This window comes from Sphaerotilus sp. (genome assembly GCF_031429695.1).
Taxonomy (GTDB): domain Bacteria; phylum Pseudomonadota; class Gammaproteobacteria; order Burkholderiales; family Burkholderiaceae_C; genus Sphaerotilus.
In genome coordinates, this window is sequence record NZ_JANPAB010000080.1 from 55,955 (window position 1) to 112,091 (window position 56,137).

At 67.6% G+C, this 56,137-nt stretch carries 54 protein-coding genes (2 of these 54 cut by a window edge); 30 read left to right on the forward strand and 24 right to left on the reverse strand.

What is annotated here, in order from left to right; all coding sequences use genetic code 11:
- From RMP06_RS15715 to RMP06_RS15725, 3 genes are all read right to left on the reverse strand, one after another.
- Window positions 1–1,351, reverse strand: the 5' portion of a protein-coding gene (locus RMP06_RS15715) for an L-serine ammonia-lyase (protein ID WP_310462732.1). 47 nt of this gene lie to the left of the window's left edge; 1,351 of the gene's 1,398 nt are visible here — the first part of the coding sequence; it begins with the start codon at window positions 1,349–1,351; the stop codon falls past the left edge of the window.
- Between the two features lie 164 nt (window positions 1,352–1,515).
- A complete protein-coding gene (locus RMP06_RS15720) occupies window positions 1,516–2,802 on the reverse strand; it encodes a c-type cytochrome (protein ID WP_310462733.1) in 1,287 nt (428 codons plus the stop codon).
- Complete coding sequence (locus tag RMP06_RS15725; protein ID WP_310462734.1) at window positions 2,799–3,512, reverse strand: c-type cytochrome; 714 nt, start codon at window positions 3,510–3,512, stop codon at window positions 2,799–2,801. Before RMP06_RS15725 ends, RMP06_RS15720 begins: the two co-directional genes overlap by 4 nt.
- A gap of 96 nt (window positions 3,513–3,608) precedes the next feature.
- Here RMP06_RS15725 and RMP06_RS15730 point away from each other — a divergent pair, with 96 nt between their 5' ends.
- The 4 genes from RMP06_RS15730 to RMP06_RS15745 are packed head-to-tail and all read left to right on the forward strand — an operon-like array spanning window position 3,609 to window position 7,393.
- Window positions 3,609–4,613 carry a sulfate ABC transporter substrate-binding protein gene (locus RMP06_RS15730; RefSeq protein WP_310462735.1) on the forward strand — a complete coding sequence of 335 codons (1,005 nt, stop codon included), beginning with the start codon at window positions 3,609–3,611 and terminating at the stop codon, window positions 4,611–4,613.
- 21 nt (window positions 4,614–4,634) lie between these two features.
- Window positions 4,635–5,471, forward strand: coding sequence for a sulfate ABC transporter permease subunit CysT (cysT, locus tag RMP06_RS15735; RefSeq protein ID WP_310462736.1), 837 nt, complete (start codon window positions 4,635–4,637; stop codon window positions 5,469–5,471).
- A gap of 3 nt (window positions 5,472–5,474) precedes the next feature.
- A complete protein-coding gene (cysW, locus tag RMP06_RS15740) occupies window positions 5,475–6,341 on the forward strand; it encodes a sulfate ABC transporter permease subunit CysW (RefSeq protein WP_310462737.1) in 867 nt (288 codons plus the stop codon).
- Window positions 6,338–7,393, forward strand: coding sequence for a sulfate/molybdate ABC transporter ATP-binding protein (locus RMP06_RS15745; protein ID WP_310462738.1), 1,056 nt, complete (start codon window positions 6,338–6,340; stop codon window positions 7,391–7,393). Before cysW ends, RMP06_RS15745 begins: the two co-directional genes overlap by 4 nt.
- Before the next feature lie 24 nt (window positions 7,394–7,417).
- Here the strand turns inward: RMP06_RS15745 and RMP06_RS15750 are convergent, their stop codons facing one another.
- The 3 genes from RMP06_RS15750 to RMP06_RS15760 form a co-directional block, all read right to left on the reverse strand.
- A complete protein-coding gene (locus RMP06_RS15750; protein ID WP_310462739.1) occupies window positions 7,418–7,873 on the reverse strand; it encodes an RloB family protein in 456 nt (151 codons plus the stop codon).
- A complete protein-coding gene (locus RMP06_RS15755; protein WP_310462740.1) occupies window positions 7,873–9,090 on the reverse strand; it encodes an AAA family ATPase in 1,218 nt (405 codons plus the stop codon). Before RMP06_RS15755 ends, RMP06_RS15750 begins: the two co-directional genes overlap by 1 nt.
- A gap of 93 nt (window positions 9,091–9,183) precedes the next feature.
- A complete protein-coding gene (locus RMP06_RS15760) occupies window positions 9,184–10,140 on the reverse strand; it encodes a CysB family HTH-type transcriptional regulator (protein WP_310462741.1) in 957 nt (318 codons plus the stop codon).
- A 127-nt stretch (window positions 10,141–10,267) separates the two neighbouring features.
- Here RMP06_RS15760 and RMP06_RS15765 point away from each other — a divergent pair, with 127 nt between their 5' ends.
- The 3 genes from RMP06_RS15765 (at window position 10,268) to RMP06_RS15775 (ending at window position 13,050) form a co-directional block, all read left to right on the forward strand.
- Entirely contained in the window at window positions 10,268–11,446 is a 1,179-nt protein-coding gene (locus tag RMP06_RS15765) for a helix-turn-helix domain-containing protein (protein WP_310462742.1), read from the forward strand.
- 123 nt (window positions 11,447–11,569) lie between these two features.
- Complete coding sequence (locus RMP06_RS15770) at window positions 11,570–12,610, forward strand: alpha/beta hydrolase family protein (RefSeq protein WP_310462743.1); 1,041 nt, start codon at window positions 11,570–11,572, stop codon at window positions 12,608–12,610.
- 32 nt (window positions 12,611–12,642) lie between these two features.
- Window positions 12,643–13,050, forward strand: a complete 408-nt coding sequence (locus RMP06_RS15775) for a thioredoxin family protein (RefSeq protein WP_310462744.1) — start codon at window positions 12,643–12,645, stop codon at window positions 13,048–13,050.
- Here RMP06_RS15775 and RMP06_RS15780 read toward each other — a convergent pair.
- On the reverse strand, window positions 13,023–13,700 hold the full coding sequence (locus RMP06_RS15780; protein ID WP_310462745.1) for a histidine phosphatase family protein: 678 nt from the start codon (window positions 13,698–13,700) through the stop codon (window positions 13,023–13,025). The genes RMP06_RS15775 and RMP06_RS15780 overlap by 28 nt on opposite strands.
- Before the next feature lie 105 nt (window positions 13,701–13,805).
- Between RMP06_RS15780 and secB the strand changes: the two genes are divergently transcribed.
- Both secB and RMP06_RS15790 read left to right on the forward strand, forming a co-directional pair.
- On the forward strand, window positions 13,806–14,273 hold the full coding sequence (gene secB / locus RMP06_RS15785; protein WP_310462746.1) for a protein-export chaperone SecB: 468 nt from the start codon (window positions 13,806–13,808) through the stop codon (window positions 14,271–14,273).
- A gap of 20 nt (window positions 14,274–14,293) precedes the next feature.
- Window positions 14,294–15,277 carry an NAD(P)H-dependent glycerol-3-phosphate dehydrogenase gene (locus RMP06_RS15790; RefSeq protein ID WP_310462807.1) on the forward strand — a complete coding sequence of 328 codons (984 nt, stop codon included), beginning with the start codon at window positions 14,294–14,296 and terminating at the stop codon, window positions 15,275–15,277.
- A 6-nt stretch (window positions 15,278–15,283) separates the two neighbouring features.
- Here the strand turns inward: RMP06_RS15790 and trmL are convergent, their stop codons facing one another.
- Both trmL and RMP06_RS15800 read right to left on the reverse strand, forming a co-directional pair.
- A complete protein-coding gene (trmL, locus tag RMP06_RS15795) occupies window positions 15,284–15,754 on the reverse strand; it encodes a tRNA (uridine(34)/cytosine(34)/5-carboxymethylaminomethyluridine(34)-2'-O)-methyltransferase TrmL (RefSeq protein WP_310462747.1) in 471 nt (156 codons plus the stop codon).
- Window positions 15,755–15,781: 27 nt separating this feature from the next.
- Window positions 15,782–16,516: a ComF family protein gene (locus tag RMP06_RS15800; protein WP_310462748.1), complete on the reverse strand. Its 735-nt coding sequence runs from the start codon at window positions 16,514–16,516 to the stop codon at window positions 15,782–15,784.
- A 28-nt stretch (window positions 16,517–16,544) separates the two neighbouring features.
- Here RMP06_RS15800 and RMP06_RS15805 point away from each other — a divergent pair, with 28 nt between their 5' ends.
- The 7 genes from RMP06_RS15805 to RMP06_RS15835 all read left to right on the forward strand — a co-directional run bounded on the left by RMP06_RS15805 (window position 16,545) and on the right by RMP06_RS15835 (window position 22,537).
- Entirely contained in the window at window positions 16,545–17,468 is a 924-nt protein-coding gene (locus tag RMP06_RS15805) for a methyltransferase domain-containing protein (protein WP_310462749.1), read from the forward strand.
- Between the two features lie 342 nt (window positions 17,469–17,810).
- On the forward strand, window positions 17,811–18,920 hold the full coding sequence (gene coxB, locus RMP06_RS15810) for a cytochrome c oxidase subunit II (protein WP_310462750.1): 1,110 nt from the start codon (window positions 17,811–17,813) through the stop codon (window positions 18,918–18,920).
- Window positions 18,921–18,950: 30 nt separating this feature from the next.
- The gene (gene ctaD, locus RMP06_RS15815; protein WP_310462751.1) at window positions 18,951–20,588 is read left to right on the forward strand and encodes a cytochrome c oxidase subunit I; all 1,638 of its coding nucleotides are present in this window, start codon (window positions 18,951–18,953) and stop codon (window positions 20,586–20,588) included.
- Window positions 20,589–20,621: 33 nt separating this feature from the next.
- A complete protein-coding gene (locus RMP06_RS15820; RefSeq protein ID WP_310462752.1) occupies window positions 20,622–20,744 on the forward strand; it encodes a cytochrome oxidase small assembly protein in 123 nt (40 codons plus the stop codon).
- Window positions 20,741–21,364, forward strand: coding sequence for a cytochrome c oxidase assembly protein (locus RMP06_RS15825; RefSeq protein ID WP_310462753.1), 624 nt, complete (start codon window positions 20,741–20,743; stop codon window positions 21,362–21,364). The genes RMP06_RS15820 and RMP06_RS15825 overlap by 4 nt, the downstream gene beginning before the upstream one ends.
- Window positions 21,361–21,600: a DUF2970 domain-containing protein gene (locus tag RMP06_RS15830; RefSeq protein ID WP_310462754.1), complete on the forward strand. Its 240-nt coding sequence runs from the start codon at window positions 21,361–21,363 to the stop codon at window positions 21,598–21,600. The genes RMP06_RS15825 and RMP06_RS15830 overlap by 4 nt, the downstream gene beginning before the upstream one ends.
- A gap of 55 nt (window positions 21,601–21,655) precedes the next feature.
- A complete protein-coding gene (locus RMP06_RS15835; protein WP_310462755.1) occupies window positions 21,656–22,537 on the forward strand; it encodes a cytochrome c oxidase subunit 3 in 882 nt (293 codons plus the stop codon).
- Window positions 22,538–22,640: 103 nt separating this feature from the next.
- Here RMP06_RS15835 and RMP06_RS15840 read toward each other — a convergent pair whose 3' ends face one another.
- Entirely contained in the window at window positions 22,641–22,865 is a 225-nt protein-coding gene (locus tag RMP06_RS15840; RefSeq protein WP_310462756.1) for a twin transmembrane helix small protein, read from the reverse strand.
- A gap of 42 nt (window positions 22,866–22,907) precedes the next feature.
- On the opposite strand from RMP06_RS15840, the gene RMP06_RS15845 reads away from it, so the two are divergent.
- Genes RMP06_RS15845 through RMP06_RS15865 form a run of 5 tightly spaced genes read left to right on the forward strand, consistent with a single transcriptional unit; the run spans window position 22,908 to window position 27,024 of the window.
- Window positions 22,908–23,651, forward strand: a complete 744-nt coding sequence (locus RMP06_RS15845) for an SURF1 family protein (RefSeq protein WP_310462757.1) — start codon at window positions 22,908–22,910, stop codon at window positions 23,649–23,651.
- On the forward strand, window positions 23,641–24,363 hold the full coding sequence (locus RMP06_RS15850; RefSeq protein ID WP_310462758.1) for an SCO family protein: 723 nt from the start codon (window positions 23,641–23,643) through the stop codon (window positions 24,361–24,363). The genes RMP06_RS15845 and RMP06_RS15850 overlap by 11 nt, the downstream gene beginning before the upstream one ends.
- Window positions 24,364–24,365: 2 nt before the next feature.
- Entirely contained in the window at window positions 24,366–25,502 is a 1,137-nt protein-coding gene (locus RMP06_RS15855; RefSeq protein WP_310462759.1) for a COX15/CtaA family protein, read from the forward strand.
- A complete protein-coding gene (gene cyoE / locus RMP06_RS15860; RefSeq protein WP_310462760.1) occupies window positions 25,499–26,413 on the forward strand; it encodes a heme o synthase in 915 nt (304 codons plus the stop codon). The genes RMP06_RS15855 and cyoE overlap by 4 nt, the downstream gene beginning before the upstream one ends.
- 2 nt (window positions 26,414–26,415) lie before the next feature.
- Entirely contained in the window at window positions 26,416–27,024 is a 609-nt protein-coding gene (locus RMP06_RS15865) for an SCO family protein (RefSeq protein ID WP_310462761.1), read from the forward strand.
- A 6-nt stretch (window positions 27,025–27,030) separates the two neighbouring features.
- On the opposite strand, the gene RMP06_RS15870 is transcribed toward RMP06_RS15865, so the two are convergent.
- Window positions 27,031–28,920 carry an ABC-F family ATP-binding cassette domain-containing protein gene (locus RMP06_RS15870; RefSeq protein WP_310462762.1) on the reverse strand — a complete coding sequence of 630 codons (1,890 nt, stop codon included), beginning with the start codon at window positions 28,918–28,920 and terminating at the stop codon, window positions 27,031–27,033.
- A 194-nt stretch (window positions 28,921–29,114) separates the two neighbouring features.
- On the opposite strand from RMP06_RS15870, the gene RMP06_RS15875 reads away from it, so the two are divergent.
- Window positions 29,115–30,431: a cation:proton antiporter gene (locus RMP06_RS15875; protein WP_310462763.1), complete on the forward strand. Its 1,317-nt coding sequence runs from the start codon at window positions 29,115–29,117 to the stop codon at window positions 30,429–30,431.
- Between the two features lie 37 nt (window positions 30,432–30,468).
- Window positions 30,469–31,599, forward strand: coding sequence for a YbdK family carboxylate-amine ligase (locus RMP06_RS15880; RefSeq protein WP_310462764.1), 1,131 nt, complete (start codon window positions 30,469–30,471; stop codon window positions 31,597–31,599).
- 23 nt (window positions 31,600–31,622) lie between these two features.
- Here RMP06_RS15880 and lnt read toward each other — a convergent pair whose 3' ends face one another.
- Complete coding sequence (lnt, locus tag RMP06_RS15885) at window positions 31,623–33,134, reverse strand: apolipoprotein N-acyltransferase (protein WP_310462765.1); 1,512 nt, start codon at window positions 33,132–33,134, stop codon at window positions 31,623–31,625.
- 4 nt (window positions 33,135–33,138) lie between these two features.
- A complete protein-coding gene (locus RMP06_RS15890; protein WP_310462766.1) occupies window positions 33,139–34,026 on the reverse strand; it encodes an HlyC/CorC family transporter in 888 nt (295 codons plus the stop codon).
- Window positions 34,027–34,197: 171 nt separating this feature from the next.
- On the opposite strand from RMP06_RS15890, the gene RMP06_RS15895 reads away from it, so the two are divergent.
- The 6 genes from RMP06_RS15895 to RMP06_RS15920 all read left to right on the forward strand — a co-directional run bounded on the left by RMP06_RS15895 (window position 34,198) and on the right by RMP06_RS15920 (window position 41,853).
- Complete coding sequence (locus tag RMP06_RS15895) at window positions 34,198–35,256, forward strand: CobW family GTP-binding protein (protein ID WP_310462767.1); 1,059 nt, start codon at window positions 34,198–34,200, stop codon at window positions 35,254–35,256.
- A 138-nt stretch (window positions 35,257–35,394) separates the two neighbouring features.
- Window positions 35,395–35,868 (forward strand): RNA polymerase-binding protein DksA, encoded by a 474-nt coding sequence (gene dksA, locus RMP06_RS15900; protein ID WP_310462768.1) that lies wholly within the window; start codon window positions 35,395–35,397, stop codon window positions 35,866–35,868.
- Window positions 35,869–35,896: 28 nt separating this feature from the next.
- Window positions 35,897–37,693: a hypothetical protein gene (locus RMP06_RS15905; protein ID WP_310462769.1), complete on the forward strand. Its 1,797-nt coding sequence runs from the start codon at window positions 35,897–35,899 to the stop codon at window positions 37,691–37,693.
- Between the two features lie 63 nt (window positions 37,694–37,756).
- Window positions 37,757–38,299 carry an ATP-dependent protease subunit HslV gene (gene hslV / locus RMP06_RS15910; protein WP_310462770.1) on the forward strand — a complete coding sequence of 181 codons (543 nt, stop codon included), beginning with the start codon at window positions 37,757–37,759 and terminating at the stop codon, window positions 38,297–38,299.
- Window positions 38,296–39,660, forward strand: a complete 1,365-nt coding sequence (gene hslU, locus RMP06_RS15915; RefSeq protein WP_310462771.1) for an ATP-dependent protease ATPase subunit HslU — start codon at window positions 38,296–38,298, stop codon at window positions 39,658–39,660. Before hslV ends, hslU begins: the two co-directional genes overlap by 4 nt.
- 78 nt (window positions 39,661–39,738) lie before the next feature.
- Window positions 39,739–41,853: a putative bifunctional diguanylate cyclase/phosphodiesterase gene (locus RMP06_RS15920; protein ID WP_310462772.1), complete on the forward strand. Its 2,115-nt coding sequence runs from the start codon at window positions 39,739–39,741 to the stop codon at window positions 41,851–41,853.
- On the opposite strand, the gene RMP06_RS15925 is transcribed toward RMP06_RS15920, so the two are convergent.
- The 5 genes from RMP06_RS15925 to RMP06_RS15945 all read right to left on the reverse strand — a co-directional run bounded on the left by RMP06_RS15925 (window position 41,841) and on the right by RMP06_RS15945 (window position 46,421).
- Entirely contained in the window at window positions 41,841–42,614 is a 774-nt protein-coding gene (locus RMP06_RS15925; protein WP_310462773.1) for a type III pantothenate kinase, read from the reverse strand. The genes RMP06_RS15920 and RMP06_RS15925 overlap by 13 nt on opposite strands.
- 47 nt (window positions 42,615–42,661) lie before the next feature.
- Window positions 42,662–43,183 carry a hypothetical protein gene (locus tag RMP06_RS15930; protein ID WP_310462774.1) on the reverse strand — a complete coding sequence of 174 codons (522 nt, stop codon included), beginning with the start codon at window positions 43,181–43,183 and terminating at the stop codon, window positions 42,662–42,664.
- A 187-nt stretch (window positions 43,184–43,370) separates the two neighbouring features.
- Window positions 43,371–44,150, reverse strand: a complete 780-nt coding sequence (locus tag RMP06_RS15935) for an ABC transporter ATP-binding protein (RefSeq protein WP_310462808.1) — start codon at window positions 44,148–44,150, stop codon at window positions 43,371–43,373.
- Window positions 44,151–44,235: 85 nt separating this feature from the next.
- Complete coding sequence (ntrB, locus tag RMP06_RS15940; RefSeq protein ID WP_409050183.1) at window positions 44,236–45,165, reverse strand: nitrate ABC transporter permease; 930 nt, start codon at window positions 45,163–45,165, stop codon at window positions 44,236–44,238.
- 2 nt (window positions 45,166–45,167) lie between these two features.
- On the reverse strand, window positions 45,168–46,421 hold the full coding sequence (locus RMP06_RS15945; protein WP_310462775.1) for a CmpA/NrtA family ABC transporter substrate-binding protein: 1,254 nt from the start codon (window positions 46,419–46,421) through the stop codon (window positions 45,168–45,170).
- 372 nt (window positions 46,422–46,793) lie between these two features.
- Between RMP06_RS15945 and icmF the strand changes: the two genes are divergently transcribed.
- The gene (gene icmF / locus RMP06_RS15950) at window positions 46,794–50,084 is read left to right on the forward strand and encodes a fused isobutyryl-CoA mutase/GTPase IcmF (protein WP_310462776.1); all 3,291 of its coding nucleotides are present in this window, start codon (window positions 46,794–46,796) and stop codon (window positions 50,082–50,084) included.
- 36 nt (window positions 50,085–50,120) lie between these two features.
- On the opposite strand, the gene RMP06_RS15955 is transcribed toward icmF, so the two are convergent.
- From RMP06_RS15955 to RMP06_RS15980, 6 genes are all read right to left on the reverse strand, one after another.
- Window positions 50,121–51,188 (reverse strand): ABC transporter ATP-binding protein, encoded by a 1,068-nt coding sequence (locus tag RMP06_RS15955; protein WP_310462777.1) that lies wholly within the window; start codon window positions 51,186–51,188, stop codon window positions 50,121–50,123.
- A gap of 1 nt (window position 51,189) precedes the next feature.
- Window positions 51,190–52,572 carry a GH1 family beta-glucosidase gene (locus tag RMP06_RS15960; RefSeq protein WP_310462778.1) on the reverse strand — a complete coding sequence of 461 codons (1,383 nt, stop codon included), beginning with the start codon at window positions 52,570–52,572 and terminating at the stop codon, window positions 51,190–51,192.
- A 28-nt stretch (window positions 52,573–52,600) separates the two neighbouring features.
- The gene (locus tag RMP06_RS15965; RefSeq protein WP_310462779.1) at window positions 52,601–53,425 is read right to left on the reverse strand and encodes a carbohydrate ABC transporter permease; all 825 of its coding nucleotides are present in this window, start codon (window positions 53,423–53,425) and stop codon (window positions 52,601–52,603) included.
- Between the two features lie 23 nt (window positions 53,426–53,448).
- Window positions 53,449–54,384 carry a carbohydrate ABC transporter permease gene (locus RMP06_RS15970; protein ID WP_310462780.1) on the reverse strand — a complete coding sequence of 312 codons (936 nt, stop codon included), beginning with the start codon at window positions 54,382–54,384 and terminating at the stop codon, window positions 53,449–53,451.
- 58 nt (window positions 54,385–54,442) lie between these two features.
- Complete coding sequence (locus tag RMP06_RS15975; protein WP_310462781.1) at window positions 54,443–55,750, reverse strand: extracellular solute-binding protein; 1,308 nt, start codon at window positions 55,748–55,750, stop codon at window positions 54,443–54,445.
- Window positions 55,751–55,918: 168 nt separating this feature from the next.
- Window positions 55,919–56,137, reverse strand: partial view of a LacI family DNA-binding transcriptional regulator gene (locus RMP06_RS15980; protein ID WP_310462782.1) — the 3' portion only. Its footprint extends 810 nt past the window's final position; the window shows 219 of its 1,029 coding nt (coding positions 811–1,029); the start codon falls outside the window, past its right edge; its stop codon occupies window positions 55,919–55,921.

A 56,137-nucleotide genomic window follows, 5' to 3' on the forward strand; every position in this document is an offset into this window, starting at 1 on the left:
TGTACTTGGTGTGCATGTCCGCCCCGGTCTCGCGCATGGTCTTGATGACCTTGTCGAGGCTGACGTGGTGGGTGCCGTCGCCGTAGAGCGCCATGCGGGCGGCGTTGATGGCCTTGACCGAGGCGATGGCATTGCGCTCGATGCAGGGGATCTGCACCAGCCCGCCCACCGGGTCGCAGGTCAGGCCCAGGTGGTGCTCCATGCCGATCTCGGCGGCGTTCTCGACCTGCGCGGGGCTGCCGCCCATCACCGCGCACAGCCCCGCCGCCGCCATCGAGCACGCCACGCCGACTTCGCCCTGGCAGCCCACCTCGGCGCCGCTGATGCTGGCGTTTTCCTTGTAGAGCAGGCCGATCGCCGCGGCCGTCAGCAGGAAATCGATGACGCCGCGCGTGTCCGCCCCCGGCACGAACCGAACGTAGTAATGCAGCACCGCGGGGATGATCCCGGCCGCACCGTTGGTCGGCGCCGTGACGACCCGCCCGCCCGCCGCGTTTTCCTCGTTGACTGCCAGCGCGTACAGGTTGACCCAGTCGAGCACGACCAGCGGATCGGCCGCTTTGGCGCCCTTTGCGTCCAGCGCGGTCAGCGCCCGTGACAGCGCCGCCGCCCGACGCCGCACCTTGAAGCCGCCCGGCAGCGTGCCCTCGGTGCGGCAACCGCGCTCCACGCAGGCTTGCATCGCCGCCCAGATGCGCAGCAGCCCCGCGTCGGTCTCGGCATCGGTGCGCCAGTAGCGTTCATTGCGGCGCATCACCTCGGCGATGGAGCAGCCGTGCACCTGCGTCAGCGCCAGCAGGTCGGCGCCGCTGTGGAAGGGCAGCGGCAGCACGCTGGTGTCGGGCGCGATCACCTTCTGGCGCTGGCCGTCCGCGGCGACCTGCTCGCTGACGACGAAGCCGCCGCCCACCGAGTAGTACACCCGCTCGGCGAGCACCGTGCCAGCCGCGTCGAAGGCCGAGAAGCGCATGCCGTTGGCGTGCAGCGGCAGGGTCTCGCGGCGGTGGAACATGACATCGCGCACCTCGTCGAAGGCAACCGGGTGCGTGCCATCGAGCAGCACGCGCCGACGCTGGCGCAGACCGTCCAGCAGCCCGGGGATCAGGTCCACGTCCACCGTGTCCGGTTCATGCCCGCCGAGGCCGAGCAGCACGGCGGTGTCGCTGCCGTGGCCCTTGCCGGTGGCGCCCAGCGAGCCATAGAGATCGACCTGGACGCGAGCCACACGGTCGAGCAGCTCCGCGTGCAGCAGCCCCTGCGTGAACAGCCGCGCCGCCCGCATCGGCCCGACCGTGTGGGAACTGGACGGCCCGATGCCGATCTTGAACAGGTCAAAAACACTGACAGCCATGTGAATCTCCGGTGAATCTCAGTTCATCTGCGGTTATCCCCGCTGCCTGTGGATAACGCTGTTCACAAGCGGTGCGAAGTGTTGGCAAGTGCTTGTCGTGCAAGGCATTTTCTTACTCTGCCTCATTTTTAGGCAGACAGCGCAACGGACTTTCTGCACAGGCATCAGTCACGCCCTTCGCGCAGCTGCACCACCTGCACCTGGTTCACCGGCGTGCCCGTGTTGCCCCAGGCGGTGCGCACATGGGTGGTGATGGCGGCGATGTCGGCGTCGTCGAGCACGTGGCCGAAGGGCGGCATGCCGTGCGGGCGCGGGCGGCCGGCGGTGGACGGGCCGTAGCCGCCTTGCAGGATCACGCGCACGAGGTTGGTCGGATCCACCATCGTCACCGCGCGGTTGCCGGCCAGCGCGGGGAAGGCGCCGGGCTGGCCCTCGCCGCGCTCGCCGTGGCAGGTGGCGCAGTGGTCGGTGTAGAGCTTGGCGCCGCGGTCGAGCGTGCGGGCGTCGGCGGGACGCACCCGCGGCGGCTCGGCGGCCGGGCGCACGGGCAGGTCGCGCAGGAACACCGCCATCGCCTGCGCGTCGGCTGGGCTGAGGTGCTGCGTGCTGCGGGCAACGACCTCGGCCATCGGGCCGGTCACGACCGCACCGACGGTCGGCGCCACCCCATCGCGCAGCAGACCCACCACGTCCGCCACCGGCCACGCGCTGACGCTGGCCTCGGCGGCGAGCGTGAGCGCCGGGGCATACCAGCCCTGCCCCGGGATCGGCGCGCCGTCGAAGGCACGGTCAGCGATCGTCGCGCCCATCGCGTTGCGCGCACCGTGGCAGGCGGCGCAGTGGCCCAAGCCGTTGACGAGGTAGGCGCCGCGGTTCCATTCGGCGGATTGCGCGGGCTGTGGCGTGTAGGTGCCGGGCTTGAAATACAGCGCGCGCCAGACCTTCAGCGCCACCTGCGTGTTGTAGGGAAAGTCCAGCGCATTCGGCGTGCTCGGCCGCTCCACCGCCGGCACGCTGCGCAGGAAAGCGAACAGCGCGTCGCTGTCCTCGCGCGTGACCTGCGTGAAATGCGGGTACGGAAACGCCGGGGTCAGCATCCGCCCGTCACGCGAGCGGCCGTGGTGGAGCGCGCGCCAGAAATCGTCGGTGCTCCATTGACCGAGGCCAGTGGTGGCGTGTGGCGTGAGGTTCCCGCCGTAGATGGTGCCGAAGGGCGTGCGCAACGCCTCGCCGCCGGCATAGGGCGGCTCGCCGCGGCGGGTGTGGCAGGCGGCGCAGTTGCCGGCCTGCGCAAGGTAGCGGCCACGGTCGATCGCCGCAGCGTCGGTGGCGACCGGACGCGGGTGGGCGGAAGGCGGCGCATCGGCCGCATCCAGCCACACGATCGCCGCCGCGCCCAGCGCCAGCACACCCACCAGACCGCCCAGGCCCCAATGGAACACGCGCTTCATTGCACACCCCCGCAGTCCATCGGCAGCGGCTGCGCAAGCGCCGAACGCTCCACCGCCTTCGATGGCACCGGCACCGGCTGCGCCGCGAGCCAGGCTGCGACGGCGGTGATGTCGGTGGAGGTGAGCTTCGCGGTGATCTTCGCCATGCAGTCTGGCGCAGCGGCGTGGCGCTGGCCGGTCTTCCAGGCGCCGAGCTGGGAGTTCAGGTAATCGCGCGGCAGCCCGAGCAGCCCCGGAATGGCCGGCGCCACCCCGGTCATCGCCTCGCCGTGGCAGCGGATACAGGCCGGCACCTCCCGCGTAGCGTCGCCCTTCAGCACCAGCGCCTTGCCCTGCGCCAGCACCGCCACTGCCAGCCCCGGCGTGGCCGGCGGCGGATACGGCACCTCCAGCGACGCGAAATGCTCGGCGATCTCGCGCAGGTAGTCGTCGCTCAGGTGGTCGAGCAGGTGCGTCATCGGGCGGTACTGGCGGCGGCCGTCGCGGAAGTTGACGAGCTGTTGGTAGAGGTATCCAGCGGGCTTGCCAGCGATGCGCGGGAAGTAGCCGTCGGGGGTGGCACGGCCCTGCTTGCCATGGCAGGCGGTGCAGGCGGCGACGCGGGTGGTCATGCCGCGGGGGTCGTCGGTCGGGGCGGCGGCCTGTGCAACCGACAGGCCCAGCAGCGCAAGCACGGCCGCGAGTGCGGTTCGGATTCGGGTGGGTAGCATCGTTTTTCGACTATCGATCATCGGATTGATTCGTTCTCCGCCGGAGAGGGGCTGCCTAGCATCCACGCATCCCTCCAGACTGAACGGAACCGCCCGATGCTACGCCGCCAGACCCTGATCGCCGCCGCCCTCGCCTGCACCCTCGGCGCCCCGCTGGCCCACGCCAAGGACATCACGCTGCTCAACGTCTCCTACGACCCGACGCGCGAGCTGTACCAGGACTTCAACAAGGCGTTCGCCGCGCACTGGAAGGCCAAGACCGGCGACACCGTGGCGGTCAAGACCTCGCACGGCGGCTCGGGCAAGCAGGCCCGCTCGGTCATCGACGGGCTGGAAGCCGATGTCGTCACGCTGGCACTCGCCTACGACATCGACGAGATCGGCGACCAGGCGAAGCTGCTGCCCGCCGACTGGCAGAAGCGCCTGCCCCACCACAGCGCGCCCTACACGTCCACCATCGTCTTCCTCGTGCGCAAGGGCAATCCCAAGGGCATCCAGGACTGGGCCGACCTCGCCCGGCCCGGCGTCTCGGTGATCACGCCCAACCCGAAAACCTCGGGCGGTGCGCGCTGGAACTACCTCGCCGCCTGGGGCTGGGCGAAGAAGACGCTCGGCTCGGACGCCAAGGCGCAGGAATACGTGAAGAAGGTGCTCGCCAACGTGCCCGTGCTCGACGCAGGGGCGCGGGGCTCGACCGTGACCTTCGTCGAACGCGGCATCGGCGACGTGCTGCTGGCCTGGGAGAACGAGGCGCTGCTGGCGATCAAGGAACTCGGTCCGGACAAATTCGAGATCGTCGCGCCGCCGCTGTCGATCCTGGCCGAGCCGCCGGTCGCGCTGGTGGACAAGGTGGTGGACAAGAAGGGCACGCGCGCGGCGGCGCAGGGCTATCTGGAGTACCTCTACTCGCCGGTCGGACAGGATCTGGCCGGCCAGCACCACTACCGCCCGATCGACCCAAAGGCGGCGGCGAAGTACGCGGCGCAGTTCCCGAAGGTCACGCTGTTCCGCCTCGACGACGTGTTCGGAAGCTGGCGCGAGGCGCAGAAGGTCCATTTCAGCGATGGTGGCACCTTCGACCAGGTGTTCACGAAACGCTGACACGACGGGGAATCGCCTTCCATGCTGCCACTGTCGCGGGCGCTGCTGCGCCGCCACAGCGTGCTGCCCGGCTTCGACCTCGCGCTGGGCTTCACGCTGCTCTACCTGAGCCTGATCGTGCTGCTGCCGCTGTCAGCGGCGTTCATGAAGACCGCCACGATGACCTGGCCCGCGTTCTGGGACGCGGTCACCTCGCCGCGCGTGCTCGCCTCGTACCAGCTGACCTTCAGCGCGTCGCTGGCCGCCGCGCTGCTCAATGTCGCCTTCGGGTTGGTGATCGCGTGGGTGCTGGTGCGCTACGACTTCCCGGGCAAGCGGCTGGTCGATGCACTGGTGGACCTGCCGTTCGCGCTGCCGACGGCGGTGGCCGGCATCACGCTGACTGCGCTCTACGCCGAGAACGGCTGGATCGGCCAGCACCTGCCCTTCAAGGTCAGCTTCACGCCGCTGGGGGTGTTCGTGGCGCTGCTGTTCATCGGGCTGCCGTTTGTCGTGCGCACGCTGCAGCCGGTGCTCGAGGACCTGTCGCAGGAGTTCGAGGAGGCCGCCGCCACGCTCGGCGCCGACCGCTGGCAGACCTTCCGGCGGGTGATCCTGCCGATCCTGGCTCCGGCGCTGCTGACCGGCTTCGCGCTGGCCTTCGCCCGGGCGCTGGGCGAGTACGGCTCGGTCATCTTCATCGCCGGCAACCTCCCGCTGGTCAGCGAGATCACGCCGCTGATGATCATCAGCAAGCTGGAGCAGCACGACGTGGCCGGCGCGACCGCCATCGCGGTGGTGATGCTGCTGCTGAGCTTCGTGCTACTGCTGGTCATCAACGGATTGCAGGCGTGGACGCGACAGCGCCAAGGACAGTGACCCATGCGGACGACAACACGATCGACCACCGAAGCCCCCTGGGTGCGGCGCACGCTGATCGGCGTGGCGCTGGTTTTCCTGACGCTGTTCCTCTTCATCCCGCTGGCGACCGTCTTCATCGAGGCGTTCAAGAAAGGCTGGGCGGTCTACGCCGCGGCCATCACCGACGACGACGCGCTCTCGGCCATCCAGCTGACGCTGATCGCCGCGGCGGTCTCGGTGCCGCTGAACGTGGTGTTCGGCGTGGCGGCGGCGTGGTGCATCGCCAAGTTCGAGTTCCACGGCAAGAGCGTGCTGCTGACGCTGATCGACCTGCCGTTCTCGGTCAGTCCGGTGGTGTCGGGGCTGATCTACGTGCTGGTGTTCGGGCTGCAGGGCTGGACGGGCGAATGGCTGCGCGACCATGACCTGAAGGTGATCTTCGCCGTGCCGGGCATCGTGCTGGCGACCGTGTTCGTGACCTTTCCCTTCGTGGCGCGCGAGCTGATCCCGCTGATGCAGGCGCAGGGCTGCGAGCAGGAGGAGGCCGCTGTCGTGCTCGGCGCCAGTGGCTGGCAGATGTTCCGGCGCGTGACGCTGCCCAACATCCGGTGGGCGCTGCTGTACGGCGTGATCTTGTGCAATGCGCGGGCGATGGGCGAGTTCGGCGCGGTGTCGGTCGTCTCCGGCCACATCCGGGGGCAGACCAACACGGTGCCGCTGCACATCGAGATTCTCTACAACGAGTACCAGTTCGCGGCGGCATTCGCGGTGGCGTCGCTGCTGGCGGGGCTGGCGCTGGTGACGCTGGGGCTGAAGTACATCGTCGAACAACGGGTGAAGGCGCAGCTCAGCAGCGCCCGCCAGGACAACGGGAGCACCCCAGCATGAGCATCGAAGTCCAGGATCTGAACAAGCGTTTCGGTCGGTTGACCGTCTGTGACCACCTCAACCTGACGATCGGGTCGGGCGAGCTGGTGGCGCTGCTGGGGCCGTCAGGCTCGGGCAAGACGACGCTGCTGCGCATGATCGCGGGGCTGGAGGTGCCGGACTCGGGCCAGGTGCTGTTCCACGGCGAGGACGCCACGCGCACCGACGTGCGGGATCGGCAGGTCGGCTTCGTGTTCCAGCACTACGCACTGTTCCCGCAGATGACGATCTTCGAGAACGTCGCGTTCGGCCTGCGCGTGCGGCCCAAGGCGACGCGGCCGGGCGAGGCGGAGATCCGAGCCAAGGTGACTGAGCTGCTGAAGCTGGTGCAACTCGACTGGCTGGCCGACCGCTACCCGCACCAGCTCTCGGGCGGCCAGCGGCAGCGGATCGCGCTGGCGCGGGCGCTGGCGGTGGAGCCGAAGGTACTGCTGCTGGACGAGCCCTTCGGCGCACTGGACGCCAAGGTGCGCAAGGAACTGCGCCGCTGGCTGCGCCGGCTGCACGACGAGATGCACGTCACCAGCGTCTTCGTCACCCACGACCAGGAGGAGGCGATGGAGGTCGCCGACCGCATCGTGGTAATGAACGAGGGCCGCATCGAGCAGGTCGGCACGCCCGACGAGGTCTACGACCGGCCGGCGACGCCGTTCGTGCTGCAGTTCCTGGGGGATGTGAACCTGTTCCATGGTCGGCGTGACCATGCGCCGGGGCAGCCGGTGGAAGCCAAGGACGTGACCTACGTGCGCCCGCACGAGATCGACATCGTCACCACCGCCGGGCCGGACACCTGGGCGGTGACGCTGGCGCATGTGCTGACGGTGGGGCCGAACACGCGGCTGGAATTCCACCGCGTGGAGGACGAGTCGCTGGTGGACGTGGAGCTGTCGCGCGAGGCGTGGACCGCGCTGCGCGGGCGGCTCGGGCTGCGGCCGGGGAGCGCGGTGCATCTGCGGCCGCGGCGGATCACGCGGTTTCAGGAGGTGGCGGATGATCCGGCGGCGGTGATTTGAAGGTGTCAACAGACACGCCAGCCTTCAGCCACGCAACGTGGTCAGCAGCGTCACCAGCTCGAAGCTGGGCACCGAAGCAATGGCCTTGAACGCCACCGGCTGCTTGCTGTCGTTGCGCAGCCGGCCATCCAGCGAGGCGGCCAGTGTCAGGGCATCGAAGTAGCTGCCGTGGTCATCGCGGTCGAACACCGCGTAGACCTGCTCGAACGCACGCCGCTGGATGTACTTGTGGCGGTCACCATGCTCGAACAGCGCCTGGGCGTACTGCACGACCTGGACCGGCGCTGTGCCGAGTTCGCTGGGCCGCACTTCGACATGGGCGGTCGGCAGGCGGAAGGCCATGCGGATCTCACCGAAGTAATGCGGCTCGGTCTTGCTGCCTTCCGAGACGATCAGGATGCGGTCGTGGCTGGCGCGGCGGCCGTGCTTGCGTTCGAGCTGCTGGCGCTGGCGTTCCTTGGGGGCGTTGTCGCGCGCCATCAGTGCCTCAGCCCCAGCGTAGGATTCAGCAACGGCACACCGCCATAGCGCCCCAGCAGATAACCCCGCTCCAGCGCCTCGTTCTTGCGCGGACTGAATTCGCTCAGTGCCACCAGCGCGGACGCCTGGTCGCGGTCCTTCTCGACCAGCCACACCTGATCGCGCCGGAACAGGTCGGACGCGTCCAGCAACGAGGTGTCGTGCGTGGTGAAGATCAACTGCGCCCCGCCGGTGTTGACCTCGGGTCGGTGGAACAGCCGCACCAGTTCGCGCACCAGCAGGGTGTGCAGGCTGGTGTCGAGTTCATCGATGACCAGCGTTTGTCCCTGGTGCAGGATGTCCAGCACCGGCCCTGCGAGGAACAGCAGGTTGCGCGTGCCATTCGATTCATCCATCAAGTCGAAGACTGCCCGCCCCTGCTCGGTGACGTGCGAGAAACGCAATTGGTGCTCTTCGGTCTCGTCCGACGCATGCCGGGTGACCACTTCGATGTCGGCGATGCTGATGTCTGCCGCACTCAGGAAATCGCAGACCTGCTGGCGGCGCCCGGCCTGGCGGAGCCACTGGATCGAGGTCTGCGGGTTCAGCGGGGTCTGCTCGTCGAGGATCACCAGTCCCTCGGCAAACCAGTCGAACACGGGGCGCAGCGCCTCACTGTTGAGTTGCACCGCCATCGACAGGAACAGCGCATTCGGCCGGGTGGCCCCTTCCCACAGGTGCTTGGTGCCTTTCAAACCGGGGCCGAAGTCATACACGTCCTTGCCAGTGACCGCATCGAAATGGCGCTCGAACCAGCGTTGCGGCTTGAACGCCTTGTAGACCAGCAGGTGCTCGCGGACGATGCGCTGCGATGTCATGGCAAAGCCGTACTGGTAGCGCACGCCATCCAGCAGAAAGGTGACTTCGAATTCGGTGGGTTCGCTGGCGGAGCGGCCGTCGAGCCGGAAGGGCTGCACCGTGAACGGCTGGCCAGGCTGGAGGACGGAGGCCGACTCCATCACCACCCCGCGCATGTGCTGCAGCGCCTTGACGAGGTTGGACTTGCCCCCGGCATTGGCGCCGTACACCACCGCAGTGCGCAGCAGGGCCGGCACTGCCTTGAGGCCGGTGCGCAGGGTGTGGGTGTCCTGCAGCGACGTGTCCTTGGACGCCACCAGACTGAGCACCTGCTCGTCCCGCAGGCTGCGGAAGTTCTTGACGCGGAACTCGACCAGCATGGGATTCACTCGCAAAAACAAAAATATTGCCTGATTATGAATCAGTAGAGCAAAAAATTGATTTACTTTTGCTGCATCGATCCTGACGTCACCTCAAATCTCGAACCGACTCCCCTCCGCACTCGCCATCGCCTGCCCGATCAGCTCGGGCGTCAGCGGCGGCGCGAAGCAGCGGATAAATTCGTAGGCATAGCGCCGCAGGTAGGCGCCGCGGCGCAGCGCCAGCCGGGTCATGTTCGTGGCGAACAGGTGCCGCGCATCGATGGCGCGCAGGCCGGCGTCGCGCGCCTCGTCATACGCGATCGACGCCACCAGCCCGACGCCCATGCCGAGTTCGACATACGTCTTGATCACGTCCGCGTCCATCGCGGCCAGCACCACGTTCGGCACCAGCGCGTGGCGCGCGAACGCCTCGTCGATGTGGCTGCGGCCGGTATAGCCGCCTTCATACGTGATCAGCGGAAACTCGGCCAGCCGCGGCAGCGTCAGCACCACGCCCCGATCAGCCTCCTGCGCCAGCACATGGCCGCGTGGCACGACAACCGCATGCGACCAGCTATAGCAGGGCAGCGCCACCAGCGCCTCATAGCCCGCCAGCGCCTCGGTGGCGATGCCGATGTCCGCCTCGCCGTCGAGGAGCATCTGCGCGACCTGTCGCGGCGAGCCTTGGTGGAGTTGCAGCACCACGTCCGGGTGCGTGGCGCGGAAGTCGCGCACGGCCGGCGGCAGGGCGTAGCGCGCCTGCGAGTGCGTGGCGGCGATGGTGAGCGTGCCGCGGTCTTGCGCGGCGAAGTCGGCGCCGGCCCGCCGGAGGTTGTCCGCCTCGACCAGCAGCCGCTCGACGATCGGCAGCACCACCTCGCCCGGCGGCGTCAGCCCCGTCAGTCGCTTGCCAGCGCGCACGAAGATCTCGACGCCGAGTTCCTCCTCCAGTTCGCGGATCTGGCGGCTCACGCCGGGCTGCGAGGTGTGCAGCACAAGGGCGACTTCGGTAAGGTTGAAGCCTTGGCGGACGGTTTCGCGCACGGAGCGCAGCTGCTGGAAGTTCACCAGGCGATTATTCCGGCGTTCGCTTCATCGGAAAACAAATCAGATCGACTATCCACATGCGGAAAACAACTATCGATGACGGCGGGCGGCGCTATGGTTCAGGCTCGTGCCGCCCTGCCCGCCCCGGATGACCCTGAACGCTGCTGCCACCGTCGTTTCCCTGTCGCCCGTCTCGGCGGATCTCCTCGTCCGGGGTGTGCTGCTGGGGGTGCTCGGCCTGCTCGCTGCCGTGCTGTGGCGGGACCACCGCCATGCGCCGACAGGTCGGACCGGCCGCTGGCTCGCGCTGGGGCTGTGCGGGCAGGTGATCGGCGCAATCCCGTCGTTCGAAGCTGCCGTTCCCGCCCGCTGGCAGGCGCCGCTGGTCGGGGTGTCGGTGGCGAATGCCATGCTGTTCTGGCTGCTGCTGCGGACGCTGTTCGACGACGGGTTCGTGCTGCGCCGTCGGCATGCCGGGTTGTGGGCGGTCGTGGCGGCGCTGGGCAGCCTGCCTTGCCTGCACCTGCTGCCCGAGGCATCGCCCGGCGCGGCGCTGCTGGCCCTGGTGCCACGCGGAATGCCGGTGCTGTGGGCAGTGCTGTCGGCGGGGGTCGTCGCGCTGTCGTGGTCGGGCGATCTGGTGGAGGGCCGACGGCACCTGCGCGGCCTCGTCGCGGGCTGGGGCATCGCGTACACGCTGGGGATGGCGGCGGTGCGGTGGCAATCGCCGGGCGGGCGGCTGTCGGCGCCGGCGGCGCTGGTGGACGTGCTGCTGTTGCTCGCGGTGGTCGTGGTGCTGGCGTGGCACCTGCTGCGCATCGACCTGGGGGCGCTGGGACAGCCAGCCCGCACCGTCAGGCCGGCCACCGCCGCGCCAGTGTTGCCGACCGGGCCAGTGCCCGCCGACGATCCACCACCCGGCCCAGCCACCTCGACTGCACGCCCGACCACCCCCGCGCCGTCCATCGACCCGATCGACGAACGACTGGCCACAGCGCTGGCGCGGCTCATGACGCACGAACGGGCGTTCTGCCTGGAAGACCTGTCCCTGGGCGAACTGGCCCGCCGCCTGGCCGTGCCTGAGTACCGGCTGCGGCGCCACATCAACCAGCGCCTGGGCCACCGCAACTTCAACGCCTTCATCAACCAGTACCGCTTGCAGGAAGCGCGGGCCGCGCTGCAAGACCCCGCCCGGCGGGAAGAATCGATCCTGGGCATCGCGCTGGCCTGCGGCTTCCAGTCGATCGGCCCGTTCAATCGGGCGTTCAAGGCCGACGCCGGCTGCACGCCGACCGAATTCCGGCGCCAGAATCTGGTCGATTCCTGAAATCGACCAATCCAAACTTGTAGCCCGGCCGGTCGGCGCTTCGCCCGGCAGGTTTCGGCCAGACCGGCGCATCCGGTTCCGGCAAGGTGGCGGCCATCCCTGTCACCTGCCCCGGAGTTCCCCATGCCCGTCTCGCCCCGCCGCCTCGGCCGACGCCTGCTGACCGCCAGCCTGGCCCTGCTGTCCCTCGCCGCCCACGCCATCGGCCTGGCCACGCTGCCGGCCACCGCCGAGGATGGCCCCGTCACGCTGCACTACCCGAGCACCGGCACCGAACGCCCGGTCCGGCGCGGCCCGTTCGTCCAGTCCTGGGACGTGGACGGCGGGGTCGCACCCGGCAACGGCCGACTGGTGGTCATCTCGCACGGCTCCGGCGGCGCACCCTGGGTGCATGCCGACCTGGTGCGACGGCTGGTCGAACAGGGGTTCGTCGTGGCCCTGCCGGAGCACCGCGCCGACAACCACCACGACGGCCGCGAACAAGGCCCGCAGAGCTGGACCCGGCGCCCGGCCGAGGTGTCCCGCGCCATCGACGCCGTGGGGCGCGACCCCCGGTTCCAGTCGCTCCGGCTGGACAAGGTCGGCGTCTACGGCATGTCGGCCGGCGGGCACACCGCGCTGACGCTGGCCGGCGGACGCTGGTCCCCGGCGGGCTTCTCGCGGCACTGCGAAGCGCACCTGACCGAGGACTTCCACTTCTGCGTCGGCCTGCACACGCGCCTGAGCGGCAACGTGTTCGACAGCCTCAAGCAGTGGGTGGCGCTGGCCGTGATCCGCCACCGCTACGCCGCCGACGACACGCCGCGCACCGACACCGACCCGCGGGTGGCAGTGGTCGTGGCGGGGGTGCCGGCGGCAGCGGACTTCGATCCGGCGTCGCTGGCCACGCTGTCCGTGCCGACCGGGCTGGTGACGGCCCGCGATGACCGCTGGCTGTCGCCCCGCTTCCACAGCGACCGGGTGCTGTCACTGTGTGCGGCGTGTGCGCATCTGGCCGATCTGCCCAAGGGCGGGCATGGTGCGCTGCTGTCGCCGCTGCCGCCGCATTTCACGGGGCTGCTGGGTGATCTGCTCAACGACCCGGCCGGGTTCGATCGACAGGATCTGATGGCGATCGATCAGAGGATCGGGGCGTTCCTGGCGCGGCACCTCCTGGGCGAGTGAGGCCCCTTGCCCGCTCTGGCACACTGAAACCCATGTCCACCGCGCCGACCACCCGCCCCGAGTCCCTCACCATCGCCTGCCTGTGCGCGGGCTGGTGCGTCGCCTGCCAGGCTTACGTCGCCACCTTCGCGCAGGTCGCGCAGGCGCACCCGGACGTGCGCTTCGCCTGGATCGACATCGAGGACCACAGCGACGCCCTCGGCGACGAGGCGCTGGACATCGAGAACTTCCCGACCCTGCTGGTATTGAAGGGCGGGCAGGATCAGCGACCGCTGTTCCTCGGCACCGTGATGCCGCACGTGGGCACGCTGGAGCGCATGGTGCAGGCCGCACAGGCCGGGTCGATGGACGGCGCCACAGTGCGCACGGCACTGGCGGGGCCGGTCACCGCGCTGGCCGCGGCGCACCGGGTTCAGGGTGTGGTCACACCCGCGCCGTAACGCACGCTCAGCGACACCGTCGACGGCTGCGGCGGCAGGCCGGCAAGGTGGGTGTCGTCGGCCCAGACCTCGATCTCGACCCGCCCGGGGCTGTGCCAGCGCAGGCGGTTGATGCCCGCATTCGGAATCGCGCATTGCCGCGCACTCGACAGCGACTGGCCCTGCACCGTGCGCCAGACCATGTCCAGCACGCCGCCGTGCGTCACCACCAGCACGCGCTGGCCGACATGCGCCGCCGCCAGTGCGTCGAGCGCCGACCAGACCCGCGCATGGAAGTCCCGCACGCTCTCGCCGCCGCCGGGCAGCGCGAAATCAGCGTCATGGCGCACCCACTGCGTCCACAGGTCCGGGTGCTGGTCCAGCACGTCGCCGACTTCCAGCCCCTCGAACACCCCGAACGCCTGCTCGCGCCAGCGGGCATCCGGCCGCATCGCCAGGTTCAGCCGTTGCGCGATCGGCGCGGCAGTGGCCCTCGCCCGCGACAGGTCACTCACCACGCCGACATCGACGTGTTCACCCGCCAGCCGCTCGGCCAGCCGCTCCGCCTGCAGCAGCCCGGTGGCGTTGAGCGGCACGTCCATCTGCCCCTGAAAGCGGTGAACGCGGTTCGAGTCAGTTTCTCCGTGACGGATGAGGGTGAGGTGCGCCATGCGGTCGAGTATGCGCCGGGGTGGTGCTGCTATATTCCCGCCGACCCGCACCGACCCCGTGCGTTTTGTTGATGTTTTTTTGATTTTCCCCACCGAGAACCGATCATGGCCGACGCAACCGACACGTTCGACACGCAAGAACAACCCGTGTTCCAGATCCAGCGCGTGTACCTGAAAGACCTGTCGCTCGAACAGCCGAACTCGCCGCAGATCCTGATCGAACAGGGCCAGCCCGCCGTGGACATCAACCTCGGCGTCGAGGTCGGCCCCGTGGCCGAGGGCATCTACGAAGTCTGCGTGACCGCCACCGTCACCACCAAGCTCGGCGACCGCACCCTGTTCCTGTGCGAAGCCAAGGAAGCCGGCATCTTCGAGATCCGCAACATCGACCCCGAGCAGATGCAGCCGATCCTGGGCATCGCCTGCCCCGGCATCGTCTATCCGTACCTGCGCGCCGTGGTGGCCGACACGATCACCCGCGCCGGCTTCCCGCCGGTGCACCTGGCCGAAGTCAACTTCCAGGCCATGTACGAAGCGCAGCAGCAGCAAGGCCAGCAGGCACTCAATAGCTGATCGCTGACTTGGTTCGCGCGATGCAGATCACGGTGCTCGGCGCCGGTGCCTGGGGCACCGCGCTGGCGGCACAGGCCGCCACCCGCCATCCCACGGTCCTCTGGGCCCGTGACGACCGCCAGGCCCGCGACATCGCGGCCTCGCGGTGCAACGCGCGCTACCTGCCCGGTGTGGCCTTGCCGGCTGCACTGGCACTCACCTCGGATTTTTCCGGCGCCGTCGCCCATGCCGGGCTGGCGGGGCTGGTCATTGTGGCCACGCCCACGGCCGCGCTACGCGAGATGCTGCAGCGCCTGCCGGACGGCACCGCCACGCTCTGGCTCAGCAAGGGTTTCGAAGCCGGCACCGGTTTGCTCGGGCACGAGATCGCCCGACAAGCGGCGCCCGGTCTGCGTGCCGGTGTGCTGAGCGGACCGAGCTTCGCGCTTGAAGTCGCCCGTGGCCAGCCGACCGCGCTCGTCGCCGCCAGCCAGGACGCCGCGTTGCGCCAGGCCGCGGTGGACGCGCTGCACGGCCCGACGCTGCGCGTCTATTCCTCCACCGACCCGATCGGCGTCGAGGTCGGCGGCGCGGTGAAGAACGTGCTGGCGATCGCCACCGGCATGGCCGATGGGCTGGCGCTCGGCCTGAACGCCCGCGCTGCGCTGATCACCCGCGGGCTGGCCGAGATGACCCGGCTCGGGCTGGCGCTGGGTGCGCAGGTCGAGACCTTCATGGGGCTGTCGGGTCTGGGCGATCTGGTGCTGACCGCCACCGGCGACCTCTCGCGCAACCGCCGCGTCGGCCTGCAACTCGCCGACGGCAAGACGCTGGCCCGCATCCTCGAAGACCTCGGCCATGTGTCGGAGGGCGTCTACAGCGCCCGCACCGTGCTCGACCGGGCACAGGCGCTGGGCGTGGACATGCCGATCACGCGCGCCGTGGTGTCGGTGCTGGAGGGTGAACTCACGCCACAGCAGGCCGTGCGGTCGCTGATGCAGCGCGGCGCCCGTGCCGAAATCTGAACCAGCTCAGACCGCGCCGGCGTAGCCGTTCTGGCGCCAGGCCTCGAACACCGTCACCGCCACCGCATTGCTCAGGTTGAGGCTGCGCTGCTCCGGCCGCATCGGCAGCCGCACGCGCTGCGTGTCCGCAAAGGTGTCGCGCAGCGCGGGCGGCAGGCCGCTCGTCTCGCAACCGAACACCAGCCAGTCGCCCGGCTGCCAGGCCACCTCGGCAAAGGGCCGGCTGCCGCGGGTGGTCAGCGCGAACATCCGCGTCCGGTCCGGCGTGCAGTCGGTGATCAGCGCCTCCCACGACGCGTGGCGGCGCACTGGCGCGTACTCGTGGTAATCCAGCCCGGCACGGCGCAGCAGCTTGTCGTCCATCGAGAAGCCGAGCGGCTCGACCAGGTGCAGCGCGCAGCCGGTGTTGGCCGCCAGCCGGATCACGTTGCCGGTGTTGGGCGGAATTTCGGGGTGGACGAGGACGATGCGGAACATGGCGCGGTGCAGCGAAACAGCGGGCGGTCAGGGGGCCGCATCATCGCTCACCGTGCGCGCGAGCACCCAGGTCTGCACATGGACCACCCCGGCGCGGCGCAGGGTCGCGGCCAATTCCTGCGCGGTGGAACCGGTGGTCATCACGTCATCGAGGATCGCCACCGAGCGTCCCGGCAGCCCGGCCCTCCCGGCGGCCGGCACCGCGAACGCGCCGCGCAGGTTGTGCATCCGGGCCTCACGGTCGAGGCCGGTCTGGTGCGGTGTGTCCAGCACCCGCTCGACCCAGCGGGCCTGGGCCGCAATGCCCAGCGCCGGACCGACCCGCCGTGCAAGCTCCCACGCCTGGTTGTAGCCACGCTCGCGCTGCCGGGCGTCGGACAGCGGCACAGGCAGCAGCACGTCCGGCTGCACGAACCCGGGTTGGGCTGCAGCGGTCTGCAGCGCCTCGGTCATCCGCTCGGCCAGCGGCCCGGCCAGCTCGCAGGCACCACCAAACTTGAAGCGCGTGACCAACCCGTCCCAGGGATAGGCATAGTCGAGTGCGGCCAGCGCATGGTCGAAGGCCGGCGGGCGCAGGATGCAGCGTCGGCAGACCTCGTTCAGACCCACCAGCGACACCGCACAGCAGCGGCAGCGGTGGCCGATCGGGCGAAACCGGCGCCGACAGGCGCTGCAGACCGCGTCGCGCTGCCAGGAGGTGCAGATGTGGCAGGCAGTGCCGGGTGTCCAGCGCCATGCTGCCGCGAAGGTACGCAGGGTCATGTCCGACTGACTATACAGTTCCACCACCATGGCCGAACCCTCCCCCACCGCCTCCCAGAACCAGCGCCCGCCCCGGATCGACCCGGCCGCGCTGCAACGCCACCTCCGGCAGTCCGTCGGCCGTGCCGCACCTTGGTTGCACGAGGAAATCGCTCGCCGCATGGCGGAGCGCCTGTCGCTGGTCCGCCGCCAGCCAGCCCGGGTGATCGACTGGTGGAGCCCCACCTCGGGCAGCACCGAGCTGTTGAAGACGCAGTACCCGCAGGCCCGCATCCTGCGGTACGGTTGTGACGATCTTCCGCTGCCGGAACAGCCAGGCAGCGGGACCGGCCCACGCTGGTGGCAGCGCCTCACGGGCCAGTCCGCTCCCTCCGAGGCCTCCGCCACGCCACCGACGGCCGAGCTGCTGTGGGCCAACATGATGCTGCACTGGGTCGATGACCTGCCGGCGCTGCTGCCACGCTGGCACGCAGCGCTGGAGGTGGACGGCTTCCTGATGTTCTCGTGCTTCGGACCCGACACGCTCAAGGAGCTGCGCGCGGTCTATGCCGAACTCGGCTGGGGTCCGCCGGGCAGCGCCTGGATCGACATGCACGACCTCGGCGACGAGCTGGTCCATGCCGGTTTTGCCGATCCCGTCATGGACATGGAGCGCCTGACGCTGACATGGGACAGCCCGCAGGCACTGCTGGCCGAGCTGCGCCTGCTCGGGCGCAACACCGCCAGTGCGCGTCAACCCGGATTGCGGGGCCGAAACTGGCACCGCAAACTTGACGAGGCGCTGACACGGCACCTCGCCGGCGCCGACGGGCGGCTGCACCTGGGCTTCGAGATCGTCTACGGACATGCGTTCCGCCCGGTCACCCGGGCGCGGATGCAGGCGCAGACCGAGATTTCGCTCGGTGCCATGCGTGAAATGACGCGCCAGCGCAACCCCGGGCGCACCGACTGAGTGCGGTACTGCCGTCATGGAGCGCGAAACATTGCCCCGCATTGATATCAGCGCCTAAAATTCGCAGCCTGTCCGATAGCCTCGGCAATGATCCGAATCAAAAAACATCCGGATCGTTGCTGACGGTCATCAACCCCCCACCCACTGGTTTTCTACTTCGGTCGTCCGGATGCTTCTGGATGGCGGAATAGCGCTGGTGGTGCATGTTTGCAGACAGTCAAGACACTATGTCCGCGGCGGCCTGCTGGCCAGCCGATCTGGTAGAGAAAGAGAGCGCAGATGATGATGAAGAAAGCTCTGTGGCGCCATGCGAGCCAGTGGAGTCTGGCTGCATGTGCTTCCATGGCAACGACCGTGGCACTGGCAGTGAACGATCTGCCGGGTGGTCCGGGCGTTCGCCAACTGGACTTCCACACACCCGCCACACAGATCGCCATCGAACAGCACTGGCTGCATGTGGTGATGATGGTCATCTGCAGCGTGATTTGCCTGGCCGTGTTCGGCGTGATGTTCTATTCGATCATCAAGCACCGCAAGTCCAAGGGCCACAAGCCCGCGAACTTCCACGAAAGCATCGCGGTCGAGATCGCCTGGACCATCGTGCCCTTCGTCATCGTCATCGGCATGGGCGCCATGGCGACCAAGACGGTCGTGGCGATGAAGGACACCACCAACGCCGACGTGACCATCAAGGCCACCGGCTACCAGTGGAAGTGGGGCTACGATTACCTGAAGGGCGAGGGCGAGGGCATCAACTTCCTGCAGACGCTCGACACCACCCAGCGCGCCATGTCCGACGCGGGCAAGCCCGAGGGCGACAACTACCTGCTGAAGGTGGACAACCCCCTGGTCGTCCCGGTCGGCAAGAAGATCCGCATCATCACGACGGCCAATGACGTCATCCACGCGTGGATGATCCCGGCCTTCGGCGTCAAGCAGGATGCGATCCCCGGTTTCGTGCGCGACACCTGGTTCCGCGCAGACCGCACGGGTGACTTCTACGGCCAGTGTGCCGAGCTGTGCGGCAAGGAACACGCCTACATGCCGATCCACGTCAAGGTCGTGACCGACGCGGAATACACCACCTGGGTCGCTGGCGAGAAGAAGAAGCTGGCGGCGCTGGCGGACGATCCGACCAAGGAATGGAAGCTGCCAGAACTGATCGCCCGCGGCGAGAAGGTCTACGCCAACAACTGCGCTGCCTGTCACCAGGCCAACGGCAAGGGCGGCGGTCCGATCAAGGCACTCGACGCTTCGCCGGTCGTGCTCGACGCCGACAAGGGCAAGCAGATCGCGGTGCTGCTGCATGGCCAGAACAACGGTGCGATGCCATCGTGGAAGCAGTTGTCGGACACCGACATCGCCGCCGTGATCACGTTCACCAAGAACAGCTGGTCCAACAAGACCGAGCAGATCGTCCAGCCGGCCGAAGTGGTCGCTGCCCGCAAGTAACCACGACAACATTCCAGAGGATCACTACCCATGAGCGCAGTTCTCCATCCGGGTGGTCACGGTCACGGGCATGACGACCATGCCCATGACGACCACCACGCTCCCCACGGCTGGCGTCGCTGGGTCTACGCGACCAACCACAAGGACATCGGGACGCTGTACCTGCTGTTCGCCTTCACGATGCTGATGATCGGCGGCGTGCTGGCCCTGCTGATCCGCCTGGAGCTGTTCCAGCCGGGCCTGCAGTTCGTCAATCCCGAGCTGTTCAACCAGTTCACCACGATGCACGGGCTGATCATGGTGTTCGGCGCGATCATGCCGGCCTTCGTCGGCTTCGCGAACTGGATGATCCCGCTGCAGATCGGTGCCGCGGACATGGCCTTCGCGCGCATGAACAACTTCAGCTTCTGGCTGATGATTCCTGCCGCGCTGATGCTGGTGTCGAGCTTCTTCATGCCCGGTGGCGCCCCCGCCGCCGGCTGGACGCTCTACGCCCCGCTGACGCTGCAGATGGGCCCGTCCATGGATGCCGGCATCTTCGCGATGCACATCCTGGGCGCCTCGTCGATCATGGGCTCGATCAACATCGTCGTCACCATCCTCAACATGCGCGCTCCGGGCATGACGCTGATGAAGATGCCGATGTTCGTCTGGACCTGGCTGATCACCGCCTACCTGCTGATCGCGGTCATGCCCGTGCTGGCCGGCGCGATCACCATGACGCTGACGGACCGCCACTTCGGCACCAGCTTCTTCAACCCCGCCGGCGGCGGTGACCCGGTGATGTACCAGCACGTGTTCTGGTTCTTCGGTCACCCCGAGGTCTACATCATGATCCTGCCGGCCTTCGGCATCGTGAGCCAGATCATCCCGGCCTTCGCCCGCAAGAAGCTGTTCGGCTACGCCTCGATGGTGTACGCGACCGCCTCCATCGCCATCCTGTCGTTCATCGTGTGGGCCCACCACATGTACACGACCGGCATGCCGCTGACGGGCCAGCTGTTCTTCATGTACGCGACGATGCTGATCTCGGTGCCGACCGGCGTGAAGGTGTTCAACTGGATCGCGACGATGTGGCGCGGCTCGATGACCTTCGAGACCCCGATGCTGTGGGCCGTGGGCTTCATCTTCGTGTTCACGATGGGCGGCTTCACGGGTCTCATCCTCTCGATGGCCCCGATCGACATCAACCTGCAGGACACCTACTACGTCGTGGCGCACTTCCACTACGTGCTGGTGGCGGGTTCGCTGTTCGGCATGTTCGCGGGCGTGTACTACTGGGGCCCGAAGTGGACCGGCACGATGTACAAGGAAGGCCGCGGCAAGTTCCACTTCTGGGGCTCGCTGGTGACCTTCAACATCACCTTCTTCCCGATGCACTTCCTGGGCATGGCCGGCATGCCGCGCCGCTACGCCGACTACCCGCTGCAGTTCGCCGACTTCAACATGGTCGCGTCGATCGGTGCGCTGGGCTTCGGTCTGATGCAGGTCTACTTCTTCCTGTTCGTCGCGCTGCCGATGATGCGCGGCCAGGGCGAGAAGGCCCCGCAGCGGCCATGGGAAGGCGCTGAAGGTCTGGAGTGGGAAGTGCCGTCGCCGGCCCCGTTCCACACCTTCGAGACGCCGCCGACGCTGGATGCAACCGCCACCAAGGTGCTGAAGTTCTGATCGTTTTCATCTGAACACCAAGGACAACCTGCCATGACCAACGAAGAAAAACGTCGCAGCAATGTGCGCCTGGGCCTGATTCTGGGCACGGTTGCACTGGTGTTTTTCCTCGGGTTCATGGCCAGGGTGGCCCTGCTGTCGGGCGCTTTCCGATGAGCGACACGCTGAAGGTCAGGGGTCTGCAGCGCGACAACAAGCGCATGCTGGGCAAGCTGTGCGTCATCGCTGCGGTGATGTTCGGCTTCGGCTATGCGCTGGTGCCGATGTACCAGTCGATCTGCGAAGCACTGGGGATCAACATCCTCAGCCGCAACGAGTCGCTGGTCACCGGCAAGTCCGGGGCCGGCAACTTCAACACCCAGATCGATACCAGCCGCACCATCACGGTCGAGTTCGACGCCAACGCCCGTGGCCCGTGGGACTTCAAGCCTGCCCAGTCCTCTGTCCGGGTCCACCCGGGCGAAGTGACCACGGTGATGTACGAGTTCCGCAACGTCCAGAACCGCACGATGTCCGCGCAGGCCATTCCCAGCTACGCACCGCAGCAGGCGATGGCGCACTTCAACAAGCTGGAGTGCTTCTGCTTCAATCAGTACACGCTGGCGCCGGGCGAATCGAAGAAATGGCCGGTGGTGTTCGTGATCGATCCGAAGCTGGCCAAGGACGTGACCACCATCACCCTGTCCTACACCTTCTTCGAAGTCGGTTCCAAGACCCCGGCAGCGCCCGTCACCGGTTCGGCTGTCCACGTGCAGCCACAAGGGGTGCGCTCATGAAGCAGGAAACACAACGCACGTCGGCGGACGATCTGCGCGATGCCGTCCAGCGCAAAAGCTCGTTTGGCCAAAGCATGAAAGCCGTGGCCTGGTCCTTCTTCGGCATCCGCCGTGGGGCCGACCACCAGAACGACGTCAACCAGCTCAACCCGGTCCACGTCATCCTGGCCGGTCTGCTCAGCGCAGCGCTGTTTGTCGGCCTGCTGGTGGCACTGGTCCGCTGGATTGCGGGCTGAGCAAGTCCAACACAACACCATTCGATATTCGCGACACGGATTCCAGGAGCAACGCATGTCGGCAACAACCAAGGGCGTAACGCCTTACTACTATGTCCCGGCGCCTTCGCGGCACCCGGTGATGACGGCCATCGGCCTGTTCTTCGTGATCCTGGGCGCGGGCCAATGGGTCAACGGACACGGCTGGGGTGCGTATGCGCTGCTGTTCGGCCTGCTATGGACCGTCTTCGTGCTGCGCCAGTGGTTCGGCGAAGCGGCTGGCGAGGCCGAGGGCGGCATGTTCAGCGCCCGTGTCGATGTCTCCTACCGCTGGAGCATGGCCTGGTTCATCTTTTCGGAGGTGATGTTCTTCGGTGCCTTCTTCGGCGCGCTGTATTGGGCCCGCACCCAATCAGTGCCGAGTCTGGGCAGCCTGGAAAACGCGATCCTGTGGCCAGACTTCAAGGGCTTCTGGCCGAGTTCGGTCGCTGGTGCCACTGCGTCGCCAGCGGGCATCGTCGAGCCGTTCCAGACCATGGGTCCGTGGCCGCTGCCGACCATCAACACCGCCCTGCTGCTGACCTCGGGCGTGACGCTGACGATCGCGCACCACGCGCTGATCGCCAACCAGCGCGCCAAGGCCATCGGCTGGATGTGGATCACCGTGCTGCTCGGCGCCACCTTCCTGGCCTGCCAAGGCTATGAATACGCCCACGCCTACTCCGAACTGAATCTCAAGCTCAGCTCCGGCGTCTATGGCTCGACCTTCTTCATGCTGACCGGCTTCCACGGATTCCACGTGTTCGTCGGCACCATCATGCTGCTGGTCATGACCATCCGCCTGATGAAGGGCCACTTCACGCCCGAGCGTCACTTCGGCTTCGAAGGCGCCGCCTGGTACTGGCACTTCGTGGACGTGGTCTGGCTGGGCCTGTACTTCATCGTCTACTGGATGTGATGAGGGAGCGGCGTCGGTTCACCCGACGCCCTGCCCGATACGCAAGAAACACAAAAGAGCGCTTCGGCGCTCTTTTTGTTGATCGCCGAGGCGCTTGGCCGCGTCAGCGTCCGATCGGCAACCCGGTCGGTTCGATCCAGCCCATGAAGTAGCTCAGCAGCACAAAAAGGAAGACACTGACCGAGAGGCCCACCCGGATCGCCAGTGCGCGGGCCATGCGGCCTTTGGGGGTCGGCTGGCCCTCCGGTCCGCGCTTGATCATGAAGAGACCTGCCGAAGCCAGGGCAACCAGAATGGCGACAAACGCCAGCGCGATGATGATTTTCATGATGCCGGATTATTCCACCCCTCCACCGCCGCCCGCTTCTCCATGACCCTGCCTCGACATCGACACCAGCGCTGGGTGATCCTGCTGGCGACGGCCATTGGCGTGGTCGGGACGGCACGGCTGGGCGTGTGGCAACTAGACCGGGCCACGGAAAAGGCCAGCCGGCAAGCCCTGCTCGACGAGCGTGTCCACCTGCCGGAGCTGACCGCGGCGGACCTGGCCCGCAGCACCGCCGAAGTTGACATGCAGACGCAGCGCCGCATCCGCCTGCAGGGCCGTTGGGTGGCACACGCCACCCGGTTCCTCGACAACCGGCCGATGGACGGCCGTGTCGGATTTCATGTGGTGACGCCACTGCAACTCGCAGACGGCACCGCTGTGCTGGTCGAGCGCGGCTGGGCGCCGCGCCACGCGCAACAGCGCGAGTTGCTGCCACCGGTGCAGACCCCCGAGGCCGACACCGTGACGGTCGTGGCCCGCATCATCCCCGCCCCATCGAGGCTGTTCGACTTCGGCGGCCTCGAAACCGGCCCCATCCGTCAGAATCTCGATATCGCCGCCGCTGCCCGCGAGTCCGGTCTGAGCCTGCGTCCGGTGGCGCTGCTGCAGACCGAAGGGCCGTCGGACGATGGCCTGTTGCGCCACTGGTCCACCCCGTCCGTCGGACTCGACAAGCACCACGGTTACGCCGCCCAGTGGTTCGCCCTCAGCGCCCTGATGGCAGGCCTGTATGTCTGGTTCCAACTCATCCGCCCGCGTAGACAGGCCGCTTCCCATGTCGAATGACACTTCGAACGCCGTTCAACCGCTGAACCTCTCGGTTCACGAACTGCCCTCCCCATCCACCGTGCTGGACGCGCCGCAGCGCACCCGCCTGGGCCGGCTCAAGATGGCGCTGATCCTGCTGGCCTGCGCCTCGCCGGTGATCGCGTCCTACTTCACCTTCTACGTGATTCGCCCAACGGGCCAGCCGGCGCACGGCGTGCTGGTCCAGCCACCGGTCGATATCCCGACCGCCGCCGCCCTGCCGCTGACCGACCTGCAGGGCAAGACCGTCGATCCGCGCAGCCTGCGCGACCAGTGGCTGCTGGTGGTCGTGGCGGACGGCGCCTGTGACGGCACCTGCGAAAAGCTGCTCTACGCCCAGCGCCAGTTGCGCGAAACCCTCGGCAAGGAAAAGGACCGGCTGGACCGCGTCTGGCTGGTCACGGGCGACCAGCCGCCCCGGGCTGACCTGCTGCCCGCGCTGGCCGAGGCGAGCGTGCTGCATGCGCCGCGCGAGGCAGTGGCGAACTGGCTGAAGCCGGCCGCAGGCGAGACCCTTTCGGCCCACCTCTACCTCGTCGATCCGATGGGCGTGTGGATGATGCGTTTTCCGGCCGCATTCGAGCCGGCCAAGGTCAAGCGCGACATCGAGCGTGTGCTGCGCGCCTCGACCTCGTGGGACCGTGCCGGGCGTGACCCCGCCATCGTCGGCCCAGCCGCCGCCTCTCGCTGACCATGCCGCCCACCGACCTGATCGACCTCGGCCCGCTGGCGCAGATCGCGCTGCTGGCCGCCGCGGTTGCCACGCTGCCGCTGTTGTGGTTGACGTGGCGCCACCGCGGCCAGACGGCGCCGCAGCGGCTGCGCGCCCTGACGCTGGTCACGCTGTTCCTGACCTTCGACCTCGTGCTGTTCGGCGCCTTCACGCGGCTGACCGACTCCGGCCTGGGCTGCCCGGACTGGCCCGGCTGCTACGGCAATTCCAGCCCGCTCGGCGCCATACACGCCATCACGCAGGCCGAAACCGCGATGCCCACCGGCCCCGTGACACACGGCAAAGCCTGGGTCGAGATGATCCACCGCTACCTCGCTTCGGGCGTGGGGCTGCTGCTGACGGTGCTGATGGTGTGGAGCGTGCTGGCCGTGCGCCGGCTGAAACGCAGCGACCCGGCGCTGGCGCGGCTGGTCTCACCCGGCTGGGCGGCGCTCACCTTCGTGTGGGTCTGCCTGCAAGGGGCGTTTGGTGCGCTGACGGTGACGATGAAGCTCTACCCGGCCATCGTCACGCTGCACCTGCTCGGCGGCATCGGCCTGCTCGCACTGCTCGCCGTGCAGACCCAGCGCCACGCACCGCAGGCACCGACACTGACCCTCACCCTGCGCATGGCGGCCTGGGCGGTGCTCGTCCTCGTCGTGGTGCAGGTGGCGCTGGGCGGCTGGGTCAGCACCAACTACGCCGTGTTGGCCTGCCAGGACGTGCCCACCTGCCAGGGCCAGTGGTGGCCGCCGATGGACTTCGACGCCGGCTTCACCCTGCGCCGCGGGCTCGGCGTGCAGGCCGACGGCAGCGCCCTGCCCTTCGCCGCGCTCACCGCCATCCACGTGGTCCACCGCCTCGGCGCCGTCATCGTGCTGAGTGCCTTGCTGCTGCTGGCAGCGGCGCTGCGCCAGCCTGCGCCCCGCTACGCCCGTGGCCTGTTCGCCGTCGCCGCGCTGCAAACGCTCACCGGCCTGTCCAACATCGTGCTCGGCTGGCCGTTGCTGGCCGCCGTGGCGCACACTGGCGGCGCTGCCGCACTGGTCGCGCTGCTGGCCGCCTTGCTGGCCCACAGCCGCTCCTCTCACCCCTTGTCCGCTGCCCCGCCCCGATGAACGCCACCACCCTCACCCCGACCACGCCGCGCCTGTCGCGCTGGCGCCAGTACGTCGCGCTGACCAAGCCGCGGGTCGTGCAGCTCATCGTCTTCTGCGCGGCGATCGGCATGCTGCTGGCCATTCCCGGTGCGCCGCGCTGGGCCGATGTCGTCACTGCGCTGCTGGCCACTGCCGGCATCTGGCTGGTGGCGAGCGCCGCGGCCGCGTTCAACTGCCTGATCGAGCAGAAGATCGACGCCAGCATGAAGCGCACCTCCTGGCGCCCCACCGCCAACGGCGACCTGAGCCAGTCGCAGGCGCTGCTGTTCTCCGCCGTGCTGTGCTCGGCGGGCATGGCGCTGCTGTATTTCAAGGTCAATCCGCTGACAGCGTGGCTGACCTTCGGCACCTTCGTCGGCTACGCGGTGGTCTACACCGTGATCCTCAAACCGATGACGCCGCAGAACATCGTCATCGGCGGCGCCTCGGGCGCCATGCCACCGGTGCTGGGCTGGGCGGCACTGACGGGGGATGTGGGGCCGGAGGCGATCGCGCTGTTCCTGATCATCTTCCTGTGGACCCCGCCGCACTTCTGGGCGCTGGCGCTCTACCGCGCCGAGGACTACGCCCGCGCCGGCCTGCCGATGCTGCCGGTGACCCACGGCAACGAGTTCACCCGGCTGCAGATCCTGCTCTACACCTTCATCCTGTTCGCCGCGACGCTGCTGCCGTTCGTGCAAGGGATGAGCGGCTGGCTGTACCTCGCCGCCGCCGTGGTGCTGGGCGGGCGCTTCATCCACTACGCCGTTCGCCTGCGCCGCGAATACTCCGAAGCCCTCGCCCGCGAGACCTTCCGCTTCTCGATCTGGCACCTGTCGCTGCTGTTCGCCGCGCTGCTGATCGACCACTACCTGAGGCCCTGGCTGTGAACGTGACTGCACCCGCTCGACGACTGATCCTGACCGCCAGCGTGCTGGCTTGCCTGGGTACGCTGAGTGCGTGCGACAAGGCCACGCCGCCCCCGAGCTTCAAGTCGCTCGACATCACCGGCGCCGAGTACGCCCGCAAGCTCGCGCTGACCGACGCCAACGGCCAGCCCTTCCTGCTGTCGAGCCTCAAGGGCAAGGCGGTGGTGGTCTTCTTCGGCTACACGCAGTGCCCGGACGTGTGCCCGACCACGCTGACCAACCTCGCCGAAACCCAGCGCCTGCTCGGCACGGACGGCGACAAGCTGGTCGGCGTGTTCGTCACCGTCGATCCGAAGCGCGACACCGCGAACCTGCTGAAGTCCTACGTCGGCGCGTTCAACCCGAACTGGGTCGCGCTGCGCGGCACGCCGGACGAGGTCGCCGCCGCCGCCAAGGAGTTCAAGATCTTCTACCGCGAAGTGCCCGGCAAGACCGAGACCAGCTACACCGTGGACCACACCGCCGCGTCGTTCGTCTTCGATCCACAAGGTCAGGTGCGCCTCTATGTCCGCCACGCCACGCCGCCTGCAGACCTGGCGGCGGACGTGAAGATCCTGCTGGCACCCCGCTGACGCTCCTCAGCGCACGCCCAGCGTCTCCCACCGCTCCATCAGCGCCAGCAGCGCGTCGTCGATCACGGCATGGCGCGCGTGCGCCTCGGCGACCTTGTCGGCCGGACCCGCGTACAGCGCGGTGCCGGCGAGCGCCTCGTTCAACGCTGCCTGCTCCGCTTCGAGCGCAGCGATCTGGGCCGGCAGCGCGTCCAGCTCACGCTGTTCCTTGTAGCTCAGCTTGCGGTTGGCGACGGCGGGTGCAGCCACGGGTGCGGCTGCAGCGGCCACGGCCTTCGCCGGCGTCGGGGCGGGGGCATTGCGCGCCGCCTTGGCCGCCATCGCCGCCGCCCGCTGCGACTGCAGGATCCAATCCTCGACGCTGCCTTCGTACTCGCGCCAGTTGCCGTCGCCTTCGCTGACGATGGTGCTCGTCACCACCGCGTCGAGGAAACGCCGGTCGTGGCTGACCAGGAACACGGTGCCGCTGAAGTTCTGCAGCAGGTCTTCCAGCAGCTCCAGCGTCTCGATGTCGAGGTCGTTGGTCGGCTCGTCGAGCACCAGCACGTTCGCCGGCCGCGCGAACAGCCGCGCCAGCAGCAGCCGGTTGCGCTCGCCGCCCGAGAGGCTGCGCACCGGGGAATTGGCCCGCGCCGGCGAGAACAGGAAATCGCCGAGGTAGCTCATCACGTGCTTGCGCGCGTTGCCGATCTCGATCCACTCGCTGCCGGGGCTGATGGTGTCGGCCAGGGTGGCGTCGAGGTCGAGCGCCTCGCGCATCTGGTCGAAGTAGGCGACCTGCAGCAGCGTGCCGAGCTTGACCGTGCCGCTGTCCGGCTCAAGTGCGCCGAGGATCATCTTCAGCAGCGTCGTCTTGCCCGCGCCGTTCGGCCCGATCAGGCCGACCTTGTCGCCGCGCAGGATCGTCCCGGTGAAGCCGCGCACGATGGTGCGGTCGCCGTAGGACTTGGTGGCGTCCTCCAGCTCGGCGACGATCTTGCCGCTGCGCGAGCTGGCATCGACTTCGAGCCGCACCTTGCCCACCACGTCGCGCCGCGCCGCGCGCTGGTCACGCAGGGCGGTCAGGCGGTTGATGCGGCTGACGCTGCGGGTGCGGCGGGCTTCGACGCCCCGGCGGATCCAGACCTCTTCCTGCGCCAGCAGCTTGTCGAAGCGGGCGTTGAAGAGCGACTCGTCTTCGAGTTCGCGGGCCTTGGTCGCCTCGTAGGTGGTGAAGCTGCCGGGGTAGCTGCGGATCTGGCCGCGGTCGAGTTCGAGGATGCGCGTCGAGACCGCGTCCAGAAACGCCCGGTCGTGGGTGATCAGCAGCACCGCGCCGCGGAACGAGATCAGCAAGTCCTGTAGCCAGATGATCGACTCCAGGTCCAGGTGGTTGGTCGGCTCGTCGAGCAGCAGCACATCGGGTGCGGCCACCAGCGCCTGCGCCAGCGCCACCCTCTTGCGCAGACCGCCTGACAAGGCATCGACCTGCTGGTCCGCGGTGAGCTTGAGCCGCTCCAGCGTTTCATCGACCCGCTGCTCCCAGGTCCAGCCATCGACGGCCTCGATCTGGCTCTGCAGCGCGTCCAGATCGTCGCCTTCGGCGTGGGCCTCGTAGCGTTCGCGCAAGGACTTGGCCTCGGCCACTCCGACGCTGACCGCATCGAACACGCTGATGCCCGGCTCGAACTGCGGCTCCTGCGGCACGTAGTAGCGGCGCACATTGGTCTGCACCTGCAGCGTGCCGTCGTCGGGCAGCTCCAGGCCGGCGAGGATTTTCAGCAGCGAGGACTTGCCGGTGCCGTTGCGGCCGATGAGGCCGATGCGTTCGCCGCTCTCCAGCGACATCGCGGCGTGGTCGAGCAGCGCCACATGCCCGTAGGCGAGGCTGGCGTCAAGAAGGGTAAGGAGGGCCATGGGGAGTTTTCTGGGGAATCGGACATTATCGGCCCCGGCCTTCGATTGACCCATTCGCGTCACAGCAGCTTGTTACCGTGCAGGCGCCACGCGGTCGCTACACTGCGCCCAAGACCGCAAGTTTTCGTGACGTATTTCTCAATGTACGCCATGTAACCATCCCCAATTCAGCCGTGCCGCTCAGGAGACCGGGTGTGAGTGTCAGCAAGTTCGATGTGTCGTTTCCCCTGGACCGGCTGGCGGCCGACATGCCGGGTGGCCTGAGTCTGGACAACCTCGGCACGCTCGGCAGCGAGCTGGCGCTGTGGCCAATCCAGGCCCTACGCGGCGCGGACCCGATCATGGGGCTGGCGGTGCTGATGATCGTGGCGCTGCTGGCCGGCGAGGCGGTCCACCGCATGACGCGGCTGCCGCGGGCCCTGGGCGCGATGCTGGTGGGCGCCCTCGCCAGCCCGCTGGCGCTGAGCCTGGTGGCACGTGCCGAGCTGGACCCGTGGAAGCCGCTGCTGGACCTGGCGGTCGGACTGCTGGTGTTCGAGCTGGGCAGCCGCATCCGCCCGCGCTGGCTGATCGACAACCCGTGGCTCACCGTGAAGTGTCTGGCCGAGGCACTGGTCACGGGCGCAGCGGTGACGACGGTACTGGTATGGATGGGCGTGTCGCTGTCGTCCGCGGCGCTGGCCGGGGCGGTGGCGATGGCCAGCTCGCCGGTGATCACCATGACCGTGCTCAACGAACTCAAGCCGCGGGGTCAGGTGAGCGACCGCCTGCTGATGATGACGGCGGTGAACACGGTCTGCGCCGTGCTGGCCCTGACGGCGTGGCGGGTGTTGACCACGCTGGACTCGGATGGCTTCGAGTGGCAGCCGGCGCTGGCCGGGGCGCTCTACACGCTGTGTGGCTCCTACCTGCTCGGCGCCGTGAGTGGCTTGCTGCTGGAGCGGCTGAGCCGGCAGATCCAGGGGTCGGGACTGGCGGCGCTGCAGCTCGCGCTGGTGGTGCTGGCGGCGATGCTGGCGGCGCAGTTCACGTTCTCGCCGCTGCTGGCCCTGCTGATCGCCGGCATGGTGGCACGGGCACGCATGGGCCACCGGCTGCGCGTGGAGCCGCAGCTCGGCAGTGGCGGCGCGGCGCTGACGCTGCTGCTGCTGGTGACGCTGGGGCTGCTGTCCACGCTGGAGGGGCTGATCGACCTGCTGCCGCTGGTGGCCGCGATCATCGGGACACGCTTGCTGGCCAAGACCGGCACCGTGCTGCTGCTGGCGCGGCCGAGCGGGCTGGGCTGGCGGCAGGCGCTCGGGCTGGGGCTGGCGTTGCAGCCGGCGTCGAGTCTGGCGGTGCTGCTGACCGGCAACACGCTGGGCTGGCCGAGCGCGCTGCCGCTGCCGGACTCGACGCTGCTGCAGGCGCTGCTGATCGCGCTGACGCTGATGCAGTTGAGCGGGCCGGTCTGGCTGCAGCTCGGGCTGTGCAAGGTGGCCCGCGAGACCTGCAGCAACGCGCCCCGCTGACCCGCAGACGCCCCGACCCGACACGAGGAACCCACCCATGCCCTTGCAGGATTTTGCCCTCTCCGAGTCATTGACCATCGGCGTCGAGCTGGAGCTGCAGCTCATCTCCACGCATGACCACGACCTCATCCCGCAGGCGCAGGATCTGCTGCGTGAAACCGCCCGCCACACCGGTGCCTGGGACATCAAGCCCGAGATCACGCGCTCGATGATCGAGATCGGCACGTCCATCCAGCGCGAACACACCCCGCTGGTGGCCGAGCTGCGCGACATGCGCGACCAGCTCGTGCGGGCGGCGCGGCGGCTGAACATCGAGATCGCCGGTGGCGGCACCCACGCCTTCCAGCACTGGAGCGAGCAGCAGATCTACCCGGGCGAGCGCTTCCACTACATCAGCGACCTCTACGGTTACCTCGCCAAGCAGTTCACCGTCTTCGGCCAGCACGTCCACGTCGGTTGCCCGAACGGCGACGACGCGCTCTGGCTGCTGCACGCACTGTCGCGCTACGTGCCGCACTTCATCGCACTGTCCGCGTCCTCGCCGTTCGTGCAGGGCCACGACACCGGCTTCGACTCTGCGCGGCTGAACTCGGTGTTCGCTTTTCCGCTGTCGGGGCGGGCGCCGTTCGTGCGGAGCTGGGATGAGTTCGGCGGCTACTTCGACAAGATGACCGCCACCGGCGTGGTCAAGTCGATGAAGGATTTCTACTGGGACATCCGCCCCAAGCCCGAGTACGGCACGATCGAGCTGCGGGTGTGCGACACGCCGCTGACGGTGGAGAAGGCGGCGGCGCTGGCGTGTTACCTGCAGGCGATCTGCCGCTACCTGATCGAGGAGCGGCCGTTCGAGCCGGTGGAGGATGACTACCTCGTCTACACCTACAACCGCTTCCAGGCCTGCCGCTTCGGACTGCAGGGCGAGATCGTCAACCCGCAGACCAAGGAGCGCGGCAAGCTGCGCGACGACATCGTGCGCACGCTGGCGCGGGTCGAGACGCACGCAGTCGATCTGAAGTCATGGGACGCCTGCCAGTTGCTGCGCGAGTCGCTCGGCGAAGGCAACGACGCGCAGTGGCTGCGGCGGCAGCGGGCGGAGGATGCGCCACTGTCGGAGGTAGTGGAAGCAGCGGCACGGCGCTGGGCGCACAGCCCTTCGGCGGCGCGCTAGCCACAACGCCGCCGCCACCCAGTTCAGGGCAATGCCCGGCGGCGCCAGCCAAAGACAGCGCCAGCCAGCCCCACGACCCACAGCGGCCACAGCCCGAAGCGCCCCACCCACCAGGCGAACGGCGTCGTGCCCTCTCGCCCCTGCACCCGCGCCTCCAGCACGCCGCGCACATGCGGCGCGAGCCGGTGTGTCACCACCCCGCGGTGGTTGATGGCCACCGTTGCGCCCGTGTTGGTGGCGCGCACCATCGGCCGCTGCAGCTCCAGCGTGCGCAGCCGCGAGATCAGCAGGTGCTGGTCCACTGCGATCGACTCGCCGAACCAGCCGATGTTGCTGACGTTCGCCAGCACGGTTGGCGCCGTCGCAGCGTCCACGAACCGCGCGGCCAGCTCCTCGCCAAACAGATCCTCGTAGCAGATGTTCGGCCCGACCCGTTCCGGGCCGACCACAAACGACGGCGCCACGAGCGGTCCGCGGGCAAAGTCGCCGAGCGGCATCTGCATCATGTCGACGAACCAGCGAAAGCCGAGCGGGATGAATTCGCCAAAGGGCACGAGGTGGTGCTTGTCGTAGCGGTAGAACGACTTGCCCTCCCCGGCGCCCAGCCCTGCCACCGAGTTGGTGTAGCCACGCTCGGCGTCGCCCAGCGGCACGCCGATCAGCGCACGGGTAGGCCCCTGTCCGAAGTGCGCCTGCAGCCCGTCCCAGAGGCCCTGCGGCAGTTGCGCGGGCAGCAGCGGGATGGCGGTCTCTGGCGCGACCACCAGATCGGCCTTCGACGCCAGCAGCGCCTTGAGGTGCCAGTCGAGGGTCTCGGGCAGTCGGCTGAAGTCGAACTTCTCGTCCTGCGGCACATTGCCCTGCAGCAGGGTCACCGAGAGTTCGCCCCGCGCTCGGGTGAATTCGCCGCCGCTCCAGGCAGGCAGCAGCGCCAGCGCACTGATGAGCATTGCGGCGCCCAGACGCCCGGCAAGACCCGTCGACGCCACTCCGCGCTGCACCAACAGGCCCAGCATGGCCGACACCGCACCGATGCCGTACACGCCGACCCACGGCGCCAGCGCAGCCAGCGGCCCGTCCACATGCGCGTAGCCGGCCGCGCCCCACGGAAACCCGGTGAAGATCTGCGCCCGCGCCAGCTCGGCCAGCAGCCACAAGGCCGCCCACAGAAGCAGGTCAGACCAGATCTGGCCGCTGCGCCAGCGCACGAACAGCGCGGTTGCCACGGCCAGGTACACCGACAGTGCCACCGCCAGCAACGCCACTGCCAGCACGGAGAGCCAGGCCGGCAGGTGCCCGTAGCGGTACAGGCTGATGAAGAGCCACCAGAACGTGCCGCCCAGCCAGCCCGCACCGAACGCCCCACCGACCAGCCAGGCACGCGGCCGAGGCACGGCGCTGACGAGGGCCAGCAGCACAGCCACGGACAACACCTGCAACCAACCGCGCGCCACCGGTGCCATCGACCACGCCTGCGCACCACCAGCGAGCACAGCCACCGCGACCAGCCCGAGCAGCCGCGTGCGCGCTGACATCCGCTCAACCACCGGCCATCTCGTCCAGCGACAGGCGCACCACCTTGAACCAGCGCACTGCGCCGCCCCGGGTCAGCATCACCGAGAAGCGCAGCGGGCCGACATCGACCACCTCACCGCGTCGCGGCACCCGACCGTTGCGGTGCGCGACAAGTCCACCGATGGTTTCGATGCCGTCCTCGGACAATTGGATCGCGAAATGGGCGTTGACCGCCTCGATCGACGCATCGCCCGGCACCCGACAACTGCCGTCTGCCAGCGTGTACAGCCCGGACTCGCCCACCTTGTCGTCGAACTCGTCCTCGATCTCGCCGACGATCTCCTCCAGCACATCCTCGATCGTGATCAACCCGGCCAGCGCGCCGAACTCGTCGATGACGATGGCCAGATGATTGCGGTTCGAGCGGAAGTCACGCAGCAACTCGTTCAGACCCTTCGACTCGGGCACGAACAGCGCCGGCCGCAGCAGCGTGCGCAGGTGCAGGTCGGGCGAACGCTGGACCTTGAGCAAGTCCTTGGACATCAGCACACCAATGATGTTGTCGCGCTCACCTTCGTACACAGGGAACCTGGAGTGTCCGGTGTCGATGACGCTGGCGAGTACCTCGTCGTAGGTCGAGGCGATGTCGAGCAGGTCCATCCGGGGGGCTGCCACCAGCGCGTCGCCGGCCGTCAGATCGGCCATGCGCAACACGCCTTCGAGCATCGAGCGTGATTCCGGGTCGATCAGCTCGCGCTTCTCGGCGTCGGCCAGCGTCTCCAGAAGCTCGTCCCGGGAGTCGGGGCCGGGGGAAATGAATTCGATCACGCGCTCGAAGAGCGTGCGGTGATCGTGTGGAGTGGCCCGCCCCGACTCGCGGCCGAAACGGGAACTCTGCTGGGGTTCGGACACGATCAGGTGCCGGTAGTGATCATGTGCCGAGAATACCCGATGCGGGCACTTGCGAGGTACCGGGGCGACTCCCGGGGTCAGTACCGTGGCGGGCCGGATGCCTTGACACACCCGGGGGCTTGACAGACATTCGACAATCCGCTTTTGCCCTCGGCTTCTCGCCCACCATCCATGTCCACAGGCCTCATCCCCGCCACCATCCTCACCGGCTTTCTCGGCTCGGGCAAGACGACGCTGCTCAAGCGCATCCTGTCCGAGGCCCACGGCCAGAAGATCGCCGTGATCGAGAACGAGTTCGGCGAAGAGAACATCGACAACGACATCCTCGTCGGCGACACCGAGGAGCAGATCATCCAGCTGAGCAACGGCTGTGTCTGCTGCACGATTCGCGAGGATCTGCGCTCGACGCTGGCGGACCTGGCGATGAAGCGCCGCAAGGGCGAGCTGGTGTTCGACCGCGTGGTGATCGAGACCACCGGCCTGGCCGATCCGGGTCCGGTGGCGCAGACCTTCTTCATGGACGACGAGGTGGCCGAGAGCTACCTGCTCGACTCCATCCTGACGCTGGTGGACGCCGTGCATGCGCAGAAGCAGCTCGACGACCGCCAGGAAGCGCGCCGCCAGATCGGGTTCGCCGATCAGCTGTTCATCAGCAAGGCCGATCTGGTCGATGAAGCCACGCTCGACGCACTGTCGCACCGCCTCAAGCACATGAACCCGCGCGCACCGCAGCGCCGCGTCAACTTCGGTGATGTGCCGATCGCCCAGGTGTTCGACCTGCACGGATTCAACCTGAACGCCAAGCTGGAGATCGACCCGGAGTTCCTGGCCGCCGCCGACCAGGGCCATGGCCACGGGAACCACGGTCACGACCATGGGCACGACCACGAACACGGCGAGCACTGCGACCACCCGCACCACCATCACCACGACGACGACGTCAAGTCCTTCGTCTTCCGCTCGCACAAGGCCTTCAACCCGGCCAGGCTGGAGGACTTCCTCGGCTCCATCGTGCAGATCTACGGCCCGAAGATGCTGCGTTACAAGGGCGTGCTGAACATGAAGGGCACCGACCGCAAGGTCATCTTCCAGGGCGTGCACCAGCTGATGGGCAGCGACCTCGGCCCCAAGTGGATGCCCGGCGAGAAGCGCCAGAGCAAGATGGTGTTCATCGGCATCGACCTGCCCGGCGAGGTGTTCCAGCAAGGTCTGACGAAGTGTCTGGTGTGAAACGCCGCACGTGGGGGTTCGCCCCCGCAGCCGGGCCTCAGGCACACGTGGGCCCAGGTGGATACAATCCGCGCGCCCGGAATCGGCCCTGACAGGTGGCCGCCACGATTTCACCCTTGATTGCCACCCGAGTCTCCAATGTCCCAGAACGATCCCAAGACTGACCCGACCCTCGCCAATGCGTGGAAGACCAAAGCCGGCCGCGACCTGACAGACGCCGAGCTGATGGCCATGCCCGAGAGCGAGTACATGAGCGACCAGCAGCTCGACTTCTTTCGCGCAGGCCTGAAGAAGCAGAAGGACGACCTGCTGGCCAACGCCGGCGAGACGACCGAGCACCTGCGCGAGGACACCTCCATCGTTCCCGATCCGGCCGACCGTGCCACGATCGAGGAAGAACACGCGCTGGAGCTGCGCACCCGTGACCGCGAGCGCAAGCTGCTCAAGAAGATCACCCAGTCCCTGAGCCGCATCGAATCCGGCGACTATGGTTACTGTGATGAAACCGGCGAACCGATCGGCCTGGGGCGCCTGCTGGCACGCCCGACCGCTACACTGTCGCTGGAAGCGCAGCAGCGCAGGGAACTGAAACAAAAACTCTTCGGCGACTGAGCACACGGGCCCAGCCGCACCTCCAGACATGGCTGACCCCAAGGATCCTCCCAAGAGCGGTTTTTTCCGCAAGGTGGTGCGCTTCGCGCTCAACCCGACCACTGACTGGGCGGACCTGAACTCGGCCGGAACGGACAGCAAGGAAGACGACTACGCCAAGTCGGAACTCAAGGCGATGATCGAGCGCAAGCGGCGCAACGACTTCGTGCGCAAGCGCGAGTTCGACACTCTGCGCAAGATCCGCCGCGAAGGCCTGACCGGCGAAGGTCTGGCCGGACTCGACGGCCTGTCGCACCTCGACGACTCCGAGGTGCGCAGCCAGGACAGCTACGCCACGCGGCCTGACAGCGACGACGTCAAGGACAAGATCGACGCCATCGAGCGCCAGATGGTCGGCGAATCGAACGGCTCGGCGCCGCGGCGCAATGCGGCCGTGACGGTCGGGCGTCAGGTGCCTGTTGCCCGCACCGAATCCTTCTTCGGTGCGACGACCGCGCCGCAGGTGATGGCGACCCATCCGCAGCTCTCCGACGCCTTCAAGCCGACGACGCCGATGCAGATGGAGTCGGAACTCATCGGGTACGAAACCCATTCCCGCGGCATCTCGTTGCGGCCGATCTCAACACACTCCTCGACCCTCACGACCGGCGCGACCCGTCTGCCGCCCCCCAGTCGCATCAGCAGCGTCCACGGCCCGATGGACGACACGCCGCCGCACAGTGTCGAGGTCACCGAACTGGCGCACGATCCCGACCTCGACGAAGCGGTGATCGCCTTCGCCAACGCCGATTTCGAACTCTGCGAGCGCTCGCTGCACAGCCTCGTCAGCCTGAGCGGCCAGCGTGCCCAGCACGCCGAGACCTGGTACGCGCTGTTTGACCTCTACCGCGCCATCGGCCAGCAGCTCAAGTTCGAGTCGCTGGCGCTGGACTACACCCAGCGCTTCGGCTGGTCGCCACCCCAGTGGTATTCACTGCCACGGCTGGTGGCGGACGCCGTGGCCAGCGAGCGTGCGCGCCCCACCCAGCGCGGCAACAGCCAGTTCGACGGCACTGTCGGCTGGGTAGCACCCGATTTCATCGACGCGGATTCCGTGACGCAGCTGCGCTCGCAGCTCTTGCAGATGCCGCTGCCATGGGTGCTCGACTGGCGCCATGCCCGCCACATCGACGCACAAGCGGCCAGCGCCCTGCACCGGCTCCTGAAGGACTGGGCTGACGAGCCCATCGAGATGTGCTGGCTCGGCGGAGAGTCGCTGTTCGCACTGCTCGCGGATCTGTCGCCGACCGGCGTTCGGGATGCGGATCCGGCGTACTGGATGCTGCGCCTCGAAGCGATGCGTCTGACCCACCGGACGCTCGACTTCGACCAGGTCGCGATCGACTACTGCCTGACCTACGAGGTCTCGCCGCCCTCATGGACCTCGTCGCGCTGCGTGCTGCGGCTGTCCGACGAAACTGGACGGACGGTCGCGCCAGTCTCCAGTGTGGCCGAGGTGGTCACTGGTTTCATGGAATCCCAGACACCCGACGAAGGTCTGCTGGAGGTGGCCACAGTCGAGCTGAACGGGCAGCTCATCGGCGACATCGGCAACCTGCTGAAGGGCATGGACCTGCAGATCGGCAAATCGACGCTGATCCAGGTCTCTTGCGCGCGTCTGATCCGCGTCGATTTCATCGCGGCGGGTGACCTGCTGAACTGGGTGCTCTCGCGCCACTCCGAGGGGCGCAACGTCAACTTCATCGACGCCCACCGCCTGGTGGCGCTGTTCTGCGGCGCCATGGGCATCAGCGAACACGCCCGCGTCACCGTTCGGAAGTTTTGATCCTCCGGCCTGCCCGCAGCAGCGCCGCAAGCCGGCCCGGCCCCTTCACTGGAATTCTTCTCCATGTCCACCGAGTCCTATCACGGCACCACCATCGTCAGCGTGCGCCGCGGCAACACCGTGGCCATCGGCGGTGATGGCCAGGTCACGCTCGGCCACATCATCGTCAAGTCCACTGCCCGCAAGGTGCGCAAGCTGCACCGCGACCAGGTGCTGGCCGGGTTTGCTGGCGCCACGGCCGACGCGTTCACGCTGTTCGAGCGCTTCGAGTCCAAGCTGGAGAAACACCAGGGCCACCTCGTGCGCGCGGCTGTCGAGCTGACCCGCGACTGGCGCACTGACCGCGTGCTGCGCCGGCTGGAAGCCATGCTCGCCGTGGCCGATCGCACCGCCTCGCTCATCATCACCGGCAACGGCGACGTGCTGGAGCCAGAACATGGCATCGTGGCCATCGGTTCGGGCGGCGCCTATGCGCAGGCCGCCGCCCGTGCCCTGTTGCAGCACACCGAGATGACACCGGCCGAGGTCGTCAAGCGTTCGCTGGAGATCGCCGGCGACCTGTGCATCTACACCAACCAGTCCCACACCATCGAGACGCTGGAATGAGCGCCATGACCCCGCAGGAGATCGTCTCCGAACTCGACCGCCACATCGTCGGCCAGCACGACGCCAAGCGCGCCGTCGCCATCGCGCTGCGCAACCGCTGGCGCCGCCAGCAGGTGGACGCCGCGATGCGCCACGAGATCACGCCGAAGAACATCCTGATGATCGGCCCGACCGGCGTCGGCAAGACCGAAATCGCCCGCCGGCTGGCCCGACTCGCGGACGCGCCGTTCATCAAGGTCGAGGCCACCAAGTTCACCGAGGTCGGCTACGTCGGCAAGGACGTGGACACCATCATCCGTGACCTCGTCGAGAGCGCCGTCAAGCAAGAGCGCGAGAAGCAGGTGGTGCAGATGCGCCACCGTGCCGAAGACGCTGCAGAGGACCGCATCCTCGACGTGCTGGTGCCCCCTCTGCGCCAGGAGGCATCCGGTGGTCTGGGCTTCGGGTTCGGCGGGCCGGCAGCGCCCGCCCCGGCCCCGGCCGACAGCGCCGCCCGCCAGACATTCCGCAAGCGCCTGCGCGAAGGCACGATGGAAGACAAGGAGATCGAGATCGATCTCGCCGAAACGCGGCAGGCGGTCGAGATCATGGGCCCGGCCGGCATGGAGGACATGGCGGAGCAGCTCAAGGGCATGTTCTCGCAGCTCGGCCAGGGCAAGCGCAAGACCCGCAAGGTCACCGTTGCCGAGGCGCGCCGCCTGCTGATCGAGGAAGAGGCGCAGCGACTGGTCAACGACGAGGAAATCAAGACCCGCGCGCTCCACAACACCGAGCAGAACGGCATCGTCTTCATCGACGAGATCGACAAGGTCGCCAGCCGCAGCGACGCGCAGGGCGCTGACGTTTCGCGCCAGGGCGTGCAGCGCGACCTGTTGCCGCTGGTCGAAGGCACGACGGTCAACACCAAGTACGGCATGGTCAAGACCGACCACATCCTGTTCATCGCATCGGGAGCCTTCCATCTGTCGCGGCCAAGCGACCTGATCCCGGAGCTGCAGGGCCGCTTCCCCATCCGCGTCGAGCTGTCCTCGCTGAGCGTGGACGACTTCGAGGCGATCCTGTCCAGCACCCACGCCAGCCTGATCAAGCAGTACCAGGCGCTGCTGGCGACCGAGGGCGTGACGCTGGAGTTCACCCCCGACGCCATCCGCCGCATCGCCGAGACCGCCCACGGCGTCAACGAGCGCACCGAAAACATCGGCGCGCGCCGGCTGTCCACGGTGCTGGAGCGTCTGCTCGACGAGATATCGTTCGACGCACCGCAGCGCGCGGGCCAGACTATCGCCATCAGCGCCGCGGATGTGGAAAATCGCCTCGGCGCGCTCGCCGGCAACGAAGATCTGTCGCGCTATATCCTCTGATACTAGGGGACATCACCCTGGAACACGGGGGTGTACGGACGTCAGACAAGAACACCGAGGTCGGTATCATCAGCGCCCATGCCTTCCCCCTCAGGTCCTTCTGCCGACGACGCCCCCTCCGGGGCAGACTTGCGCGACGCCGGGCGGGACAGGGACACGCTGTGCCAACTGGCCGACAGCGCGCCGGTCATGATGGCCTACTTCGACGGCACGCGGCAGCTCTGCACCTATGCCAATCGGACCTTCATGCAGGGCCTGTGCGATGCGGCGCGCGTGCCGCTGGGCCGGGCACTGGTGGATGTACTGGCACCCGAACTGGGCCGACGGCTCTCGCCCGCGCTCGCCAGCACCCTGCAGGACGGTCTCGCCGTCACGCTGGAGCAGCCGCTCACGCTGCGTGACGGCCAGCAACTCTGGGTCGAGATCACCCTCGCACCCCACCTTGACCCGCAGGGCCACCGCTCTGGCGTCTACGTGCTCATCGTCGACCAGAGCCGACACCACGCCGCCGAGCGCGCGCTGCTCGAATCCGAGGAGCGCCTGTCCAAGTTCCTCCAGGCCAGCATCGAGGGCATCTTCTTCCACCGCGACGGCCACATCGCCGACGCCAACCCGGCACTGTGCGAGCTGGTCGGCCTGTCGCTGCACGATCTGCTGGGCCGCCCGGCACTGATGCTGATCGCTCCGGAACACCAGACCCACACCGTCAGGCAGCTCGACGGACTGCAGGACGTCACCTTCGAAACAGCCGTCGTTCACCAAGACGGCACGCGCATCCCCGTCGAAGTGATCGACCGCGGCACCATGCAGCACGGCGAGCCGATGCGCATGGCCGTGGTACGCGACATCCACGACCGCCACGCCACCCAGGCCCGCTTGCACTACCTCGTCCACCACGATGCGTTGACCGGACTGCCCAACCGCGCGGCCTTTCTGGCCCAGCTCGACCACCTCATGGTGGCCGCCCGCGCCTCCGACACCCAGCTCGCGCTCCTCTTCATCGACCTGGACCACTTCAAGCGCGTCAACGACTCGGTCGGTCACACCCGCGGCGACGCACTGCTGAAAACCATCGCGCAGCGCCTGTGCGCGTGCGTGCGCAGCACCGACCGCATTGCCCGCTTCGGCGGCGACGAGTTCATGGTGCTGCTGCCCGGCGTGCGCGACCGTGATGCGGTGGTCCGCGTAGCCGGGAAGTTGCTCGAAGCGGTGGGGGCGCCAGTGACGGTCGAGGGCCAATCGATCTCGGTCACCCCCTCGATCGGTATCGCGCTCTATCCACAGGACGGCGATACGCCCGACGTGCTCATCAAGCATGCGGATGCCGCCATGCACGTCGCCAAGGGCCGTGGCCGCGCCACCTTCGCCTTCTTCGAGCCCGAGGTGGCCACCTCGGCCTACGACAACCTGATGCTCGAAGGCGAGCTGGGCCACGCCATCATCCACGACGAGTTCGCACTGCTGTTCCAGCCACAGGTACGCGCATGCGACGGGCACCCGATCGGTGTCGAGGCGCTCATCCGCTGGCAACATCCGCAGCGCGGGCTGCTGGCGCCCAACGAGTTCATCGCGCTGGCCGAGCAGCACCGGCTGATCGTGCCCATCGGTGCCTGGGTGCTGCGCGAAGCGGCCCGCCAGGCGCGCCTGTGGCACGACGCGGGCTGGCCGCTCACCGTGGCGGTCAACCTCTCGACCCTGCAGTTCCAGGCGCCAGACTTCGTGGCCTTGATCCAGGCCCTGCTGGCGGAGACAGGGTTGCCGGCTGGCTGGCTGGAGCTGGAGCTGACCGAACGCATGCTGATGGACGACGTGCCGCAGGTCTGCGCGCGGCTGCTGCAGCTGCGCGCACTGGGCGTGAAACTGTCGGTGGATGATTTCGGCACCGGCTACTCCTCGCTAAGCCACCTCAAGGAACTGCCGATCGACACCATGAAGATCGACCGCTCCTTCGTGCAGGAACTGCCGCACCAGCGCGAATCTGCCGCCATCGCCAGCGCCATCGTCCAGCTCGCCCGCGGACTCGGCCTGAACGTGGTCGCCGAAGGTGTGGAAACCGAAGCCCAGAGGACGTTTCTGGTCGGACAAGGCTGCGATCAGCTGCAGGGGATGATCATCAGCGCACCGCTGACCGTGCCGCAAATGCAGCGTTGGCTGGACGCGCAACCCGCACTGCGTCCAGATCAGCCACCCTGACCCGGCCCGGCCGCGGCGAGCTGCAGCAGCCCCTCGAACACCAGCGTGTCGGTCAGCTCGAACGGCAGATCGGTCTCCGGTGCCAACTTGACCGCCGCACCGCCACTCATCAGCAGCACCGGCGGCTGCCCGCAACGCCGCACAAGGTGGCGGTGCATGCGCTCGATGGCGCCCGCAATGCCGTAGGTACCACCGCTCATCAGCGCGTCGCTGGTGTTGGTGGGGAACTGGCAGACCTCGCCGGTCGGCACCTTCAACCCGGCCGTCCCCGACTCCATCGCCTTGAGCATCAGTCCGAAACCAGGCAGGATCAGCCCACCCAGGAAGCGGCCCTCGGCATCCAGCGCGTCCACCGTGACCGCTGTCCCGACCATCACCACCAGCGCCGGCCGCGGCGGCCCGGACGCCAGCACCCGCGCCCGCGCGCCGATCATCGCCACCCAGCGGTCCGAGCCCAGCCGGGCTGGATGTTCGTAGCCGTTGGTCACGCCACAGGCCGACGGCTGCGAGACCACCCAGCGCGGCTCCAGATCCCACAGCTCCAGTTGCTCTTCGGCCCGCCGGCGCACGGCCAGACCCGCCACCGCACAGCCCAGCATGTGCGTGGGGGCGGGCAGGCACGCCCACTCGTCATCGGCCAGGCGGTCGATGGTTTCCAGGAATGACGCACCATGCGCCAGCAGTTCGGCCCCGGGGCGGGGAGCCGCGTAGAGTCCCCACTTGAGACGGGTATTGCCGATGTCGATGACAAGAAAACTCATGCAGGCACTACCGCTACGGCGCTAGGGTGGGAGAGGACCGGCGACCGTCAGCGGACCGCCAGCAGGGATTCGACGCGCAGCATCAGCTGCCGCGCCTCGACCAGCGGCCGCGAGCGGCTCAGTCGAGCCTGCACCTCGGGCAGCAAGGCCTGCAATTCTGCGCGAGACCGCACACGCCGCACCCGGATCATCGTCACCATCCCGAAAACGGGTGCGTTGGCCCGCAACACCTGCAGCACCGCCACACGCGCCTGCGCCAGGCTGGTGTCCTGCGCATCGAGCTGCGCCAGTTCCGTGTTGCCCATCGCGCCACCGAAGCCGATGGTGTCGCCCACTGCGTCCAGCTTGGTCAGCGCAATGTCAGGGCCGAAGGCGGCGAACTCGCTGATCGCCGGGGCCACGGGCGGTCCGATGACGATCAGGCCAAGCGCAAAAAGTTCGTCGATGTAGCTGCGGGGCACACCCACCTGGCGTCCAAGTCGCACCACCTCGTTCAGTGAACGTTCTCCATCCACCAGCAGCAGCAGCACGCGGTGTCGCTTGGACAGCCGACAGTCCTGCGACGCCAACTCAGCATGGCCAGCAGCGGTCTTGCACGGAATCCCCAAGGTCGGCCCTCGCGATCGTGGTGAAGGACTCAACGGAATCGCTGATTCACCACATGGGAATTGTGACTGTAAATCTTCACCTTGCGCTGCCCAGTTGCAACGCAGCCGTTTCAATTCAGTACAACCAGATTCAACGGAATCTCAGGCCTCAGGCGGCGTCCTTTTCCACATGCGCCTGCTTGTGGTACAGGAACTCCAGCACCGCCTCGCGGGCGTGCAGGTAGTCGGCGTTGTGCGCCATCTCCAGCCGCGCGCGGAACTGCTCGCGCACCGGTGGCAGCGGCACCGACAGCACCTCGCCGATCGTCGCCGCCGGCCCGTTGGTCAGCATCACGATGCGGTCGGACAGCAGCACCGCCTCGTCCACGTCGTGCGTGACCATCATCACCGTCGAGCCGGTGGTGGCGACGATCTTCATCAGCTCGTCCTGCAGCTTGGCGCGGGTCAGCGCGTCCAGCGCACCGAACGGCTCGTCCATCAGCAGCATCTTCGGCTCCATCGCCAGCGCCCGCGCGATGCCGACACGCTGCTTCATGCCGCCGGAGATCTCGCCCGGCCGCTTGTCCTTGGCGTGCATCAGGCCAACCAGCTCCAGCGCCGCCAGCGCACGGTCGCGCAGTTGTGCCTTCGACTCGGTGGCGCCGAACACACGCTCCACCGCCAGCCCGACGTTTTCCTGGCACGTCATCCACGGCAGCAGCGAGTGGTTCTGGAACACCACCGCGCGCTCCGGGCCGGGGCCTTTCAGCTCGCGGCCGTCGAGCAGCAGCACGCCCGAGGTCGGTGTCGTCAGCCCGGCGACAAGGTTCAGCAGCGTCGATTTGCCGCAGCCCGAGTGGCCGATCATCGTGATGAACTCGCCGCGCGCCACGTTCAGATTCACGTCTCGCAGCGCAACGAACGCGCCCTGCTTGGTCGGGAAGGACATGCCGACGTTCTCGATGCGCAGGAAGCGTTGGCTGCGGGTGTCCGGGGCGGGAATGCTCGTGCTCATGGTGCGTGTCCTCGAAAACTCAGGAATAGTCGAAACGGCGGGCAATCGCCACCAGCAGGGCTTCGAGCATCACGCCCACGCCGCCGATGACGAAGATCGCGATCAGGATGTGGGCGACGTTGAGGTTGTTCCACTCGTCCCACAGCCAGAAGCCGATGCCCTGCCCGCCCGTCAGCATCTCGGCGGCGACGATCACCAGCCACGCCGTGCCCACCGCCAGCCGAACGCCGGTCAGCATGTAGGGCAGCACGGCCGGGAACAGGATCTTGCGCATCACCGTCAGCTCGGACAGGTTCAGCACGCGGGCCACGTTCAGGTAGTCCTGCGGCACCTGGCGCACGCCGACCGCCGTGTTGATGACCATCGGCCAGATCGAGCAGATGAAGATGGTCCAGATCGCCGCCGGGTTCGCCGCCTTGAACACCATCAGCCCGATTGGCAGCCAGGCCAGCGGCGACACCGGCCGCAGCAGGCTGATCAGCGGGTCGAGCATCTGGTTCAGGAAGTTGAAACGGCCGATCATGAAGCCCAGCGGAATGCCCACCAGCGCCGCCAGCCCGAAGCCCACGCCCACGCGCTTGAGCGACGAGAGCACGTTCCAGCCGATGCCCTGGTCGTTCGGGCCGTTGACGTAGAAGGGATCGGAGAACAGCTTGACCGCCGCATGCCAGACCGGGACCGGGCCGGGGAGCTGCTTGTCGCCGCTGTGCGCTACCGCCTGCCATACCAGCAGCAGCACGAGGAAACCCAGCAGCGGCGCCGCGAACCGCGCCATGGTGCGCAGGCGCTGGGCGCGGGCCATCGCGGCGACCTGGGCCTTGAGCCGGGCCTGTGCCGCCACGTCGATCACCGGGGCAGGCGCGGCGACCGGAGTGCGCGAGACGGCAGCGGGCGCCGACGATGGGCTGACGCTGGAGGCGCCGGAAACAGGCATGGTGATCGTGCTCATGGTCAGGCCGCCTTGATCTTGAAGCTGCTGGCGTACTTTGCCGGGTTGGTGCCGTCCCAGACCACGCCGTCACCGAACTTGCTGCTGCGCAGGTCGGACTTGGGCACGTTGATCTTCAGTTGCGTGGCGGCCTCCTTGTAGAGCGCCGTCTGGTTGATCGCCTTGGCCACGCCGAGGTAGTCCGGATCGCCCTTGAGCAAGCCCCAACGCTTGTGCTGCGTCAGGAACCACATGCCGTCCGACAGGTAGGGATAGTTCACCGCACCGTCGTTGAAGAACTTCATGTGGTTCGGATCGTCCCAGGTCTTGCCCATGCCGTTCTGGTAGCGGCCCAGGATGCGCTGGTTGATCGCGTCCACCGAGGTGTTCACATACGACTTCTCGGCGATCGTCTCGGCCATCTTCATCTTGTTCTGCAGGCCGGTGTCGATCCAGCGGCTGGCCTCCAGGATCGCCATGACCATGGCGCGGGCGGTGTTCGGATTCTTCTGGACGAACTCGGCCGTGCAGCCCAGCACCTTCTCGGGGTGGTCCTTCCAGATGTCCTGCGTGGTCGTGGCGGTCACGCCGATGCCGTCGATGATGGCGCGGTGGTTCCACGGTTCGCCGACGCAGAAGCCGTCCATGTTGCCCACGCGCATGTTGGCCACCATCTGCGGCGGCGGCACGGTGATGACCTTGGCGTCGGTCATCGGGTTGATGCCGTTGGAGGCGAGCCAGTAGTACAGCCACATCGCGTGCGTGCCAGTCGGGAAGGTCTGCGCGAAGGTGTATTCACGCGGCTCGGCCTTCATCACCTTGGCGAGTCCTGCGCCATCGACCGCGCCCTTGTCGGCCAGCTTCTTCGACAGCGTGATCGCCTGGCCATTGTGGTTCAGGGTCATCAGCACCGCCATGTCCTTCTTCGGGCCGCTCACACCGAGGTGAACGCCGTAGACGAGGCCGTACAGGACATGCGCCGCGTCCAGCTCGCCATTGACCAGCTTGTCGCGCACGGCGGCCCAGGACGACTCCTTGGACGCGATGATCTTGATGCCGTGCTTCTCGTCGAACTTCATCACCGAGGCCATCACGACCGAGGCGCAGTCGGTCAACGGGATGAAGCCGATGCGGACTTCCTTCTTCTCGGGCGCATCCGAGCCGGCGGCCCAGGCACCACCGGGCAAGGCGACCGCGCTGCCTGCGGCCGTCACGGCGGCGGCACGCTGGAGGAAGTCGCGTCGAGACGGGTTGACAGGAAACAGGGGCGTCGTCATGTGCAGAATCTCCGTGGCCCACCAAGGGCAGTTGCGAGGGCAAAAAAAGACGGCGTCACGATCGTTGTCCGACACGCCCGGCCTGCGCCGGGGAGCCGGGACGATCGGACGCCGTTGTCCAAAATGTCCCACCTAGTGAGCACCCCGTTGCCAGGGCCTCGACAGCATTACTGCAGGGACCGTGCCAGGTCTGCACACCCACGCTGCGCCCCTCGGCAACCCCGTAGAACCGTCCGCTTTTGTGCGCCGCACCATCTCCACGCCCCAAGCACGTGCAGCGCACAGGAATGAGGCAAAAACCGAGGGTTCCCCCCAAATGACGTTTACGTAAACGTCAATACAAAATCGCGCACACCCGAACGGAGCCACCCGATGACCGACCTGTCCGCCGACCACAAGGCCCTTGCCAGCTACCGCCCGACGAACAAGGTGCGCTTCGTCACCGCCGCGAGCCTGTTCGACGGCCACGACGCGGCGATCAACATCATGCGGCGCATCCTGCAGGGCATGGGCACGGAGGTGATCCACCTGGGGCACAACCGCTCGGTCGATGAAGTCGTCACGGCCGCACTGCAGGAAGACGTGCAGGGCATCGCGGTCAGCAGCTACCAGGTCGGCCACGTCGAATACTTCAAGTACATGGTCGAGCTGCTCAGGGCACGGGGCGGCGCACACATCCAGGTCTTCGGCGGCGGCGGCGGCGTGATCGTGCCGGCCGAGATCCGCGACCTGCACAGCCACGGCGTGCGCATCTTCAGCCCCGAGGACGGCCAGCGCATGGGGCTGCAGGGGATGATCGGCGAGATGGTGATGCGCTGCGACAAGGACTTGTCCAGCTACGCGCCCACCGACCTTGCCGCCCTGCAGGGCCACACCGAAGCCGCGTGGCGCTCGCTGGCGCAGCTCATCACCGCACTGGAAAACGGCCAGGCCGACGCCGACCTCGTCACCGCCGTGCATGCAGCGGCCAAGGCGAGCAGGACACCCGTGCTCGGCATCACCGGCACGGGCGGCGCCGGCAAGTCCAGCCTGACCGACGAGTTGATCCGCCGCCTGCGCCTCGATCAGGACGACACGCTGCGCATCGCCGTCATCAGCATCGATCCCTCGCGGCGCAAGAGCGGCGGCGCCCTGCTCGGCGACCGCATCCGCATGAACGCCACCGGCCCGTGGTCGAACGGCCCGCGCGTCTACGTGCGCAGCCTCGCCACCCGCGACACCGGCTCGGAAGTGTCGGCCGCGCTGCCCGAAGTGCTGGCCGCGGCGAAGGTCGCCGGCTTCGACCTGATCATCGTGGAGACCTCCGGCATCGGCCAGGGCGACGCGGCGATCGTGCCGTTTGTCGATGTGCCGATGTACGTGATGACGCCCGAGTTCGGCGCGGCGAGCCAGCTGGAGAAGATCGACATGCTCGACTTCGCCGAGTTCGTCGCCATCAACAAGTTCGACCGCAAGGGTTCCGCCGACGCGCTGCGCGATGTCGCCAAGCAGGTGCAGCGCAACCGCGAAGCCTTCACCGTCATGCCCGACCAGATGCCGGTGTTCGGCACGATGGCCAGCCGCTTCAACGACGACGGCGTGACGGCGCTGTACCAGGCGCTCAAGGTCCGGCTCGGCGCGCTTGGCCTGACGCTGGGCGAAGGCCGCTTGCCGTTGGTCAACACCCGCCACAGCACGCACCAGACCCCGATCGTCCCGGCCGCCCGTGCGCGCTATCTGGCCGAGATCACCGACACCGTGCGCGGCTACAAGGCCCGCGTGCGCCAGCAGGCCACGCTCGCCCGCGAGATCCAGCAACTGCGCGCCAGCGCCGTGATGTTCCGGCAGTCCAACCCGGCGAAGAACCGCGGCGTCGAGGCACTGACCGACCTGGCCGAGCAGCGCGAACAGCGGCTCGACCCGGCCGCCCGCAAGCTGCTGACGCAGTGGCCCGAGATGCAGAAGGCGTATGCGGGTGACGAATACGTCGTGAAGATCCGCGACAAGGAAATCCGCACCAACCTCGTCCACACCACGCTGAGCGGCAACAAGATCCGCAAGGTCGCCCTGCCCGGCTACGAGTGCCACGGCGAGCTGCTGAAGTGGCTGATGCTGGACAACGTGCCTGGCAGCTTCCCGTTCACGGCCGGCGTGTTCGCCTTCAAGCGCGAAGGCGAAGACCCGACGCGCATGTTCGCCGGCGAGGGCGACGCCTTCCGCACCAACCGCCGCTTCAAGCTCGTCAGCGAAGGCATCCCGGCCAAGCGCCTGTCCACCGCGTTCGACTCGGTGACGCTGTACGGCGCCGACCCGGACCCGCGCCCGGACATCTACGGCAAGGTCGGCAACTCCGGGGTGAGCATCGCGACGCTGGACGACCTGAAGGTGCTGTATTCAGGCTTCGATCTGTGCAGCCCGACGACCTCGGTGAGCATGACGATCAACGGCCCGGCGCCGAGCATCCTGGCGATGTTCATGAACGCGGCCATCGACCAGCAGCTCGACAAGTTCAAGGCCGACAACGGCCGCGAGCCGACGGCCGACGAGGCGTCGAAGATCAAGGCGTGGGTGCTGGCGAACGTGCGCGGCACGGTGCAGGCCGACATCCTCAAGGATGACCAGGGCCAGAACACCTGCATCTTCTCGACCGAGTTCAGCCTGAAGGTGATGGGCGACATCGCGTCGTACTTCGTCCACCACGACGTGCGCAACTTCTACTCGGTGTCGATCAGCGGTTATCACATCGCCGAAGCCGGCGCGAACCCGATCAGTCAGCTCGCCTTCACGCTGTCGAACGGTTTCACCTTCGTCGAGGCGTATCTGGCGCGCGGGATGCACATCGACGACTTCGCGCCCAACCTGTCGTTCTTCTTCTCGAACGGCATGGACCCGGAATACACCGTGCTCGGCCGCGTCGCCCGCCGCATCTGGGCGGTGGCGATGCGCGACAAGTACGGCGCCAACGACCGCAGCCAGAAGCTGAAGTACCACATCCAGACTTCGGGCCGCTCGCTGCACGCGCAGGAGATCCAGTTCAACGACATCCGCACGACGCTGCAGGCGCTGATCGCGGTGTACGACAACTGCAACTCGCTGCACACCAACGCCTTCGACGAGGCGATCACGACACCGACCGAGGACAGCGTGCGCCGGGCGATGGCGATCCAGATGATCATCAACCGCGAGTGGGGCCTGGCGAAGAACGAGAACCCGAACCAAGGCGCGTTCATCATCGACGAGCTGACCGAGTTGGTCGAAGAGGCGGTGCTGGCCGAGTTCGAGAAGATCGCTGACCGCGGTGGCGTGCTGGGCGCGATGGAGACGGGCTACCAGCGCAGCAAGATCCAGGAAGAGTCGATGCACTACGAGATGCTCAAGCACACCGGCGAGTACCCGATCATCGGCGTCAACACCTTCCGCAACCCGAAGGGCGACGAGATCCCGGAAACGATCGAGCTGGCGCGCTCCACCGACGACGAGAAGGCGTCGCAGCTTTCGCGGCTGGGCGATTTCCACACGCGCCATGCGGCCGAGGCGCCCGCGATGCTGAAGCGGCTTCAGCAGGCGGTGATCGACAACGCGAACGTGTTCGAGGTGCTGATGGAGGCCGTGCGGGTGTGCTCGCTGGGACAGATCACGGGGGCGTTGTTCGAGGTGGGCGGGCAGTATCGGCGGAGCATGTGAAGCGGATACCGCAGGCTGAAGAGGCCCGCTGACCGATCACGCGCTGCGCGGCAGCAACCGGCCCTGCCCATCAAAGCCCAGCGCCCACGCCGCGTCGGGCAGCAGGCCAATCGACTGCCCACTCACGATCCGGCTGTGTTCGGCGCTGACCTTGGCGCTCAGCAGATCGGTCACACCCTCGACCCGCAGGTGCAGGATCGACGAGTCACCCAGGTGCTCGGCCAGCACCACCGCCGCCGGAATGCCCTGCCCCACAGGGACCACCTGCAAGTGTTCAGGACGCAAGCCAATCCGCTGAGCCCCTGTACCGGCTCGTGCGGACAGGCTCTCCCACAAGGCACGGTGCGCGGCAGCGGCCCCGCTGGCGGCCGGACGGTCGACTAGGTTGATGCGCGGCGCCCCCAGGAAGGTGGCGACAAACTCGTTGGCCGGGCGGTTGTAGAGTTCCAGCGGGGAGCCGAGCTGCTCCACGATGCCCTTGTGGAACACGGCGATGCGGTCGCCCATCGTCATCGCCTCGACCTGGTCGTGGGTGACGTAGATCATCGTCGTGCCCAGCTCCTTGTGCAGGCGCGACAGCTCGATGCGCATGTTCACGCGCAGCGCGGCGTCCAGGTTCGACAAGGGCTCGTCGAACAGGAAAACCTTGGGCTTGCGCACGATGGCGCGGCCAATGGCCACCCGCTGACGCTGGCCGCCGGACAGGTCCTTCGGGTAGCGCTTGAGTAGCTCGGTGATGCGCAGCACCTCGGCGGTTCGGCCCACCTGCGCCTCGCGCTCGGCCCGGGGCACGCCCGACATCTGCAGCGAAAAGCCCATGTTCTCGGCCACCGTCATGTGCGGGTAGAGCGCGTAGCTCTGGAACACCATCGCCGCGCCCCGTTCGGCCGGATGCAGGTCGTTGGCGCGCACACCGTCGATCAGGATGTCACCGCCGCTGATCTCCTCCAGCCCGGCGATCATGCGCAGGGTGGTGGACTTTCCGCAGCCAGAGGGCCCGACGAAGACGATGAATTCACCGTCGCGCACGTCGAGGTCGATGCCCTTGATCACCTCGGTGGTGCCATACGCCTTGCGGATGCCACGCAGTGAGACCTGTCCCATTTCACACCCCCGCGCCCGCGAGGGCGTTCACGTCGCGCGCGGCCTGGCAGCGCTGCAGAAATTCCCGGTACCAGCGCGCACTGTCCTTGAGGGTGCGCTGCTGGGTGGCGTAATCGACATGCACGATGCCGAACCGCTTCTCGTAACCCGACGCCCACTCGAAGTTGTCGAGCAGGCTCCAGACCATGTAGCCCGCCATCGGCACCCCCTGCCGGAGCGCCTCGCCGACGGCGGCGATGTGCTGGGCGATGTAGCGGGTGCGGTCAGCGTCGTGGACACGGCCGTCGGTGTAACCGTCCTTGAAGGCGCCGCCGTTTTCGGTGACGAACATCGGCGGCACGGGATAGTCGTGGTGCAGCCGCACCAGCAGCTCGGTCAGCCCCTGCGGGTAGACCTCCCAATCCATGTCGGTCAGCTCGAACCCGCTGCGCCGCTTGTCCCAGGAACCGTCCGCGCTGACCACCGCGCGGGTGTAGTAGTTGACGCCCAGGAAATCCAGCGGCGCGGCCATCGCGGCCAAGTCCCCTGCTTCCATGCGCGGTGCGTCAGCGCCCAGAAACGCCAGCACGTCCGCCGGGTAGGCGCCCTTGAACAGCGGATCCATGTACCAGCGCAGCAGCAGGCCATCCTCCAGCCGCGCCCGCGCCTGGTCCTCGGGCGACGACGTGGCGGGCTGGACGGGCGAGAGGTTGAGCACAATGCCAAGCTGGCTACGGCAGCCCGACTGGCGCAGTGCCTGCAACGCCAGGCCGTGGCTGAGCAGCAGGTGGTGCGAGACCTGCATCGCGGTGGCGCGGTCGCGCACGCCGGGGGCGAAGATGCCGCTGTCGTGGCCGAGCATGGCCACCACCCAGGGCTCGTTGTGGGTGGTGATGCTGGCCACGCGGTCGCCGAGCCGCTCGGCCATGCCGCAGGCGTACTCGACGAAACGATGCACGGTGTCGCGGTGGGCCCAGCCGCCCTGCGCCTGCAACTCGCTGGGCAGGTCCCAGTGGTTGAGCGTCAGGTACGGCGTGACGCCGCGCTGCAGCAGCCCGTCGACCAGCCGGTCATAGAAGTCCAGCCCTTTCTCGTTCCAGGCCCCGCCGCCGCCGGGACGGACCCGGGGCCACGACACCGAGAAGCGGTAGGCGTCCACGCCCAGGTTGGCGATCAGGTCCAGGTCGCTCGGCCAGCGGTGGTAGTGCTCGCAGGCGGTGCGGCCGTCGCTGCCGTCGGCGATCACGCCGGGCTGGCGGCAGAAGTCGTCCCAGATCGAGGCGCCCTTGCCGTCCTCGGCGCTGGCGCCTTCGATCTGGAACGCGCTGGTGGCCACGCCCCAGACGAAGTCATCGGGAAAGGCCGCACTGGCCGCGGAGGTGTCGAGGGGGTCGGATGGCGTCATGGTGAGGGCAGGCAATGTCGAAAGAAGGTCACTTCACCGCACCCGAGGTCAGGCCGGAAATCAACTGGCGCGACGACACGGCGAACAGCAGCAGCAGCGGGATCGTGGCGATGGCCGAGCCGGTCATCAGCGCGCCCCACTCGGTGTCCACCGGGCTCTGCAGGCTGCGCAGGGCCAGCGGCAGCGTGTACATCTCGGGCGAGCGCATGACGATCAGCGGCCCCATGAAGTTGTTCCACGAGGCAATGAAGGTGATCAGGCCCAGCGTGCCCATCGCGGGCTTGAGCAGCGGCGCAACGATGCGGAAATAGATGCCCAGCTCGCCGCAGCCGTCCATGCGCGCCGCCTCGATCAGCTCCTTCGGGATCGAGGACAACACGAACTGGCGCATCAGGAAGATGCCGAACGCGCTGGCGGCACCGGGGATGTACAGCGCGCGCGGCTGGTTGATCCAGCCCAGCAGGTCCATGATCATGAAGGTCGGGATCATGTTCATGAACGACGGCAGCAGCATCGTGGCCATCACCAGCCCGAACAGCGCGTTCTTGAAACGGAACTCGAACAGCGCAAACGCATAACCGCCCATCGAACAGAACAGCAGCGTCAGGGCCGTGGAGACCAGCGCCACGTACACGCTCCAGCCCAGGCTGCGCCAGAACGGCACCCGCTCGGTCAGGATCCTCAGGTTGTCCAGGAACGCATCGCCAAAGAACAGCGGTGGCGGCAGGCTGAAGATCTCGGTGCGCGTATGCGTGGCAAACACGAACATGAAATAGAACGGCGCGAGCATGACCAGCGCGCCCACACCCACGAGCCCATAGGCGGCCCAGGGGGCCAGACGGTCGGTTTTCATCAGAGCGACTCCTCGTTCCGCAGTCAGGCCGAAGGGCCACGGGGGCGGAAGGCCCGGTTGGTCATCCACGTCAGCACGGCCACGACCACGAACAGCAGCCATGACATCGCGCTGGCGGTGCCGAAGTCGTTGAAGTCGAAGGCGGTGCGGTAGAGGTACATCGCGCTGGTCATGCCCGCCTGGTCGGAGCCGCCACGCCCGCCGGTCAGGATGAAGGGCTCCTCGAACAACTGCAGGCCCCCGATCACGCTCAGCGTCACCCCGAAATAGATCATTGGCCGCAGACTCGGCAGCGTGATGAACCAGAACTGCTGAAGCCGGCCGGCGCCGTCCATCGAAGCGGCTTCGTAGAGGTCTTTCGGGATAGTCTGCAGCGCCGCCAGGTACAGCACCACGTTGAACCCGACGTAGCGCCAGAACACGATCAGCGACACGGCGGGCTTGATGTTGTCGGGCTTACCCAGCCAGTCGATGCGCCCCTCGGGCAGCAGCCAGCCCAGCCCCGGCACCTGCCGCAGCCCCTCCAGCCCGACGTTGATCAGCCCGAAGTCGGTCGAAAACAGCGAGCTGAACATGATGGCGATGGCCACCGTGGAGGTGATGTAGGGCAGAAAGTACGCCCCCACCACACCGTCCCGCAGTCGCTTGAACGACGAGTGGATGAAGTACGCCAGCGGGATCGCCACCAGGTGCTGCGGCACGCCCGAGGCCAGCGCGAGCCAGCCCGTGTTCTTCAGCGATTTCCAGAACCACTCGTCCGTCAGCGCGAAGCTGAAGTTCTCCAATCCCACAAACTTCATCGCCGCAAGGCCCCGGGTCGGCTCCCATGTCACGAAGGCCAGCGTCAGGGAGAACAGCAGCGGAAACAGCCCGAACACGATGAACAGGATCAGGAACGGGCTGATGAACACATACGGCGCCCACCGAGGGGACAGGCGCAGCGCGACAGGGAGCTTCATGGCGAGGCCGATGGCAACAAGGGACGTGTGGGGTGGTGGGCGCGAGTCGGACGACGGCTCAGCGGCGAGCGCGGCGCTCCAGCAGCTTCTGGGCGTCGGCAAGCGCAGTCGGGATGTCCTTGCCCTGGTCGAGCACCTTGTCGAGTTCGGTGTTGACCACCTCTTCGGCGAAGGCGTCGAGTTCATGCACCGCCACGGCCTTGATGTTGCGCGAGGCATCGCGCCACAGCACACGCGCCTTCTGGCCGCCGAGGAACTCGATGGGCTGGTCGAAGAACGCATCGTTGTGCGTGGCCAGCAGTGCCGGGAAGGCGTCCTGGGACTTGAAGGCACTGATCTGCACGTCGCGGTTCAGCGTCATCATCTGGATCAGCTCCCAGGCCAGCGCCTTGTTGGCGGCGGGCGCCCCCTTGGGGATGGCGTAGAACGTCCCGCCGTAGGCCGCCCAGGCGCCTTCCGGGAGCTGCGCGGCGCGCCACTGGCCCTTGGTGCTCGGGGCCAGCCAGTTGTTCAGGTGGCCAGCCAGCCAGGCGCCGGTCATCTGCGTGGTGAGTGTGCCGCGCTTGAAGCCTTCGCCCCACTCGTTTGACCAGGCGGCGATCTTGGCGTCCAGCTTCTGCTCTCGCACCTTGCGCGCCAGCTCGAACGCACGCACGAAACGTGGCGTGTTGACCAGCACCTGCGATTGGCTGTCCAGGTACAGGCCCTCGCCGGGCTGGATGCCGATGCGGATCAGGATGTCCTTGATATCGCGGGCATGGGCCATCAGGTAGGCACCCGTCCCGGCCTTGATCTTGACGCCCGACGCCACGTAGCTGTCCCAGGACTTGGTCAGCTCGGCTTCCGTCACACCGGCCTTGGCCAGGATGTCGGTGCGGTAGAGCAGCGTGCCGGGGCCGATGTCGGCCGGTACCGCCGCCACCGCGCCGCTGCGGCTGGTGGCCTGGTCATAGGCGTAGGACACGAACTGGGATTTGAACTTCTGCACCCCGTAGGCGCTGCCCGCGAGGTCGTCAAGCCCACCGCTCTGCGCGAACCGGCCGACGTAGCCGATCTCCAGCGCCATCACGTCCGGTAGGTAGGACGAGGTGGACAGCGCGGTCGTCATCGCCGTGTGGTGATCGGTGAACTGGCGGCTGACGACCTTGATCTCGACGTTCGGATGCTTGGCTTTCCAGGCGGGAATCGCCGACTTGACGATCTCGTCCACGGCAGGGAAGGCCGCCACGGTCAAGGTCTGCTGGGCCTGGGCCTGCTGGGTCAGCATGGCTGCCAGCAAGCCAACGGCGAAGGCCACGGGTCGGGCGGTCGATCCGCGGGCCTGGTGCGTCGGGTGCGTCTGGTGTGTCAGGGTCGTGCGCGGCATGGTCATCTCCTGTGTGCAGTGGGGGCGGTGTGAATGCTCGTCTGGAATCATGTGCTTGAAATTGCTTTATGAAAGCGCTTTCAAAATATAGAGTGGCACCGTCTGCCTGTCAATCGAGGGAAACCGAGGGGGTGGCGCTCGGGCCGTTGCGGCCCGAGGAGGCGCCAGTCAGCGCAGCCGCTGAGAGGATTCGCGCGCGATCACCTGAGGCACAGGCACTTCGACCACCGGCTTGTCGCCGCGCAGCAGCTGCAGCATGGCCGTGGCCGCCAGGCGACCCATCTCGACCGCGGGGTGGCGGACCGTGCTCAGGGGCGGCAGTGCATACGCCGACTGCGCCAGGTCATCGAAGCCGACGATCGAGATGTCATCCGGCACCCGCAGCGC

Coding starts and splice junctions, on each gene's coding strand:
- RMP06_RS15720 (WP_310462733.1), bottom strand. CDS start 2,802: ATGAAGCGCGTGTTCCATTGGGGCCTGGGCGGTCTGGTGGGTGTGCTG.
- RMP06_RS15725 (WP_310462734.1), bottom strand. CDS start 3,512: ATGCTACCCACCCGAATCCGAACCGCACTCGCGGCCGTGCTTGCGCTG.
- RMP06_RS15730 (WP_310462735.1), top strand. CDS start 3,609: ATGCTACGCCGCCAGACCCTGATCGCCGCCGCCCTCGCCTGCACCCTC.
- cysT (WP_310462736.1), top strand. CDS start 4,635: ATGCTGCCACTGTCGCGGGCGCTGCTGCGCCGCCACAGCGTGCTGCCC.
- cysW (WP_310462737.1), top strand. CDS start 5,475: ATGCGGACGACAACACGATCGACCACCGAAGCCCCCTGGGTGCGGCGC.
- RMP06_RS15745 (WP_310462738.1), top strand. CDS start 6,338: ATGAGCATCGAAGTCCAGGATCTGAACAAGCGTTTCGGTCGGTTGACC.
- RMP06_RS15750 (WP_310462739.1), bottom strand. CDS start 7,873: ATGGCGCGCGACAACGCCCCCAAGGAACGCCAGCGCCAGCAGCTCGAA.
- RMP06_RS15755 (WP_310462740.1), bottom strand. CDS start 9,090: ATGCTGGTCGAGTTCCGCGTCAAGAACTTCCGCAGCCTGCGGGACGAG.
- RMP06_RS15765 (WP_310462742.1), top strand. CDS start 10,268: ATGACCCTGAACGCTGCTGCCACCGTCGTTTCCCTGTCGCCCGTCTCG.
- RMP06_RS15770 (WP_310462743.1), top strand. CDS start 11,570: ATGCCCGTCTCGCCCCGCCGCCTCGGCCGACGCCTGCTGACCGCCAGC.
- RMP06_RS15775 (WP_310462744.1), top strand. CDS start 12,643: ATGTCCACCGCGCCGACCACCCGCCCCGAGTCCCTCACCATCGCCTGC.
- RMP06_RS15780 (WP_310462745.1), bottom strand. CDS start 13,700: ATGGCGCACCTCACCCTCATCCGTCACGGAGAAACTGACTCGAACCGC.
- secB (WP_310462746.1), top strand. CDS start 13,806: ATGGCCGACGCAACCGACACGTTCGACACGCAAGAACAACCCGTGTTC.
- RMP06_RS15790 (WP_310462807.1), top strand. CDS start 14,294: ATGCAGATCACGGTGCTCGGCGCCGGTGCCTGGGGCACCGCGCTGGCG.
- trmL (WP_310462747.1), bottom strand. CDS start 15,754: ATGTTCCGCATCGTCCTCGTCCACCCCGAAATTCCGCCCAACACCGGC.
- RMP06_RS15800 (WP_310462748.1), bottom strand. CDS start 16,516: ATGACCCTGCGTACCTTCGCGGCAGCATGGCGCTGGACACCCGGCACT.
- RMP06_RS15805 (WP_310462749.1), top strand. CDS start 16,545: ATGGCCGAACCCTCCCCCACCGCCTCCCAGAACCAGCGCCCGCCCCGG.
- coxB (WP_310462750.1), top strand. CDS start 17,811: ATGGCAACGACCGTGGCACTGGCAGTGAACGATCTGCCGGGTGGTCCG.
- ctaD (WP_310462751.1), top strand. CDS start 18,951: ATGAGCGCAGTTCTCCATCCGGGTGGTCACGGTCACGGGCATGACGAC.
- RMP06_RS15820 (WP_310462752.1), top strand. CDS start 20,622: ATGACCAACGAAGAAAAACGTCGCAGCAATGTGCGCCTGGGCCTGATT.
- RMP06_RS15825 (WP_310462753.1), top strand. CDS start 20,741: ATGAGCGACACGCTGAAGGTCAGGGGTCTGCAGCGCGACAACAAGCGC.
- RMP06_RS15830 (WP_310462754.1), top strand. CDS start 21,361: ATGAAGCAGGAAACACAACGCACGTCGGCGGACGATCTGCGCGATGCC.
- RMP06_RS15835 (WP_310462755.1), top strand. CDS start 21,656: ATGTCGGCAACAACCAAGGGCGTAACGCCTTACTACTATGTCCCGGCG.
- RMP06_RS15840 (WP_310462756.1), bottom strand. CDS start 22,865: ATGAAAATCATCATCGCGCTGGCGTTTGTCGCCATTCTGGTTGCCCTG.
- RMP06_RS15845 (WP_310462757.1), top strand. CDS start 22,908: ATGACCCTGCCTCGACATCGACACCAGCGCTGGGTGATCCTGCTGGCG.
- RMP06_RS15850 (WP_310462758.1), top strand. CDS start 23,641: ATGTCGAATGACACTTCGAACGCCGTTCAACCGCTGAACCTCTCGGTT.
- RMP06_RS15855 (WP_310462759.1), top strand. CDS start 24,366: ATGCCGCCCACCGACCTGATCGACCTCGGCCCGCTGGCGCAGATCGCG.
- cyoE (WP_310462760.1), top strand. CDS start 25,499: ATGAACGCCACCACCCTCACCCCGACCACGCCGCGCCTGTCGCGCTGG.
- RMP06_RS15870 (WP_310462762.1), bottom strand. CDS start 28,920: ATGGCCCTCCTTACCCTTCTTGACGCCAGCCTCGCCTACGGGCATGTG.
- RMP06_RS15880 (WP_310462764.1), top strand. CDS start 30,469: ATGCCCTTGCAGGATTTTGCCCTCTCCGAGTCATTGACCATCGGCGTC.
- lnt (WP_310462765.1), bottom strand. CDS start 33,134: ATGTCAGCGCGCACGCGGCTGCTCGGGCTGGTCGCGGTGGCTGTGCTC.
- RMP06_RS15895 (WP_310462767.1), top strand. CDS start 34,198: ATGTCCACAGGCCTCATCCCCGCCACCATCCTCACCGGCTTTCTCGGC.
- dksA (WP_310462768.1), top strand. CDS start 35,395: ATGTCCCAGAACGATCCCAAGACTGACCCGACCCTCGCCAATGCGTGG.
- RMP06_RS15905 (WP_310462769.1), top strand. CDS start 35,897: ATGGCTGACCCCAAGGATCCTCCCAAGAGCGGTTTTTTCCGCAAGGTG.
- hslV (WP_310462770.1), top strand. CDS start 37,757: ATGTCCACCGAGTCCTATCACGGCACCACCATCGTCAGCGTGCGCCGC.
- hslU (WP_310462771.1), top strand. CDS start 38,296: ATGAGCGCCATGACCCCGCAGGAGATCGTCTCCGAACTCGACCGCCAC.
- RMP06_RS15920 (WP_310462772.1), top strand. CDS start 39,739: ATGCCTTCCCCCTCAGGTCCTTCTGCCGACGACGCCCCCTCCGGGGCA.
- RMP06_RS15925 (WP_310462773.1), bottom strand. CDS start 42,614: ATGAGTTTTCTTGTCATCGACATCGGCAATACCCGTCTCAAGTGGGGA.
- RMP06_RS15935 (WP_310462808.1), bottom strand. CDS start 44,150: ATGTCCTTCCCGACCAAGCAGGGCGCGTTCGTTGCGCTGCGAGACGTG.
- ntrB (WP_409050183.1), bottom strand. CDS start 45,165: ATGAGCACGATCACCATGCCTGTTTCCGGCGCCTCCAGCGTCAGCCCA.
- RMP06_RS15945 (WP_310462775.1), bottom strand. CDS start 46,421: ATGACGACGCCCCTGTTTCCTGTCAACCCGTCTCGACGCGACTTCCTC.
- icmF (WP_310462776.1), top strand. CDS start 46,794: ATGACCGACCTGTCCGCCGACCACAAGGCCCTTGCCAGCTACCGCCCG.
- RMP06_RS15955 (WP_310462777.1), bottom strand. CDS start 51,188: ATGGGACAGGTCTCACTGCGTGGCATCCGCAAGGCGTATGGCACCACC.
- RMP06_RS15960 (WP_310462778.1), bottom strand. CDS start 52,572: ATGACGCCATCCGACCCCCTCGACACCTCCGCGGCCAGTGCGGCCTTT.
- RMP06_RS15965 (WP_310462779.1), bottom strand. CDS start 53,425: ATGAAAACCGACCGTCTGGCCCCCTGGGCCGCCTATGGGCTCGTGGGT.
- RMP06_RS15970 (WP_310462780.1), bottom strand. CDS start 54,384: ATGAAGCTCCCTGTCGCGCTGCGCCTGTCCCCTCGGTGGGCGCCGTAT.
- RMP06_RS15975 (WP_310462781.1), bottom strand. CDS start 55,750: ATGCCGCGCACGACCCTGACACACCAGACGCACCCGACGCACCAGGCC.